This is a genomic window from Saccharopolyspora soli (genome assembly GCF_022678645.1).
In the GTDB taxonomy this organism is placed as follows: Bacteria; Actinomycetota; Actinomycetes; order Mycobacteriales; family Pseudonocardiaceae; genus Saccharopolyspora; species Saccharopolyspora soli.
Genome location: NZ_JALBWV010000073.1, coordinates 1 through 40,777, shown reverse-complemented (window position 1 = coordinate 40,777; position 40,777 = coordinate 1). Strand labels below are relative to the sequence as shown.

Below are 40,777 nucleotides of genomic sequence, written 5' to 3'. Positions count from 1 at the left end.
CGCGGGAGGAGCTGGAGGAAGCCGCGCACGCCGTCGCTGCCGAGGCGCTCGAAGAACTGGGCCCGCCCAGGTAATGTCCGGTCGCAGGTTTTCTCATCGACCTGCGTTGATGTCGTCGGTAGCTGATCGGGTCCGGGCGTCCGCTAACGCGTGCTTGATTACAGGACCGGCTGCGGACTTGGCGGGGCACAGGTGCGTTTCAGCGGGGTCGGGTTGCTCCGAAGTCGTCGATCAGGCGCATCAGGTGGGGGAGCACGTGGTCGCTGTCCAGGCCGTCGTGCTCGTATTCGTTGGTCACCCAGGTGCGCAGGTTTCCTACCGCGCCAGCGGTCTGCAGCTGCAGGCCGGAATCCACGTACATGTCGTCGAAGTACACCGCCGCCGCTACCGGTACTTCGTTGGCCGCTAGGCGTTCCAGGTCGTACAGCGGAGTCCAGGTTTCGCGTGCCGCGAGGACGTCGACCGCCGCCCGGAACGGTTTGAGCGCGCGGATCTCCTCGAACATCCACGGGTACATCATTTCGCCGGTGAACAGCAACGGCCTGGCGTCCTCCCGGAACTCGGGGTGGTTGGCCCGTTCCCGCTGCGCCGCCCAGGCAGTCGGTACGCTGTTCTCGGTGCCGTAGATGCTCTCCTGCATTACCGCGAACAGCGGATTGTCCAAATAGGACGTCCGATTCCAGATCTGGCCGAGGAACGTCGGCGACAGCCGCCGCATCTCGTCGTCGGTGAACGCTTCGTCGAACAGCCAGTGCATCCGTTCGAAGCCGGGTTTCATGCCGAAGTCCAGCCCCAGCGATTGCAGCCGCCGGACGGTGAGCACGTCGCCGTCCGGCAGCAGCACCTCGGAACCGGTCAGCAGGTCGGCGACCCGCGCCACCCGCTCGACGTCCGCCGGGTAGCGCTGGTAGTACTCGCGGTTCTTCGCCGCCGTCCGGGGATAGGTGCGCCGGTAGACCTCGGCGGCGGCCGGGTGGACGCTGGCCAGGCCGCCGGTCACGTAGCAGGCGCGGAGCGCTTCCGGGGCGCGGGACAGGTAGGTCAGGGTGAGGAAACCCCCGTAGCTCTGGCCGAGGGTGCTCCACCGGTGCCCGCCGAAGACCTCGTTCCGCAGGTGTTCGGCGTCGGCCACGATGGAATCCGCGCGGAAGCAGCTCAGGTAATCGGCCGCCGCCGATGGGTCGAGGGAACCGATCAGCTCGCCGTCCACCGGTGAACTGCGGCCGGTGCCGCGCTGGTCCAGCAGCACCACGCGGAACGTTTGCAACGCGTGGTCGATCCAACTGCGCCGCGTCACCGGCCGCGGCGACTTCCCGCCCGGCCCGCCCTGCAGGTAGAGCAGGCACGGAAGGTCCTCGTGGCGGCGCACCGGGTCGACCAGCTCTCGGGCGAACACCGTGATCGTGGCCTGGTCGCGGTCGTCGAACCAGTTCAGCGGGACGGATGTCCGGTGGTCCCGGACGTGGATTCCGGGGACGGTGTACTCGGCGACGATCATGCGATTTTCACCGCCCGACCGCGTATCCCTGGCTGCCGCGCGGATTCGCGGCTGCCTTGAGCCAGCCGTCCTCGCGGGCGACCGCGCTGACCCGGCCCAGGGCCCAGTCGCCCTCGACCCGCACCACGTGGCCGCGCTTGCGCAGCTCGTCGACGACCGCGGGGTCGAACCTGTTCTCCAGCAGGAGTTCGCCGGGGTGGGCGTCGCGCGGGTAGAACGAGCTCGGCATGTGCGTGGAGTGGAACTCCGGGGCGTCGATCGCCTCTTGCAGGTTCATCCGGCCGTGGACGACGTTGAGGAAGACGTGCAGCGACCACTGGTCCTGGAAATCCCCGCCTGGCGTGCCGAAAGCGAGCCACGGCCGCCCGTCGCGCAGCGCCAGCGACGGGGTCAGCGTGGTGCGTGGGCGGGCGCCGGGCCGCAGCGAGTTCGGCAGGCCCTCGGGCACCCAGAACATCTGGCCGCGGGTGCTCAGGCAGAAGCCGAGTCCGGGGATGGTGGGCGAAGCTTGGAACCAGCCGCCGCTGGGGGTCGCGGAGATCATCATCCCGCTGCTGTCCGCGACGTCGAGGTGGCAGGTGTCGCCTCGGGTCTCGCCGGTCGCCGCCACGGTGGGCTCCCCGGCGCCCGACGCCGCACCGGTGACCGGGATGTCGGGGTAGGGCGGCAGAACCGGAGCGCGTCCCGCCGGACTGCCGGGCCGCAGTTCCAGCGATGCGGACTCGCCGATCAGTTGGCGGCGTTCGTGGTTGTACTGCGAGCTGAGCAGTTCGGCGACCGGCACCTCGGTGAAGTTCGGATCGCCGTACCACGCCTCGCGATCCGCGAACGCGAGCTTGCCCGCCTCGATGACGGTATGCACCCAGTCCGCCGATCCTGGACCCATCTCGTCCAGGTCGTAGCCCGCGAGCAGGGCCAACTGCTGCAGGAACACCGGTCCCTGCCCCCACGGACCGGTTTTGCAAATCGTGTGGCCGTGGTAGTCGAACGTGGTCGGCTCCTCCACACCGGGTTGCCAACCGGCGAGGTCGTCGGCCGTCAGCAACCCGCCGTGGCGGCGGCCCGAGGTGTCCATCACCTCCGCCGACGCGCAGTAGGAGCCGATCGCTTCCGCCACGAAACCCCGGTACCAGGCGTTGGTCGCGGCCTCGAGCTGCGCCTCCCGTCCCGCGCCCGCGGCTTCCGCCTCTTCGACGAGCCGCCGGTAGGTGCTCGCCAGGGCGGGGTTGCGGAAACGGCTACCGGCCGTCGGGACCGCGCCGTCGGGCAGCCAGGTCTGCGCTGAAGTCGGCCACTCGGCGCTGAACATCTCCGCGACGGTGCCGATCGCCTCGGCCACCCGCCCGAGCAGCGGGTGGCCGTGCTCCGCGTAGTGGATCGCCGGTTCCAGGACGCCTCGAACCGTCCAGGTGCCCCAGCGCCGCAGGAGCAGCAGCCAGGCTCCGAACGCGCCGGGCACCACCGTTGGCAGCAGGCCCGTTCCGGGCACCAGGTCGAGGCCGAGCTCGGCCAGCCGCGCGCCGCTGGCCGCCGCCGGGGCAACGCCCTGACCGCAGACCACCCGCACCTGCTCGTCCGCCGGGGACCACAGCAGGATCGGAACCTCGCCACCTGGCCCGTTGAGGTGGGGTTCGACCACCTGCAGCACGAACCCGGCAGCGACGGCGGCGTCCGCGGCGTTGCCGCCGCGTTCCAGGACGCTCATCCCGGTCGCGGACGCGAGCCAGTGCGTGCTGGCGACCATGCCGAAGTCGCCGACGAGTTCAGGGCGCGTGGTGAACAAGACCGCTCCTTCCACCGGAAATATCCGGTCCGCCGTGGTCGGCGGTGACGAGGTGACAGGACACGAGGTGATCTTCGGCGGTGACCGCGGTGAGTGCTGGGGTCTCGGTGCGGCAGCGGTCCTCGGCCACCGGGCACCGGGGGTGGAACGAGCATCCCCGCGCCCGCGCGCTCTGGCTGGGCAGATCACCGCTGAGCACCACCCGCTGCGCGGCACGAGCGTTCGTCGGGTCGGGCACCGGTGCGGCCGACAGCAGGGCCTGCGTGTACGGGTGCTGCGGGTTGCGGAAGAGTTCCTGCCGAGATGCCGTCTCGACGATCCTGCCGAGGTACATGACCGCGATGCGGTCGCTGATGAACTCCACGACGGACAGGTCGTGCGTGATGAACAGGCAGGAGAACCCCATGTCCTGGCGCAGGTCCAGCAACAGGTTCAGGATCGACGCCTGCACCGAGACGTCCAAAGCGGACACCGGTTCATCGGCGATGACCAGCCGCGGACCGGTGACCAGCGCCCGCGCCAGGGCGACCCGCTGGCGCTGGCCGCCGGAGAGCTCGTGCGGGTACCTCGACACCAGGTGCGCGCCCAGTCCGACGCGTTCGAGCATTTCGCCCGCCCGACGGCGGCGCCCGGCGCGGTCGCCGTCGCCGTGCTGGCGCAGCGGTTCGGCCACGATGGCGCCGATGCTCAGCCGCGGGTTCAACGAGGAGTACGCGTCCTGGAAGACCACGTGCACGTCGCGGCGCAGCGGCCGGAGTTCGCGTCGACCGAGCGTGGAGATGTCCTTGCCGAGCAGCCGAACGGTACCGGCCGTCGGGTTGATCAGCCGGGCGACGCATCGGCCGACGGTCGACTTGCCGCTACCGGATTCGCCGACCAAACCCAGCACTTCACCCGCCGCGATGCGCAGGTCGACGCCGTCCACCGCGCGCACCGGCCCGTTCCTGCGCGGCAACCGCGAGTTCGCGCGGTAGTGCTTGACGAGTCCCTCGACCTCCAGGACGGCGTCGTCGCTCATGGTGTTCCTCCCGGTCCAGGGTGGTGGCAGGCGACCAAGTGGCCGCCGCGGACCTCCTCGGCGATCGGGCGGGACGCCGTGCAGACGTCGCTGGCCCGGCCGCACCGCGCGGCGAACTGGCACTCGTCCGGGTCGGAGGTGGGCGGTGGCACCAGACCTGGAATCTCGGTGAGTCGACGCCGTCCGCCGCGCAACACCGCTCGGCCCGGCAGCGCGCCGAGCAGCCCGAGGGTGTACGGGTGCTGGGGCTGGTCGAAGATCTCCCGAGTCGGCGACTGCTCCACGGGGCGTCCGGCGTACATCACCACCACCCGGTCCGCGATGTCCGCGACCACACCCAGATCGTGGGTGATCAGGATGACGGCGGTGCCCAGGGCGTCGCGCAGGTTGCGGATGACGTCGAGGATTCCCGCCTGGATCGTGACGTCCAGGGCGGTGGTCGGCTCGTCCGCGATGAGCACCTTCGGGTTGCACGCCACCGCGATGGCGATCATCACCCGCTGCCGCATGCCACCGGAGAGCTCGTGCGGATACGCCCGGACCCGCTGCGCCGCGTCCGGGATGCCGACCAGCTCCAGCAGTTCCACGACGCGTTGGCGCAGCTGCGCACCGGATATCCGCTCGTGCCGCCGGAGCACTTCGGCGATCTGGCGGCCGACCGGGTAGGCCGGGTTCAGCGAGCTCATCGGCTCCTGGAAGACGACCGAGATCTCCGCGCCGCGGATGTCCCGCATCTTCTTCTCGGGCAGGCCCGTCAGCTCGACCCCGTCCAGCACGACGGACCCGGAGAGGGTGGTGCTGTCGCGGTCCAGCAGGCGCGGGATCGACATGGCGGTCACCGACTTCCCGCAGCCGGACTCGCCGACCAGGGCGAGGATTTCGCCTTCCGCCAACGTGAACGAGACGTCCTTGGCGGCGATGACCGGGCCGTCCTCGGTGCGGAACTCGACCCGCAGGTTGGACACTTCCAGCAGGCTCATCATCAACCCCTCGGATCCAGTACGTCGCGGAGGCCGTCGCCGAGCAGGTTGAACCCGAGCGTGGTGAGGGCGATGGCGATGCCGGGGAACAGCGCGAGCAGCGGGTCCTGGGTGAGGAACTGCTGGGCGCTGGTGAGCATGACGCCCCAGGACGCGGTGGGCGGCTGCACGCCGAGGCCGAGGAAGCTCAGCGCCGCCTCGCCGATGATCCCGGCGGGGATGGCGACGGTGGCCTTCACGATCAGCGTGTTCGTCATGTTGGGCAGCACGGTCCTGGCCATGATCGCGACGTCGCCAGCGCCGTCCGCCACCGCGGCCTCGACGAATTCCTGCTCGCGCAACGCGATCGTCTCGCCGCGCACGATCCGCACCACCGACGGGACTTCCGCCACGGCCAGCGCGACGATCACGTTCGGCAGCGACGGGCCGAGGATCGCGGCCATCACCACGGCGAAGATCAGGAACGGGAACGACAGCACCACGTCGTTCACCCGCATCAGGACGGAGTCGGTCCAGCCCCGGTAGAAACCGGCGAGCAGCCCGATCGGGATGCCGACCAGCATCGCCAGCGCGGTGGAGAAGACACCTGCCAGCAGCGAGACCTGGGCGCCGTTGCAGATCCGGGCGAGGACGTCCCGGCCGAGGTCGTCGGTGCCCAGCAGGTGCGCCGCCGACGGTCCCTGCAGGATGTGGTCCAGCCCCAACCGGGCCGGATCGGCGGTGACCAGCGGACCGACCAGTGCCAGCAGCAGGAACGCCAGCACGAGCACGGCGCCCGCCACGGCCATCTTCCGACGTAGGAAACGCCGCGCGACCCGGCGCCATCGCGCCGCTCCGGCGGGGGCTGCGGGTGCGGGCGCGGCGCGCCCGATCACCTCTGGGGGCGCTGGGGTGTTCAAGTGGTTCCTCCGGACAGTCGCACACGTGGGTTGAGGTAGGCGTAGGCGATGTCGACGAGCAGGTTCACCAGCACGTAGCCGACGACGGTGACCAGCACGGCACCCTGGACCACCGGGTAGTTCCGGGACGAAACACCATCCACGATGAGCTTTCCGAAGCCCGGTATGACGAAGATCTGCTCGACGATGACCGCCCCGCTGATCAGCCCGGCGAGTTGCAGGCCGACCACCGTGGTCACCGTGGTGAGGCTGTTGCGCAGCGCGTGGCTGACTTCCCGCCACCGGGGAACCCCTTTCGAGCGCGCGGTCCGCACGTAGTCCGCGGACAGCTGGCTGAGCAGGGCGGAACGGCTCTGCCGCATGATCACCGCCGCGAAACCGGTGCCGAGCACCAGCACCGGCATCACCATCCGGCTGAGGTTCTCCAGCGGATCGTCGGCGAACCCGACGAACCCGGACGCCGGGAGCAGCCGGAGCTGGATGGAGAACACGACGATGCCCAGCAGGCCGAGCCAGAAGTGCGGCACGGACAGCCCGAACAGGCCGAACCCGTTGGCGAGGTAGTCGAACACCGAGCCGCGCCAAACCGCGGACACGACCCCGGCCAGCACGCCGATCACCAGCCCGACCAGGATCGACAGCGCGGTGAGCTCCAGCGTCACGGGCAGCCGCTCCAGCAGGACGTCGGTGACCGGCATCTTGTCCAGAGTGGACATTCCCAGGTTGCCGCGCAGCGCCTGGCCGATGTAGGAGAAGTACTGCACCGGAAGCGGCTGGTCCAAGCCGAATTGCTGCCGGATCGCCGCGAGGGCCTCCGGTGAGGGGCTTTCCCCGGCCAGCACGTCGGCCGGATCGCCGGGCAGCGCGCGGACGCCGAGGAATACCGCGATGCTGCCGAGGAAAAGCGTGATCAACGCGATTCCGATGCGGCGGAGCAGGAACCGGATCATCAGGAATCCCTACTCTCTCTGGGTTTTCCGGTCAGTGGGTGAAGTAGGCGGTCTTGAAGCGGGGAATCCCGTCCGGGTAGTACTCGATGCCCTGGACGTTCTTGTTCGCTCCGACGAACCAGCGGTTGTGGTAGAGGTAGAGCAGCGCGTGGGTGTCCGCGACCTGCCTGATGATCTGCGCGTACAGCGCACGTCGCTGGTCCGGGACGCTCGTGCTGCCCGCCTGCTGCACCAGCGAGTCGAGCTCCGGGCTGCTCAACCCGTTGAAGTTGTTCGAGCCGCCGGTGGTCACCAGGTCGTTGGTGTTGCCGTCCGGATCCACCCGCCCGGACCAGCCCTGCAGGTAGACGTCGAAGTCCCCGCTGCGGGCCAGTTTCAGCGCCGAAACCTGGTCCAGCGGCTTCACCGACACGTCGAACCCGACGTCGTTGGCCATCGCCTGGATGACCTGCGCCTCGCGCTGGGGGGCGGAACCGGTGAGCACCATGAGCTCGACCGGTATCGGGGTGGGCAGCCCGGAAGCGGCGATGATGCGACGCGCGCCCTCCGGGTCGTACGGCGTGCAGTTGACGTCGCTGTGCAGCGCGCTCTGCACGGGCAACGGCTGGCAGTCCACCACGTTCTGGTCGTTCCACACGGCCTTGTTGAGCGCATTGCGGTCGATGCTCATCTCGAACGCCCGCCGCAGATCGACGGACTTGCTCAACGGAGTACCGACCTGGGGGCGCACGTTGATGTGGATGGACTGGTAGGCCACCGTGTCGGAGCGCAGCACGCGATTCTGCGCGTCCGGTTCCGCCTGCAGCTTGAGCGCGTCGCTGGGATCCAGGTGCTCGGCCACCTGCGTGCTGCCAGCCTGCAGGTTCGCGGTGGCCACGCCGGAGTTGTTGATGAACCGGTAGACGATGCCGCGCAGCTTCACCTTGTCCGCGTCGTAGTAATAATCCGACTTGGTGAACTGGATTTCGCTGCCGGACAGTCGGCCGCTGTAGGTGAAGGGCCCGACGCAGATCGGGGCGGTGCTGAAATCGTCCCCGAGCTTTTGCAGCGCGGTCGGCGACATGATCAGGCCCGCACGGTCGGCGAGCTGTGCCACCAGCGGCGCGGACGGCCGCTTCAGTTCGATGTGGACGGTCAGCGGATCGCGGACCGAGACGTCGGCGATGGCGGAGAGTTCGTTCTTCCGGGCGGAGGTCTTCAACGTGCGGTGCCGGTCCAGGGTCTCCTTGACAGCGGCCGCGTCCAGCGGGGTGCCGTCGTTGAAGGTGACTCCGGGGCGTACCGGGATGTCCAGTGACTTCCCGTCCGCAGCGAACGTGGGCAGGGCTGCCGCCAGCTGCGGCACGATGTTCAGCCGGTCGTCGACGTCGTAGAGCTTCTCGCAGAAGCTGGTGAAGACCAGCCTCGCGGCGAAGTTGTTCGCATTCGTCGGGTCCAGGCTGTCCGGTTCGGTGGGCGTCGTGACCACGAGGATGTTCTGCGCGGGCCCGCCGACATCGCCCGCGCCCGGTGTCGCGCAGGAAGTGAGTAGCAGGACCGACGCGGCGAACGCGGCCGCCATCGGTCCTATCCGCACGGGCACCTGACCACCAGCTGGAGCTGCAATAACATGTGACATATTACAGGCACGCGGATGAAGCCGAGTCAACGGCCGCGAACCGGCGTAACCACACCGTTACCCGGAGGTCTCCCGTTCTTCAGCGGCGGCCGCGTCGATCAGACGACTGTTGTCCGCGGCGATGAGCTCGCCGGTTCGAGCCAGTTCAAGGGAGCTTCGGGTCGGCACGTTGTGGGTTGTCCGTGCTGCGTTGATGTCGAGCGGGGAACGGAAGCCTCGTTGTGGTAGACGATCCGTTCTGGTGCGTTACCGCTTATTTCGGGCTCCGGCAGGATCGCCGCCATGCGAGCCGCCGGAGGCACGGAGCTGATCCGGCGGTTCGCGAACCGCAGTCCGGCCACCAGGAGTCCGATCGCGACCAGGTCGCTGAGTGTCCACAGTGACCAAACCGCGTGGGGGTGGGAGTGCGACCAGATGAGCAACATCGACGCAACACCCCCGAGCGTCCACAGCCACGCCAACATTCGCGCACAACGGGGCACGACACCCTCCCGGAACCACGGGCTCGCCACGGCGAGCCGACTCCAACACCGAGAAACACTCTCAGTGACGAATGTGGACGCTGCGTGAGGATGGGATTAAAGACTTCTCATCAACCCGGCAATGCGGACGGCGATCTCGCCGCGACAACTCCGCGGTGGGTTGTCGTTGTTCAGGCCAGGACCAGGGAGATCAGCTCGTCGATGAACGCGCCGAACCCCCGTGCGTGGTCCTCGCTGTAGTTGCTGTGCAGGAGTGCTACCCGGCCGTGGATGCTCACGAAGACCACGCTCGCGGCCCGGTACGCGCTGTCCAGGCGGAAGCGGTAGCCCGCTTGCTCGCAGCGGGCGAAGGCCGTGGTGAGCGAATCGACCACTTCGGCTATCGGTCCGGTGTGCTCGCCTGGTTTCGACCGGTGCGGTCCTGATCCCAGCATCAACCGGTAGTGGCCCGGATTCGCTATCGCGAAATCGAAGTACGCGCGCAACTGCGCACGCACCCGGCCCACCACGTCCTGCGGATCGGTGTTTTCGTCAGCGGCCCGCATCATCTCGCGCAGCCGCCCGAACTCGTGCTCCAGCAGCCCCTGCACCAGCGCGTCCCGGTCCGCGAAGTGGCGGTAGATGCTCGGCGCGGTGATGCCGACGGCCCGCGCCACGCCCCGGATCGTCAGGGCGTCCGAGGCGCCCAGTTCGGAGAGCAGTCGACTGGCGCCTTCCAGGATTTCGCCGCGCAGCCGGTCGCCCTCGCCCCAGCGGTTGCGCACCCGCTGCGTCGTCGTGCCCCGTTCCTCCGCCATTTTCCCATTCTCACTCAGACGTTCGCGGCGACCGGTTTCGGCGCGGTGGCCGGACGTGGTCCTTCCGCATGGTGCGGTGGGCCTACCTCTGGTCTCCCCGGAAGAAGTTGGTTAACATGCGTTTGGCAACTTAATAAACATATGTTAGCTAACTTTGTGCTGCGCGAGAGAGGTGTTGCGTGATGGGCGAGACCTTGCAGGTGCCAGCGCCGTACCCGATGCGGCGGGCCGCCGGGTGTCCCTTCGATCCCCCACCCGACTTGGCCCGCATCCAGCGGGAGGCGCCGGTGACGCGGGTGCGCATCTGGGACGGCAGCACGCCGTGGCTCGTCACCCGCTACGCGGACGTGCGCGCCGTGCTGGCCGACCCGCGCGTGAGCGCGGAGAGCGACGCTCCCGGCTATCCCCCGGTGACCGTCGCCTTCCAGGAGCGCCGCAGGCGCAGCCGGAACTTCGTGGCGATGGATGATCCCGAGCACGCGGCCCAGCGCCGCTTGTTGACCGCCGATTTCATGGTCAAGAAGATGGAGTCGCTGCGCCCGCGGATCCAGCAGATCGTCGACGAACTGCTCGACGAGATGCTGGCGGGCCCGAAGCCGGTGGACCTCGTGCAGGCATTCGCCCTGCCGGTGCCGTCGCTGGTGATCTGCACGTTGCTGGGCGTGCCGTACGAGCAGCGGAACACCTTCCACCGCCTCAGCAAGGTCTTGGTCAGCCGGGACGCCACGGCGGAGGAAGGGATCGCGGCCACCGAAGAGCTCCTGGCCTTCCTGGAGAAGGTGATCGAGCAGAAGAACGCGGATCCGGGCGATGACATCCTCAGCCGCTTGGTGGTCACCCAGCTGCGCACCGGTGCCATGACGCGCCGAGAGATCGCGTCGCTGGGCCAACTGCTCCTGGTCGCCGGGCACGAGACGACGGCGAACATGATCGCGCTGGGCACCGTCGCACTGCTGCAAAACCCGGACCAGCTCGCCGAACTGCGCGACACCGAGGATCCGAAGCTCGTGGCTGGCGCCGTGGAGGAACTGCTGCGGTACCTGACGATCGTCCACTTCGGACGTCGTCGCACCGCGCTGGAGGACATCGAGATCGGTGGGCAGCTGATCCGCAAGGGTGAGGGCATCATCGCCGCCACCGACGTCGCCAACCGGGACCGGGCCGCGTTCGACGACCCGGACGCCCTGGACATCCACCGACCCGCACGCCACCACATCACCTTCGGATACGGCGTGCACCAGTGCCTCGGCCAGCCGCTGGCACGGGTCGAGCTCCAGGTCGCCTACCCGGCGCTGCTGCGCCGCATCCCCACCCTCCGGCTCGCCGCGCCTGTCGAGGAGTTGCCGTTCAAGACGGACATGCTGGTCTACGGCGTCCACGAACTGCCCGTCACCTGGTAGCCGTCGGCAATCGCAGAAGGAGGAGATGACGTGAAGGTCACGGTGGATCAGGACGCTTGCGTGGCGTCGGGTCAGTGCGTGCTGGTGGCGCCCGAAGTCTTCGACCAGCACGAGGACGACGGGATCGTCACGCTGCTGACGGAGCGTCCCGGCGCCGAAGTGCGCGACGAGGTGCGACAGGCGGTCCGGATCTGTCCGGCGCGGGCGGTAGCGGTCGACGAGAGCTGAACACCGAGCCGTGGAGATCGGTCGTTCCCGAACTTGGCGGGTCGGCGTCCTTTCGACCCGCCAAGCGTCAACGTCAGCCTGCGGAAAGGAAAATCGATCGAAGACCGGTTGTCAGGGGGCGCCCAGCACCCGGTGTCGGCTTGTCCGCTGAGCAGCGTCCAAGAGCCCATTCGGAGGCAGATCATGTCCACGTCCGCCCACGTTCCCATCGATGCGGCGTCGAGTCGAGCGATCGAGAACCTGATCGCGCGATACGCCGAACTCGTCGACGACGGAGATTTCGCCGGGGTCGGGAGCCTCCTCGCCGATGCCACCTACCGGGGCAGCGGCGCGCCGCTGGTCGGCCGCGAAGCGATCGAGAAGTGGTTCCGCGACACCTTGATCGTCTACTCCGACGGCACACCCCGGACTCAGCACGTCACCACCAACATCATCGTTGAACGAGACGAGCGGGCTCCGGATACCGCTTTCGCGCGTTCCTACGTCACCGTCCTGCAGGCGCTTCCCGGCCAGTCGCCGAAAATCATTGCCGCTGGCCGGTATCGCGACCGGTTCGAGCGCCATGACGCGGCTTGGCGCTTCGCGGAACGACGTGTGGACATCAGACTGGTCGGCGACCTGAGCGACCACCTCCGCCAGACCAGACCAGCCCCTTAGAGTGTGCGGCTCGTCTTGCGTGGCGGTGCGGGTGGCGGAACCTCAGAGGCTTTCTCGTCTCCGGGATCCCCGACATCATGCATGCCGATACACCACGTCGGGGCTGTCCTCGCGAGAAAACCTCTGAGAACCCGCGGCGGTGCCAGCTGCGAGAGTGGGAGGAAGCGGCTGACGCCGCTTGCCTGACGACCCCCTCGGCACGCCCAATCCGCGCGAGTTCTTGGTCCCAGGATCCGGGGACGAGCGTTGGTCAGCTGCGGGTGAGGTTCGCGGTGAGCAAGCGGAGCAGTTGTTTGGCTGCGGCGTGCTGTTCCGGGCTCAGGCCCATCGCCTCGCCGATGGCGATGGGGACCGCGCGGGCCTTCTCCCGAAGATCCGCACCCGCCTGGGTCAGACGGATGGCGACGGAGCGTTCGTCATCGGCGCGCCGTTCACGGTGGATCAGGCCGTTGGCTTCGAGGCGTTTGAGCAGCGGGGACAGCGTGCTGGATTCCAGTTGGAGCACCGTGCCCAGCTCTCGCACCGAGGCCGTGCCCTGCTCCCACAACACCAGCATGACCAAGTACTGCGGGTAGGTCAGGCCCAACTCGTCCAGCAGCGGTCGGTAGCGGGCCGTGACCGACCGCGAGGCGGCGTACAACGCGAAGCACAGCTGGTCCTCAAGTAGGAGCGAACCCTTTTCTGCGGTTTGGTGCGCGGCCTGGTCCATGGCTTCGGTCCTCAAGTCGGTTGGTCGGCGTAACGCCATCCTACCCGATCCAAGTGCTCGCGATCACATTGTGTCCAATTAAGTTGTGCACGACTAAGTCGCGCAGTATTGTTCTGGTCGTGCCCGACGGAATGGCCGGGCGAACCACCGAGGAGGAGTCCATGTCCGAGACCACCAGCCCGGTGCTGGAGCCAGCTGCCGCTGCCTTCGCCAAGGCCACCGCCAAGCCGCCGTACCTGTTCGACCTCGGCCCGGTGGAGGGCCGCAAGACCGTCAACGAGGTCCAGTCCGGCGAGATCAACAAGCCGGACATCGCGGAAGAACGGGTGACCGTGCAGGGTGGGCCCACCGGATCGGTGCGGGCCCGCATCGTTCGCCCCGCCGACGCCGACGGCACGTTGCCCGTGATCATCTACATCCACGGCGCTGGCTGGGTGTTCGGCAACGCCCACACCCACGACCGCCTCGTCCGCGAACTCGCCGTTGGAGCCCGCGCCGCGGTCGTGTTCCCCGAGTACGACCTCTCGCCCGAGGTCCGCTACCCGGTCGCGGTCGAGCAGAACTACGCGGTTGCCCGCTGGGTCGTCACCGACGGCGCCGCGAAGAACCTGGACGCCACCCGCATCGCGGTGGCCGGGGACTCCGTCGGCGGCAACATGACCGCCGCGTTGACCCTGATGGCCAAGGAGCGCGGTGATGTGCCCCTGGTGCAGCAAGTGCTGTTCTACCCGGTGACCGACGCCAACTTCGACACGCCCTCGTACCACCAGTTCGCCGAGGGCTACTTCCTGCGCCGCGACGCCATGCAGTGGTTCTGGGACCAGTACACCACCGACGAGAACCAGCGCGCCGAGATCACCGCATCGCCGCTGCGCGCCACCACCGAGCAGCTCACCGGCCTGCCTCCGGCGCTGGTCATCACCGGAGAGGCGGACGTGCTGCGCGACGAGGGCGAGGCGTACGCGAACAAGCTCCGCCAGGCGGGCGTCGCCGTTACGGCAGTGCGCTACCAGGGCATCATCCACGACTTCGTGATACTCAACGCCCTGCGCGAAACCCACGCCGCCGAAGCCGCCATCAGCCAAGCAATCGCCACCCTGCGCACCGCCCTTGGCACTGCCTAGAGGGAGGTTCGCTCCCGTGGGAGCGGTGCGGTCGCCGTCAGCTGATTCGGAGGCTGGCGATCAAGCCGTCGCGCAGTTGGAACGTCATCGGGCCGGTGCCGTTGTGGCCGTTGCCGGTCACCTTGAGGGTGGCGACGTAGCTGTCGGGGCTGGGGCCGGGTTCGATCGCGATGAGCTCGAAGTGCGCTTGCACGCCGATGTTGTCGGTGCGGTCCCAGTCGCGCACCGCGTCGCGGCCGCGATATTCGCGGCCCCAGTCGTTGAGGTAGGCGTCGCGGGTGAACGCGGCGGCGAAGGCGTCGGAGTCGCCCTGGTTGGTCGAGTCGATGAAGGCCCGGATGGCGGCAGGGGTGTCGATGCTGGTCATGACTACATCCTCCAGTGCTGTGGGAATTCCGGCGGGGCGGCTGTTGCTCCCCGCCCCGCCGGACGGCTACTGCTGGACCGCGAGCAGGTCGGCGAGGTCGACGCGGGTGAGGAACTGGCGGCGAATGCGGTCGGCGACCTCCGAGACCTCCTCGGAACCGTCGTTCGACGGGTCGATGTGGACGCGGTAGGGGCGTTGCCCGCGTGGCAGGGCGACGATGCGGGCGATCTCGTCGGAGACCAGTGCGGCGTCGGCGTCCTCGGGGACGAGGGCGGCGAGCTTCTCGGCGACCTGCTCCATCAATCCGGCGTACTTCGCCTCGTACTCGGCCTCCACGGCGGTGTCGGCGGGTCGGCCGGAGTGGGCGAAGTGGTTGGTGCCCGAGGTGAACGCGCCGGGGACGACGATGGAGGTCTCGACGCCCCAGCGCGCGAGCTCGCCCGCGTAGCCGACCGCGAGGGCGTCCATGCCCGCTTTCGCCGCGAAGTACGGGGCGAGGTACGGCGGCGTGCCACCCTTGACGCTGGAACTGGAGACCCAGATGACCAGGCCCTGCCCGCGGCGGCGCATGCCCGGCAGCGCGGCCCGGTTGACCCGCTGGGTGGACAGCACGTTCACGTTGTAGAGCTCGGCGAGTTGTTCGGGGCTGAATGCCTCGGCGGGACCCGTGACCATGTGACCGGCGTTGTGGATGAGGACGTCGATGCGGCCGTGCCCCGCCTCGACCTGCGCGATCGCGGCGTCCACGGACTCCTGCGAGTTCACGTCGAGCTCGACCGAGCGCAGGTCGACGTCGTGCTCCTTCGCGTAGTCGGCTGCGGCCTGCACCTGGGGTGCGTTGCGGCCAGCGGTCTCGCGCATGCCCGCGTAGACCGTGTGGCCAGCGTCGGCGAGGGCGCGAGCGGTGAGGGCGCCAAAGCCGCTGGAGGCGCCGGTGATGACGATGACGTTGCTCATTTCGATCCTTCTTCCTCGTGATGCGGACGGTGTCCCCGGCTGCGGCGAGCGCATTCAGGTCGCCGCAGCCGGTCGCGGCAATAGCGGGGGCAGCTTCCGCCGGGAGTCCGAAGTGGACTGTGACGAATCAGGCGAGGCCGCCGTTGGCGAAGAGCACCTGGCCGTTGACCCAGCGGGCGGGACCGGCGAGGAAGGCGACGGCCTCGGCGATGTCCGTGGGCTGGCCGAGGCGTTCGAGCGGGGTGACCTTGGCGAAGTTGGCGATCGTGGCGTCGTCCTTGCCCTGCAGGAACAGCGGGGTCGCGGTCGGGCCGGGAGCGACGGCGTTGACGGTGATGTCCTTGCCGCGCAGTTCGCGGGCGAGGATCAGCGTCATGCCCTCCACCGCGGCCTTGCTGGCGACGTAGGCGCCGTAGGTGGGCAGCTGCGTGCGGGTGACGGACGTCGAGAAGTTGACGATCGCACCACCTTCGCGGACTCGGCGGGCGGCCTGCTGGGAGACCACGAAGGTGCCGCGGATGTTGGTGCGGTGCATCCGGTCGAGGTCGTCCAGGCTCAGCTCGGCGATCGGCGACAGGATCATGATCCCCGCGGTGTTCACGACGACATCGATGCCGCCGAAGGCGGACTCGACGGCGTCGAACACGGTGTTCATGTCGTTCTCGTCGGCGACGTCACCGCGGACGGCGATGACCTGGCCGCCGCGTTCGGTCATGTCGGCGACGATCGCTTCGGCCTTGTCCTTGTTGCCGGAGTAGTGCACGGCCACGGCGAAGCCGTCGGCGACGAGGCGTTCGACGACGGCGTTGCCGATGCCTCCGGTGCCGCCGGTTACGAGCGCGACGCGGGCGGTGTTCTCAGTCATGGCAGTTTCCTTTCGTACGCCAGTGTTTGCGGTGGGTTGGGAAGTCGTAGAACCGGTGTCATGGGTTCGTGCTGTGCGCCAGCCGCGTGAGCCATTCGGCGAGGAGTTCTCGTTCGGCACGGCTGAACGACTCCGGACGGGCGGAACGGAGCAGGGCTCCGAGGGTGGTCGCCGCCTGCGGCACGGCCACCGGAGCGGACGGGGAGTCGGCATCGGGCTCGGGAGTCAGAATGCTGTGCAGCACAACGTCCCGAACCTGCACCGATAGCTCGGCGCTGCGGTGTGTTTCGGGCCGGGTGATCAAGGCGAGCGCGACCCCGCTGTTGGCGGCGATCACGATCTCCGCGGCACGGTCGAGCTCGATGGTTAGTCGTCCGGCCTGAGCGACCCGTTCGAGCACGGCTCGCAACAACTCGTGGGCCTCGCCGACGGCCTGCGGTGCGGAGGCCAGCCCCGGCGCGTACATGAGGCGGTACACGTGCGGGTGCTCAAGGGCGAAGCGGGTGTGCCCGTCCCAGCCGCGCCGGAGGTCCGCGACCGGGTCCGAGGTCGGCACCGCGGCGCGCTTGGCGGCCAGGTACTGCGCGAATCCGTGATTGGCGACAGCGGTGAGCAGACCGTCCTTGTCGCCGAAGATCCGGTAGATCACCGGCTGCTGCACGCCTGCCTTCTCGCTGACGCCGCGGGTGGAGATCTCGCCGTCCGGCGAGGACTCCAGCAGCTCGGTGGCCGCTTCGAGTATCCGCGATCCGTTGTTCATGTTAGCAACGATAACACACCCTGTTATCGACGCAAACACTTTCTTGTTAGCGATGGTTCTCGCTGGTCAGTGGCATCCAAATGCCACTAGCGAAGCGCGGACACCTCTTTCCGTCGCCAGTCGTCGACGCAGTGGAGCCCAACAGGGCGGGTGGTGGTTGCGAGCCACCCGCCCTGTTGGGTGGGATACGTGGTCCACGTGCGGTTGCTCGCCGGGGCTTGGCGCTGTTCCGGCGAGCAACCGGTGGCGTGGTCAAATCCAGGCGGTCGAGCCGTCCGGGCGGATGGTGGGCTTGCGCGTCCAGGTCACCCAGTCGTCCGTGGTCAGTGCCGCCTCGTCGATCTCGATTCCCCAGCCCGGTCGGTCCGGGCGCAGTTCGAGGTGCCCGTCCACGGGCAGGTACGGGTCCGGGCACCAGGACACTCGGCCAGCACGGCACGGCCTGCGGACTGCGACAAGAGGCGCAGTGGATCTGGTGCTTGTGCGCCAGTAGTTTTCGATGGTCGGCGGTTGACGCGGTCCCGTGCCCCGACCGCAGTGCCTTTGTCCCGGTTGTCTGATTCCGTGGAAAACGGCCCTGGTAACGGAAGTGTGTTGGGCCACAAGGTCGGTTTCTGAGTGGCGCGCCGGGGCCGTTCGAATGCATGCTTGCAGTCAGCAACTAGTTGTAGCGGGCAAGTAAACAACAACCAAACGACTCATTCGAGAGATCAACCAATGGCTCATCCCACCGAGGCGGAGTTGGGCAGCGCTGAAGAGCTCGGCGTGCAGCTCGTCCGCCTGATCCGGCTGATCCACCGCGCCAAGTCCCAGATGGGGAAGAAGGGGCCGGACGGGATCGAGCAGTCCGCGTACGCGATCCTGTTCCACCTCGTCCAGGACGGACCGCAGCGCACCGGTCGGCTCGCCGAATCGCTGCACTCCGAGATCTCCACGATCAGCCGCCAGAGCAACGCGCTCGTCCAGCACGGGCTGGTGGCACGCCAGGCCGACCCCGATGACGGCCGAGCGTGCCTGCTGGCGCCCACAGCCGAAGGACAGCGGATCTTCCAGGAAGCGCGCGACCAGCGCACCCGGTGGCTGGCCGAGGTGCTGGCCGACTGGTCGGAAGCCGACCGGCGAGCGCTGAACGACCTCTTCGCGCGACTCAACACCGACATCGAAACACGCACTCCGAACCTCACCGAGCTGACGTGTTCTCCGCAGGCCGAGGGGGGCCACGAATGACAAGCACGGCAACGAAGACACCCGAAGGATCGGAGGAGGTCGAAACCGGCCCGAACTTAACCCACCGCCAGATCGTCACCATCCTGATCGGTTTGATGTCGGGGATGTTCCTGGCGGCGCTGGACCAGACGATCGTCAGCACCTCGATCGTCCGCATCGCCAACGACCTCAACGGCTTCGACCTGCAGGCGTGGATCACCACCGCGTACCTGATCACCTCCACCATCGCCACCCCGATCTACGGCAAGCTCTCCGACATCTACGGCCGCAAGCCGCTCTACCTGATCGCGATCACGGTGTTCGTGATCGGCTCCCTGGCCTCGACGTTCGCCCAGTCCATGTACGAACTCGCCGCGTTCCGCGCGGTCCAGGGACTGGGTGCCGGTGGCCTGATGTCGTTGGCGATGACCATCCTCGGCGACATCGTGCCGCCGCGGCAGCGCGCGAAGTACCAGGGCTTCTTCCTGGCCGTGTTCGGTGTTTCGACGGTGCTCGGCCCGGTGCTGGGTGGCTTGTTCTCCGGGATCGACGAACTGGCGAGCCTCGACGGCTGGCGCTGGGTGTTCCTGGTGAACGTGCCGATCGGGATCGTCGCTCTGGCGGTCGTCGCCAAGGTCCTCAACGTGCCGCACGAGCGCCACAACCACCGGATCGACTGGTGGGGCGGTCTGTTCCTGGCGGTCGCGGTGGTTCCGCTGCTGCTGATCGCCGAGCAGGGCAACAAGTGGGGTTGGGCTTCCACCGACGCCATCATCTGCTACGCGATCGCGGCGGTCGGCGTGCTGCTGTTCCTGCTCATCGAGCACGTGATGAAGGACGCGGCGCTGATCCCGTTGCGGCTGTTCAAGAACTCCACGTTCACCGTGGCGATCCTCGGCGGCGTCATCGTCGGTGTCGCGATGTTCGGTGCGATCACCATGATTCCGCAGTACCTCCAGGTGGTGCAGGGCTACACGCCGACCGAGTCCGGGCTGCTGACCCTGCCGCTGATGGCGGGCATCATGTCCGCGTCGATCATGTCCGGTCAGATCACCTCGCGCACCGGTCGGTACAAGTTCTTGCCGGTGATCGGCACCTTCCTGGTGGCGGTCGGCGCGACGGTGTTCGCCCAGGTCGAGTACAACAGCCCGCTGTGGCTGCCGTTGGTCGCCGCCGGGATCATCGGGTTCGGCCTCGGCAACTGCATGCAGACGCTGATCATCGCGGTGCAGAACGCGGGGCCGCGCAAGGACATGGGCGTTTCCACCGCGGCGGCGACGTTCTTCCGCCAGATGGGCGGCACGATGGGTGTCGCGGTGTTCCTCACCGTCCTGTTCAACGTGCTGCCCGGCAACATCGAGAAGGCGTTCGGCGGCAGCCTGCCAGCGGCCGCGAGCGGGCAGTTGGGCAGTCTGCAATCCAACACGGGTGTCATCGAGCAGCTGCCTGACGCACTGCGCATTCCGGTGCTGATCGGCTTCACCGAGTCGATCACCACGGTGTTCTACGTCGCGGCCGGGGTCGCGCTGCTGGCCTGCCTCGTCCTGATGTTCATGAAGGAGATCCCGCTCGCCGGTGGTCAGGTAGCGGCCGCGTCGGCGGTGGAAGGTGGCGAGGCGCTGCTCGACGATGCCCTGGTGGACGCCCCGGCCAAGCCGGTTTGGACCGAGCCCGAGTCCACATCGGACGGTCGAGCGCTGGTCGGAGCGGGCAAGCACGCGCTGTCCAACGGGCATGGCGGGTACCAGCACGCCCCTACTGTGCCGATGTCCGTGGCAGCTCCAGTGCTGTCGATCAGCGGGCACGTCCGTCGGCACGACGGGACTTCCGTCGACGGTGCGGTCCTGACCCTGATCGACCAGGACGGGCGGCAGGTCTCCAAGGCCGTCGGCTCCCGCGACGGCAGCTACCGGATCGACGTGCCCGAAGCCGGGAGACACGTGCTGATCGTGTCCGCCACTGGTTATCAGCCCGAGGCGTCCAGCGTGGTCGTCGCGGAGAGCTCGCCGACGCTGGACATCACGCTGACCGGCTCCGGGGAGCTGACCGGCGTGGTCCGATCGTCCAGCCAAGGCACCCCGCTGGCCGGTGTCACCGTGACGCTGACCGATGAGCGCGGTGAGGTGAACGGCGCGTTCGTCACGCAGGACGACGGCGGGTACGCCTTCCGCGGAGTGGGCGCGGGCAACTACACGGTGGTGGCCAGTGGCGAGCGCTTCCGTCCGGTCGCGTTGACCCTGACCGTGCCGGACAGCGGATTGCTCCGCCACGACATCGAGTTGTCCACTGCCGTGCCGCTGAGTGGCACGGTGCGCACCGTCGATGGCCGCGTCGTGCCGGACGCTCGGATCACGGTGATCGACACCGAAGGCAAAGTGGCAGCGGTGGCCGGGACCGACACCGAAGGCCAATACCTGATCGGCGATCTGCCGGAGGGCGACTACACCGTGGTGGCGAGTGGCTACCTCCCGGTCTCCGCCCAGGTCAACCTGTTCGGTGACGGGGCGACGCACGACGTCCAGCTCAGCCACGGAACCGCCGGAGAACTGGCGGAGACGTCCTGAGTTCTCGGGCGTCCGGACAGCGGCTGTCCGGACGCCCGAGATGCGTCGACATCGCAACGATTCATCGGCAGGTAACCGGCGATCAGCGCAAGGGCGGGACCGGTCCCGGTACGGGTGGATACCTTGAGGCCGTACAGATCACCGTATGTTGCTGGAGGGTGGCGATGGATTCGGTGGCGGGCCGGGTGGTGCTTTGGGTTCTGGCGGCGCTCGCCGTTATCGGCGGCGGGATGCTCGTGGCGATGGTCGTGGTGTACTTCGGCGCCGACGAGTACGTGCCGGAGCTGAACGAGTTCGGTGGTTGGGGGATACTCGCCGGGATGTGCGGTCTCGGGGTCTACGTGGCAGGTGCGTTTCGCGGGCCGCTGCTCATGCGAATCGGTGCAGGGCTTGGACTTGCGGGAGTCGGGTACGCGGTCAGCATGATCGTCGCGTTCCTCGTCTCGTTGACCGCGGATCGAGGAGGCCCCCGAGGCAACCTTGAGGACGGCACGGCCGGATTCATCTGGCTGCTCGCTGGCGCCTATTTCGCCTGGCAACTGGCCAGCCGTCGATGGCCGGTGGCTCAACAGGAGCCAACCACGGCAGACCGCTGACGGCCCGACTGCCGGTTGGGCGGTAGGTGAGGGGCACCCGTGACCCAGTTACTTGGTCACGGGTGCCCCTCACCTCACCCATCTAGTAGTGCAACAAAGTGCTACGGGCTCCAACCCGGCCGAGCACTCACGACCCCGTCCGCAACGTCGCGGCTCCACCGTCGGAACCCGTTGTCCGGCGGGCATGCCCCAGAACCACCTACCGGCCTGACGCTGGCGGGACAGCGGAGGAGCGGCGGGCGATCGCCGAGCTGCGGTGGTGGCCGCTAGAACGTGCTCAGTCCGAGGGCGGCGCGGAAATTGTTCTTGTTGGCGACGCTATCGCGGGGCGGGAGCGCACGCGGCGGCTCGTCGCTGTTGATGAGGACTTGGGCGTAGGTGGTGGCCGAGCGCGCGCGGATGCGTGCCGCGAGGTCTTCGGTCTGCGCGACGTCGGTTATCCGCACCGCGTCGCTGATGCCGAAACCCTTTGCCACGGCAACCAGATCGGTGCCCAGGCTGGTGTGGCTGGCCTGCATCCCGGTCTCGCCGTAGTGGCCGTTGTCGAGCACCGCGATGGTGAGGTTGGGCGGTTGCACGGCGCCGATGCTGCTCAGCGCGCCGATTCCCATCAGATGTTCGCCGTCGCCGGTGATCGCGACCACGGACCGCCCTGGTTGGGCGAGCGCGAGCCCGAGGGACATCGGGGCGGCGGCGCCCATGGCACCCCACAGGTAGAAGTTGCCGGGGCGGTCTCCGGCCGCGAACACGTCGAAGCTCGGCGAGCCGAGCCCGGTGATCACGAGCGCGTCGGGGATGCGGCCGATCAGCTCGGCGACGAAACGGCGCCGGTCGAGACGGGTATCGGTGGTGGTCATCGGTCGTTCTCCCACTTCTTGCGGCCGATCAGCTTCTGCCCGAGGAGGACCGCGACGCGCTCGCCCGCCTCGAAGGCTGAATCCAGCGCGGCTTGGACGACGTCCTCGGCATCCTCGGGCCGGTCGGCGCGCAGGACGGTGATGCCCATGAGCTCCAGCGCCCGCTGGGTGGCGCGTCCCATCGGGCCCTGCCACGGGTTGAATTCGGCGTACTCGCCGCGCATCGTGACCAGCGCGAGGAAGGGGAACTGGCACATTTGCAGCAGGGAGAACATGTTGACGCAGTTGCCGACGCCGCTGCTCTGCATCAGCAGTACGGCGCGCTGCCCGCCGAGCCAGGCGCCGCTGACCAAGGCGACGCCCTCCTCCTCGGTGCTCAGCACGACGTCCCGGATGGCCGGATCCTGCTGTGCGCGTTGGATGACGTGGGAATGTCCGGCGTCGGGGACGTAGGCGATCTGTGCCACTCCGCTTTTCTTCAATGCGGTGAAAATGGCGTCCTGCCAGGCAGGCGCCGCATGCTGCTGGCTCATAGTCTTCTGGCTCCACTGTTCGGCCGGGTAGGGATTCGCGATTACTCGCGAAATTGCGAACTCCGCAACGTGGAACGAGTGCAGTTGGGATCGTATGTGGTCAGACGATTGGGAGAAAGGCGGTTGGTGGTACGGTGGCTGGCAATCGCGACGAGGAGAGGCGCATGACGACCAGGACGACCTCCCGCTAGGGTTCCGATTTCCTCGAACTCAACGTCGTGTCGTTGATGTCCGCTGAGCGCGATCAGCTCGCCGCGCTGCTCGACACCGAATGAGCTGGCGTTCAAACCTGATCCGCAGCGCACCCAGCAAGCCCGAGAGCCACAACGAGGTCTCCGATGACAGAACGCGGCACCGCGGTACTGCGCATACGACGTGCTACCAGCGGCGACACCGACGCAGTGCTGGGATTGTTCGACGAGGCGATCACGTGGTTCACGGCCATCGGGAACACCGCGCAGTGGGGCACTCAACCGTGGTCGACGCAGCCGAAGCGGCGAACAGAAGTGGAAGAGCTCTGCAACGAGCAGGGCGCGTGGATCGCCGAGACCGACGCCGTGCTCGGCGCCCTCGTCGTCGGTGCGGCTCGGGACCACATCCCGCCAGGTGAGGACGAGCGCGAGTTGTACATCCGACTCCTGATCGGCTCGCGCCAGCCCCGCGCACGCGGCGTCGGACGCCGCTTGCTCGCTTTTGCTGACGAGCAGGCAAGACTCGAAGGGCGCACGACGCTTCGCGTCGACTGCTACGCGGGCGGCTCGGGAAAGTTGGTGGAGTTCTACGAGTCGTGCGGCTACCAGCGGACTGAGACGTTCGAGGTCCGCGGCTGGCCAGGGCAGATTCTCGCGCGGCGACTCGATTAGGAGTGGCTTGATCGACCCGGAACCGCGAAAAAGCATCGTCCACAGTGGAAGTCGCGAGGCGGTGGGCGCCACGGATGACGGCGCTGTGCCCTCGGCGGATTTGCGTGTTCCCGGTCGCTTCCTGGTTACTGGTCGGCTTGAGGTGTAAGTCCACGGAAGATGATGTCCAAGGTGCGTTCCCGCAGACCGCAGTCCCAGCCACCACGAAGCGCTCCTTGACAGGCACAGTCCAGCAGTGCCATGACCTCGTCGAGTCGGACGTCGGTACGGATCGCGCCTGCCTGTTGGCCGCCGACCAAGAGGTGCTGGACGACGTCGGTGAGCGAGCCAAGCGAGTCGGTGGTTGAGACCTCCAGTCCTTCCTCGGCCAGCAGGCTCACGGCTGTGCGGTTCGCAGTGGTGCGTTCCACGAGTTGAGTGAAGAACTGGAACAACGCGGTCGTTGGATCGCCCCGCGTGACGAGATCCGCCGCGTCGTTGGTGATCTGCCGCAACAGTTGCTTCATCAGGGCTTTGAGCAGGTCGGCCTTGGTTGGAAAGTGCCGGAACACGGTGCCGATCGCCACGCCTGCCCGGCGCGCCACCTCTTCGGTCGACGCGCGCGGACCTCCCTCGGTGAACACCTCGCGTGCTGCCTGGAGGATTCGTTCCCGGTTGCGTTGCGCGTCGGACCGCATCGTGCGCCCCGACTGGTCGGTTCCACTAGACAATATGAGCCCCACTCACTATCTTCTGATCCTGAGTCCCACTCATCTTAGCGGAGTTCAGGCCATGACCACCACGCCTCGTGAGTCCTTTGACCAGATGCGGCAACACTGGTTAGGGCACCCCGCCGCTCTCACCGGCGACGACCTCGCCGACGACGTGACCATCGAGACTCCGTTCGCACCACCCGGCAGACCCACCCGAATCGACGGCAAACAGCAGTTCCTCGACTTCGCCAACGCCGAACGAGCCGCCATTCCCGTCAGGTTCGACGAGTGCCGCACCATCGCCATTCACGAGACCACGGACCCCGAAACAATCATCGTCGAGTACGAGCTGACGGGAACGTCGACGAAGACCAACGAACAACACACCGCCACCTTCATCGGTGTCCTGACTGTCCACGATGGAAAGATCACGCTGTGGCGCGAGTACCAGAACACCCTGGCCATCATGCGCGCTCTCGGCTGACGATTCTTGCCGGGCGAGAGAATGATCAGGCGGCGCCAGGAGATGATGGCACAGGCCGACGACGTGACCGAACGCGCTCGGCGCCGCGCCTGCTGCCGATTTCTCGCGAAATCGGCGCCCGCTCCTCACGAGACGTGGCGATTTCTCGTGAAATCGCCGTTGGTCAGGCCAAGTAGCCGCCGTCGATATTGAGGATCGCGCCGGTGATGAAGGACGCCGCTGGCCCGGCGAGGAACACTATTCCCGCCGCTATTTCCTCCGGACTGCCGAAGCGGCCCAATGCGTTCGCCGTGCGTTGGACGTCCGCGAACGGTGCGTCCGCGGGGTTCATGTCGGTGGCCACCGAGCCGGGCTGGATGACGTTGACCGTGATGCCGCGCGGACCCAGATCTCGGGCCGCTCCTCTGCTGTAGCCAGTGATCGCGGCTTTGGTCGCCACGTAGTCGGCGACACCTGGGAATCCGGTTCGGGTGGCCTGCATCGAACCGAGGGTGATGATCCGCCCGCCCTCGCCGAGGATCTGGGCAGCGGCTCGGATGGCGGCGGTGACACCACCGACGTTGACAGCGAGCTGCCGTTCGAAAGCCGCGAGATCACCGTTGGCGTCGTCGACCCTGCCGCCGACGTAGCTCGCGGCGTTGTTGACCAGGATGTCGAGCCGTCCGAAGTCAGTCGCCACGGCGGCGACAAGATCTCTGACCTGCTGCGGGTCGGCCTGGTCCGCTCGGTACGCAGCCGCTCGCGCCCCGGCGCGTTCGAGGTCGTCCACCACGACCCCGGCCTTGCCAGCGGATGTTGCGTAGCTGATCGCCACCGCAGCTCCCTCGGCCGCCAGCGCGCGGGCGGCAGCCGCCCCGATGCCCCGCGATCCGCCGGTCACCAGGGCGACTTTGCCCGCCAGCGACCCGCATGTTGTGCCACTCATGGAAACTCCCCGCTTGGATGTCGACGGCTTCAGGCGCGGGCTGGCTGCCTGTCGCGTCGCACGATGTAGGCCGCGACGGCCAGGCCGAGCAGGGTCAGCAGTGCCGCGACGGGATAGATCGAGCGCAGCCCCAGCCCCGTGTTGATGACCTGTCCGCCCAGCCAGGCAGCGAACGCGGCGGCGAGTTGGAAGCCCGACGCGTTGACCGCCACGGCCAGCGTCGGGGCGGAACTGGCCGCGGTCGTGACGCGGGTCTGCATGCCGGGGATGATCGCGAATGCCAGTACTCCGATGCCGAAAGTCAGCATCACCGCAACCACCGAGATTTCGCTGACCAGCCAGAACAGTGCCAGCGTGGCGCCCAGTGCGCTGAGCAGACCGAGCAGCGACGGCATCAGGGCCTTGTCGGACAGCCACCCGCCGAAGAAGTTCCCGACGACCGCGCCAGCGCCGTAGACCAGCAGCAGCACCGGAATCGCGGCGGCGGTGAATCCGCTGACGTCGGTGAGCAGCGGGGTGATGAACGTGAAGACCGCCACGACCCCCACGTTGCCCAGCGCGGTGAGGGCGATGGCCAGTTGCACGTCACGGTTGGCCAACACGCGAAGTTCACCCAGGATCGAACTCGTCGCGATGGCAGGTTGGACTGGGACGAACCGCAGCACCAGCAGCAAGGCGGCGATGCTGATCGCGGCGACCGTCGCGAAGGTCGTCCGCCAGCCGAAGTTGTGCCCGATGAACGTGCCGATCGGCGTGCCGAGGATGATGCCCAGGTTCATGCCCAGGGCTACTTTCGCCACCGAGGAAGCCTGCTTGTCGGGCGAGGCCATCGAGACGGCGGTGGCGATCGCAACGGCGAAGAACGTGGCCACGACCAGACCGGCGACGAACCGCGACACCAGGAGAACGGGGTAGTTCGGCGCCGCGGCCGAACCCACGTTCCCGATCACCGACACGACGACGAGGCCGACGATCAACAGCTTGCGGGCCACCCGCGCCGTCAGGACGGTGACCACCGGACCGCCGACGATCATGCCCAGCGCGTAGGCGGTCACCAGCAGTCCGGCGGCCGGAACCGACACCGCCAGGTCGGTGGCCACGTCCGGCAGGATCCCGGCGATCACGAACTCCCCGGTGGTGAAGCTGAAAACCACCAGCATCAGGGCGAATACGGGAATTGGCATGGCGAACTCTTTCCTTCGAGCACTGCGGAAAGGGGGCGCGCTCCCCGTGGTCCGACGGCGCTGGGTCGACCGGCCAGCGGAATCCGTCCGGGCCGATCATCGTTGTACGGTTACCGAGGTACAAGTACCTACTTGAAAGTGCAGTACTTACCTGGAGGTGCGTCCCGATGTCAGCGCGCAAGTGCCGGACCGAGTTCGTGTCCGGGTTGGACGCCGCCATCGACGTGGTCGGCGGCAAGTGGAAGGTGCTCATCCTCTGGGCGCTGAGCAGCGGCGCGAAGCGATTCAGCGAACTCAAGCGTTCCCTGGACGGCGTCAGCGAGAAGATGCTGATCCAGCACCTGCGCGAGCTGGAACGCGACGAGGTGGTGCACCGCGAGGTCCACCACGCGGTGCCGCCGAAGGTGGAGTACTCGCTCACCGAGTTCGGCTTCTCGCTCATCGAAGCGCTCCGCCCGCTCGGCGCCTGGGGCTGCGAGCACAAAACACGCCTGGAAGCCATCAGAAACGCGCCACCTACCGAATGCGCGGACGATTCCCAGGCCATCGACCGTCGCAGCGAGTTGGTCTGATCCTTCCGCCCCAGGCGGGCAGGACTCGGGCACCGAAATCATCGTGGGCGGCTGGCGGCGTGAGGCGCGCTCGGTCGGAGTTCGATGGCAGGGGCGGCGCTGGGCGACCGGGCTGGTGTCGTGGCCGATTCGAGACTGCCGCGCCAGGCTCCGTCGCTCGTTCGGATCCTGTTCCACCTGTTGCAGGAGTACGCTCGGCACGTCGGGCAGCTGGATGTCGCTCGACAGCTCATCGACGGGACCGTCGGCGAGTGAACATCTTCTGCGATCAGGTTCGTTGACAACGGCGTTCAGCATTGGGTCCGCTGTGCTGGCCACTTGCCGTGGGGCACCGTCGAATCCTGGTGCGGCGCACCAGAACGGGAGTTGAACCTCTTGATCGGCAAACAGGAAGCAGGCGAGATCGTCGCGGCCGAACGGGCTCGGCTCGGAATCTCGTGGCGGGAAATCTCCGAAGCGATCGACAAGCCGCTGTTGTGGACCATCTCCGCGCTGCTCGGCCAGCACCCGGTCAGCCGGGAGGATGCCGAGAAGGTCGCGGAGCTGCTCAGCCTCGACAAGGAGACAGTCGAGGCGTTGCAGCGGCAGCCGTATCGCGGCACCGCCGAGGTCGTGCCGACGGATCCGACCATCTACCGGTTCTACGAGGTCCTGCAGGTCTACGGCGGGGCGATCAAGGAAGCGATACACGAGGAATTCGGCGACGGCATCATGAGCGCGATCAACTTCAAGGTGGACATCCAGCGCCGCGAGGACCCCGACGGCGACCGAGTGGTGGTCACCCTGGACGGGAAGTTCCTCGAATACAAGTGGTGACCACGCGGCACGCGAGCACCGCGACGCAGTGAGGCGTCGGCCGGAGCCGGTTGGCATGCATGCTTGCATGCAGGAGTTAGGGTGTGGTCGCGAAGCGCCGGTAGATCATCGCTGGAGGACCCCGTGGGGATGGGCTGGGTCAAGAAGGGTTCGGCAGATCGCGTCCAGCCGGAGGTCGATCTGCACACGGACGTGCCGCATTCGGCGCGGATCTACGACTACCTGCTGGGCGGTCGGGACAACTTCGCCGTGGACCGCGAAGCCGCTGGCGAGATCACCCAGGACTGGCAGAACCTGCCGAAGTCCATGCGGGCCAACCGCAGCTTCATGGCACGGGTGACGCGTCGTCTGGTGAGGCAGGGGTACCGGCAGTTCCTGGACATCGGTACTGGCCTGCCGACTTCGCCGAACCTGCACGAGGCGGCGCAGGAGGTCGCGCCGGAATCGCGGGTGCTCTACGTCGACAACGACCCCATCGTGCTGGTGCACGCGCGTGCCCTGCTCACCAGCCACCCCGCTGGCCGGACCGCTTACGTGGACGCCGATCTGCGCGACCCCGAGGCGATCCTGCGGGCCGAGGAGTTCGTCGCCACCGTCGATCTGGACCAACCGGTGGTGTTGAGCCTGCTCGCGATCCTGCAGTTCATCCCCGACGAGCAGGAGGCGCTCGGCGTCGTCCAGCGGCTGGTCGATCCGCTGCCGAAGGGCAGTGCGCTGGCGCTTTCCACGGTGACGGGCGAGAGCGCACCCGAAGAAGTCGCCAAGGGCGTGGCGGCGTACAACGCGAAGGGAATCCCCACGAAAGCCCGCTCCAAGCCCGAGGTGGAGCGCTTCTTCACCGGACTCGAACTCGTGGAGCCGGGCGTCACCCTGATCAACCACTGGCACCCGGACGAGGCAGCAGCCGCGGTCTCGGACGCCCACGTCCACATGTACGGCGGCGTTGCTATCAAGCGGTAGTAATGCTCGGCAACAGCACTCGCGGCAGGTGGACGGGAGCGGCAGTGGGCGTGATCAGCGAACATGCGACCAGCGAACTGGACGCCGACGGCGTCGCCACGGTCACGATCAAGAACGCGAAGGCGTTGAACATCGTCAACACCGCTGTCATCAAAGCGGTGACAGCAGCGGTCGCCGAGCTCGCCGACCGCCCGGAGGTCCGGGTGCTGGTGTTGCGCGGCACCGGTGAGCGCGCCTTCATCGGCGGCGCCGACATCAACGAGATGGCCGCGCTGGACCGCCGCAGTGCCGAGGTGTTCATCAACGGGCTGCGGGGGATGTGCGAGGTGGTGCGCAGCTTCCCGGCTCCGGTGGTCGCCCGCATTCCCGGTTGGTGCCTGGGCGGTGGGCTCGAAGTGGCGGTCGCCTGCGACCTGCGGATCTGCGGCAGCGACGCGCGTTTCGGGATGCCCGAGGTCGCGGTCGGCATCCCGTCGGTGATCCACGCGGCCCTGCTGCCAAGGCTGATCGGCACCGGCCGGGCCAGCTGGCTGATGCTCACCGGCGAGCACATCGATGCGGCCACCGCGCTGTCCTGGGGACTGGTGCACGAGGTCTGCGAGCCCGCTGACCTCGACGACGCGGTTACCCGCGCCGCGCGGCGGTTCGTCGAGTACGGCCCGGCTGTCGTGCGCCAGCAGAAGAAACTCCTGCGTTCCTGGGAAGATCTGCCGATCGATCAGGCGATCGCGGACAGCGTCGCGGAATTCGGCGCGGCGTTCGACACCGGTGAGCCGCAGCGGTTCATGGCGGATTTCCTGAACCGGAAGCGTTGACGTCACCTTCGGCGAGCGCCCAGGCGCGGGCTCGGGCGCGCTGACCGGCCGAAACCAGGTGCTGCCAGGCATCCCGGTCGATGCCTCGGATCTCGCCGAGCAGCCGCAGCGCCTCGGGCACCCGGTCATCGGGCTGGTGCGGATGGACCGCGATGGCGGCGAGGTCTCCGCGCGCGGTGAACAGGGTCTCCGGGTCGAGCTGATCGATCGTCAGGGGTGCGGGTTCCGATTCGACCGCGCCACCGGAGCGCGCGGCGCGCAACTCGGCCAGCAGCGGATCGCGTTCGCGGCCGCGCAACCTGGTGAGCAGGAACGGATCGGTGTCCAGCAGGGGAGCCAGCACGTAGTGCACTGCTGTGGCGTGCGCGCAGGGTTCGATCTTGCTGGTGCAGGTGCACGTCGAACCGAGTTCGCCGCTTCGCGGGAACAACGACAGGTCAACGCCGCGCAGCGTGTCGTCGACGTCCTCCGGGAGTTCACCTCGCAACAGCGCTGCGGCGTGCCTGAGCTGTCCGGCGAGGGCTGCCACGGCGGTTTTCCAATCAGCGTCGGTGAACACCGGCAGCGCCAGAACGACGTCGTGGACCTGGTTGCGGGCCTGCACCTGCGCGCGGACCTTTCCCGGTTCGACGACGAGGTCCTGCACCGCGCCCTTGCGGGCCAGCGAACGTCCGTGTGGCAGGCGGGGATTGGGGTAGGTGGCGCCGAGCGATTCCAGCGCGCGGCGCCAGCGCCGACCCCACCACGTCGCGCCGAAGCCGCCGGTGCCTTGCCGATCACTCATGCCAGTTCCGCCTCCAGTCCCGCCTCTCCGCGATTCACAGTTGTGGTGCGTCCAGCACGAATCTCGCGTTGTGTGGTTTCTTGTGGCTGGCTTGCGTCACGTTCCCCTGGGGTGCGGTTGAGGAGGACTGGGGTTGACACAGGGCTACCCATACTGGTCCGCCTCTCCGCGATTTGCAGTGGTGGTTGCGTCCGGCTCGATCTCGCGTTGTGCGGTTTCTTGTGGCTGGTTTGCGTCGCGGTCCCCTGGGGTGCGGTTGAGGAGGACTGGGGTTGACACAGGGCTACCCATGCGTCCTCCTCGGTGTTTTGCGGGACACCCGCACCCGGTCGGGCGCATGATCGGGAAATGATCGTTGGTCATGCGCCCTCCTCCGTGGACAGTTCGACGAGTTCGCGGAGTGCGGCGTCGGTCAGTTCCGCCAACCAGGTTTCGCCGCTGCCGATCACCGAATCGGCGAGGGCGCGTTTGCGCTCCAGCAGATCCGCGATCCGTTCTTCGAGCGTGCCGTGCGTGACCAGCTTGTGGACGTGCACGCGGCGGGACTGGCCGATCCGGTGCGCCCGGTCGGTCGCCTGGTCCTCCACCGCCGGATTCCACCAGCGGTCGTAGTGCACGACGTGCGTGGCACGGGTCAGGTTCAGGCCCGTGCCACCAGCTTTGAGGCTGATGATCAGCAGTGGCGGTGCCGCGTCGTCGTGCTGGAAGGCATCCACCATCGCCTGCCGACGCGGCGAACTGACCCCGCCGTGCAGGAACGGCACCGCGGGCAGGTCCAACTCGGCGGCGAGGTGCGCGGCGAGCAGTTCGCCCATCACCCGGTATTGGGTGAACACCAGCGCCCGGTCGTCGGCCGCCGCCACCTCGGAGAGCATCTCGGTGGCGCGGGTGAGCTTCCCGGAACGGCCGGTAAGCGGCCCGGATTCGCCCAGGAAGTGCGAAGGGTGGTTGCAGATCTGCTTGAGCGCGGTCAGCAGCTTGAGGATGCGTCCCCGGCGGCCGATGCCGGTGCCCAGACCGTCCTCGAAGGTGTCGCGCACCGTTTTCCGGTACAGCTGCGCCTGTTCGTCGGTCAGCGCGCAGGCCACCACGGACTCGATCTTCGCGGGCAGGTCGGTGGCGACCTGGGCTTTGAGGCGGCGCAACAGGAACGGCGCGACGACCGAACGCAACCGCCGGGTTGCATCGGTGTCGTGCCACCGTTCGATCGGAACCGCGAACCGCTCCTTGAACCGGGGGAACCGGCCCAGCAGACCGGGATTCGCGAAGTGCATGATCGACCAGAGCTCGGCGAGCCGGTTCTCCACCGGGGTGCCGGTCAACGCCACCCGCGCCTGGGCGCGCAACCGACCGGCCGCCTGGGCGGTCTGCCCGGCTTGGTTCTTGATCTGCTGCGCCTCGTCCAGCACCACGACGTCCCAGTCCACTTCGGACAGCAAGGCGACATCGGCGCGCAGCAGCGGATAGGTGGTGATCACCACCGAGCCCGGCGCGAACGCGTCCGGGCCGGTGGGCCGCCGGGGGCCGTGGTGCCGGACGACCGGGAGCTTCGGCGCGAACCGGTTGAGTTCGCGCTCCCAGTTGTCCACCACCGAGGTCGGGCACACCACCAACTGCGGGCGGTCTCCGCCGCGCGCCGCCAGCAGCGTGATGGTCTGCAAAGTCTTGCCGAGCCCCATGTCGTCGGCGAGCACGGCACCGAATCCCAGGTCGGCCATGCTCTGCAACCACGCGGCGCCGCGCTGCTGGTAGCCGCGCAGGGTTGCGTCGATGCCGACCAGTTGAGGTTCCCGCGCTGGCTCGCCGAGCCGCTCCAGCAGCGCCCGCAGTCGTCCACCGGCGGACACGTCAACCTCGCCGAGCTCGGTCGCCCGCCGCCCTTCCAGCACCGCCGCCAGCGCCTCGGACTGCGACAAAGTCTGCGTTTTCCCAAGCACGGCACGGACATCTCGCGCCTCGCGCGCATCGACGCGCACCCATTGGCCGTGCCAGCGCACCAGCGGACGTCCCGAGGCGATCAGCTCGTCCAGTTCTTCCGCGCTCAACGCGTGGTCGCCGATCGCGGCCTCCCAGCAGAACCGCGACGCATCCAGCGACCGCAGCCGTGCCCGCAGGCGACGCACTCCGGTGAGGTCGGTCGGCACGTCGACGGTGATGCCCGCAGCGGTCAGCTCCGGTTCCCCGGTGGACAGGAACTCCGCCGCCTGCGCGGCATCCAGCCGCACCCCGGTCGGGCGTTGCTCGGACAGCGCGGCGTCCAGCGGCGGGAAGATCCGCGCGGCTTCGGCGAGGCCGCGCACCAGCGAATCCTGTGGCGCGCCAATGGAACAGCCCGGCAGTTGCAGGGTCGCGGTACCCGCGGACCAGGCGCGTTCAGCGGGCACCGACACCGTCGGATCGCCTGCGGCCTGGAGGTGGAAGCTGATCTCCCACGGGGTGTCGTCCTCGGCGGGGACCTCCAGGCGCAGCCGAAGTTGGCCGCCGAGCGGCCTGACCGGACCTGCGGGCAGCGGCGCGGCCCAGACCTGGAGTTCGGCCTTGACCTGGTCGTCCAGCCGCACGGACGGTTCCGGGCCGGTCAGCGCCGCGACCCACTTCCCGCCCCAGGAATCGCCTCCGACGATGGCGGTGCCTCGCGCGCACACGTCCGCGACGGCGTCGCCGAACGCGGCCAGCAGCTCGGCTGCGGTCCAGAGCCCGGCGTCCCGGCGCAGCGCATGGGCGGCCGGAGGCATGGCTTCGGCGAGCGCGCCGAGCCGCCCGTCGTGCAGGTTCACCAGCCGCCAGCACGCGACGTCGGTGCGCATCTCGGGGACCAGGTGCCCGGCCGAGACGTGCTCCAAGGCCAGCTTGGCGGCGACGCTCCAGGCGATCAGCGAGTCGCCGGGGCGGCGGTAGTTCGGCCAGCGGTCCGGTGTTGGCAGCGCCGCCAGCGGCGCCAGCGCGTGACCGATCGGGATCAGCACGGCAGGTACGTCGGTCGCACCGACCCTGTTGCCGGTTGCGAGCACGGTCGGCAGCTGGCCCGGCTGTCCGAGTGGGAACCCCAGGTCGTTCGCCGCCGTGGCCGGATCGTCGGTGCCCCAAAGTGCGAGATGGCCGGCGGACGGCAGCGGATCGCCCGGTTGGAAGGTCGCCTGCAACCGAGCAGGGCTGCCAGATCGTCGAATGCGTGCCGGAGCGGTGATGGGTGTCCTCCGTTCAGGCCGGTCGGCGGGCGCAGTTGTCCCCCGACTGCGATGCCACGATTTCCCGCTGCCGACGAACGGTACACAAAACCGGATGGATTTCCCAGAAATCCAGTTCAGCGCGCTATTTGACAAATGCGGGTGCATTCTGTCCACGCCGACGACTTGACAAATCCGGTTCGGGTGCTACCAGTGGCCGCTGACCTCGTGTTTCACTGAACCGACGCGACTGGAATTCCATGTTTTCCGACGACTTCGCCGGTCGGTCAGGCAGGTGCATTGCGTCGCGCTTCGACCGCCGAAATGCTCGGAGCAGGCGACTGGCCAAAACTAATTCGCGTGATCGACTAACCGAAGAACTTGAGGAGTTCGGCAGCGGTGTCCCGCGGATTGTCCTCGGCGACGAAGTGCCCGGCTCCGATCACCGTCGCCCGGCGGGCTCGGGGGATCGAAGCGGCAAGGCGGTCGCCGGTGGACGGGTGCAACCATGCGTCGTGCTCGCCCCACAGCACCAAGGTCGGCGCGGTGATCTGGCCCAGTCGAGCGACGACTTCGCCGGTGTCCTCGAAGGTCACGGCGGCCACTTGATCGACCCAGCGTTGCTGTCCGGCGGCTCCGGCCCACGGCGCGAGGTAGGCCGCCGCGGCAACATCGGACATCCGGTGCGCGGCAGTGCGCAAGCGCGCGGCGATGAGGTCGCCGAAGACGTCCGGGGGCATCGTTCGGTATGCGTCCGCGTGGCGTTGCATGTGCTCGGTGAACGGCGTGTTCCACGGCCCGAGGACGGCGGCGTCGAGTAGCGCGAGGCGCGAGACCGGCACTTGCTCGATCAGGTGGGCGCGCAACACGATCCCGCCGCCGATGTCATGGCCGACCAGGTTGGGCGCAGCCAAGTCCCAGTGCTCGACGAGTTCGGCCAGCGTCCGGGCTTGCCGGGCGATCGACGGCGCATTGCCCGGATCGAGGCGGGAATCGCCGAAACCCAGCAGATCCCACACGTGCACCGCGTACTGCCCGGCCAGCGCGGGAACGACCTCGCGCCACAGGTAGGACCAGGCGGGGGTGCCGTGGACCAGGACCACCGGCGGCCCGTCGCCGAACACGCCGGTGGCGACCTCGCCGCCGGATACCCGGACCCGGTGGGGGAGCTGCCACGTCTCGGACTTCGCGAGCATCGTTCCTCCTGCGCTAAGAGGTATAGTTCGATTTCTCCGGTTACCATAGCAGGGAGTAATGCTTGAAAATACCTTTTATCGATTACTCGATAGGAACGGGCGTAGCGACCGACCTGGTGAACACCGCCCCCGAGGTGCGAAGCGCGGGTGAGGTGCTCGTCGCTCCTGCCGCCCTGGCGCGGTTCCTCGTCGAGCACGACATCCATCCCGATGCCCTGGCCAACGGCCGCCAGCCGACCGACGACGATCTCGACCAGGTGCTCGCCCTCCGTGGGGAAATTCGCGACATCATCGAGACGACCAGCGAAGACAGCGTCGCGGAGGGTGCGGCGCGGCTCGTTGCACGGGCGGGCATCGGCCCGGTCCTCCAGCGTGACGCCGAAGATCGGTGGCAGTGGTACGTCGCGACCACATCGGACGTGTCGCTCGCCGAAGAGTTGGCCGTCCTGGTAGGCACCGGGTTGCTCGGTGCCCTGCGAACTCTCGGGCACGACCGGTTCCGGGCGTGCGCTTCTCCGGTGTGCAACGGGGTTTTCGTCGACACCAGCCGAGCTGGACGTCGCCGCTACTGCATGCCCGATCTGTGCGGCAACCGCGTCAACGTCGCCAACCACCGGGCCCGCCATCGAGCGAGCGGGACCGAGAGGTCAATGTCGTGACGATTTCGCGCGAAATCGTCGCCCTCTCCCCACGGGGAGTGGCGATTTCGCGCGAAATCGCCACTCGCATCCGCCTGGGACCGGCCGCACGAGGTCGAGGCCGGGGCGTGAAATCGGGCTGCGCACCAAGGGCCGGTCGGAGGTGGGGGCTGGGCGGCGGGTCAGTTCTTCGAGATCAGCGAGCGGAGGAAGAACGCCAGGTTGGCCGGGCGCTCCGCGAGGCGGCGCATGAAATAGCCGTACCACTCGTCGCCGTAGGCGACGTACACCCGCAGCCTGTTGCCCGCTGCGGCGATCCGCTTCTGCTCCTCGGCTCGGATGCCGTAGAGCATCTGGAATTCGAAGTTGTCCGCGTCCCGCCCGGCCCGCGCGGCCAGTTCCTGGGCGATCGCCACCAGTCGGGGGTCGTGGCTGGCGACCATCGGATAACCCGAGCCGTTCATCAGGATCTTCAGGCAGCGGACGTAGCTGCGGTCCACCTCGGCCTTGTCCTGGTAGGCCACCGAGGCGGGCTCGGAGTACGCGCCCTTGCACAGCCGCACCCGCGAACCCGCGGTCGCCAGATCGCGGCAGTCCTGCTCGGTGCGGTGCAGGTAGGCCTGCAGCACCGCGCCGACCCACGGGAAGTCCACCCGCAGATCGCGGAGGATGCCCAGCGTCGAGTCGGTGGTGGTGTGGTCCTCCATGTCGAGGGTCACCGTGGTTCCGGCGGCGGCCGCGGCTTCGCAGATCAGCCGCGCGTTGTCCAGGGCGATCTTCACGCCGTCGGTCGGCAGGAACTGCCCGACCGCCGAGAGCTTCACCGACACCTCCGCCCGGTCGGCGAGCCCTTCATCGGACAACACCCGCAGCATCTGCTGGTAGGCGCGAACTGTATCGGCGGCCTGCTGCGCGTCGAGGGTGTCCTCACCGAGGTGGTCGAGCGTCACGTACATGTTCTGGTCGCGCAGCGCACGGGTGGCGCGAACCGCATCCTCGGGCGTGGTACCGGCGACGAACCGCTCGACGACCGGCTTGGTCAGCGGGTTGGCCTCCACGAGTCGGCGCACGCCCTGGGAGCGGGCGGCGGCCAGCAGGGTGCTGCGCAGCATCGTGGCTCTCCTTCTGGAACTGTGCCAAGGATTTGTGGTGATCTCCTGCCTTCCGCGCTACCTGCGGTCGAAGATGCGTCCCGCGATCCGCCACCGGCGAAGAGAATTTCGGGGTGAGGGGCACCCGTGACCAAGTAACTGGGTCACGGGTGCCCCTCACTCCTAGCCCATGTGGGGGTAGCCGTAGCCGGTTGGGGCGTTCCAGGTTTCCTTGATCGCCCGCGGGCTGGTCCAGCGCTGGATGTTCAGCAGTGAACCGGCTTTGTCGTTGGTGCCCGAGGCGCGGCTGCCGCCGAACGGTTGGCGGGACACGATCGAACCGGTCGGCTTGTCGTTGACGTAGAAGTTGCCCGCCGCGCCGCGCAGCTTGCGGTGCGCTTCCTCGACGGCACTCCGGTCGGTGGCGAACACCGCGCCGGTCAGCGCGTACGGGCTGGACGAGTCGACCACGTCCAGGATCTCGGAGTACTTCGCGTCGTCGTAGACGTGCACCGCGATGATCGGCCCGAAGTACTCGGTGGTGAACGCCTCGTCCGCCGGGTCGCTGCCGACCAGCACGGTGGGCTCGACGAAGTACCCGACCGAGTCGTCGTAACCGCCCCCCGCGAGCACCTCGATCGACGAGGTCGCGGCGGCCCGGTCCAGCGCCCGCTGGTGCTTGGCGAACGCGCGGGAGTCGATGACCGCGCCACCGAAGTAGGAGAAGTCGGTGACGTCGCCGAAGCGGATAGTACGGGCCAGGTCAGCCAGTTCGTCGCGCAGCCCGGCGTCCCAGATCGACCGGGGCACGTAGGCGCGGGATGCCGCCGAGCACTTCTGTCCCTGGTACTCGAAGGCGCCGCGGGCGATGGCGGTGGCCAGCGGGGCCCGGTAGGCCGACGGGTGCACGACGATGAAGTCCTTGCCGCCGGTCTCCCCGACGATGCGCGGATAGCTGCGGTAGCTGTCCAGGTTGTCGCTGATGGTCCGCCACAGCTTCTTGAACGTGGCGGTGGACCCGGTGAAGTGCAGCCCGGCGAAACCGGGGTCGGTCAGCGCGACCTCGCTGACGGCCTGGCCGTCGCCGGTGACCAGGTTGATCACGCCCGGCGGCAGCCCGGCGGCCTCGAACAGCCGCATCGTGAAGTGCGCGGCGAACTGCTGCGACGGGGTCGGCTTCCACACCACGGTGTTGCCCATCAGCGCCGGGGCGGTGGGCAGGTTGCCAGCGATGGCGGTGAAGTTGAACGGCGTGATCGCGGTGACGAAGCCGTCCAGCGGGCGGTAGTCCATCCGGTTCCACTCACCGGGCACCGAACGCGGCTGCTGGGCCATGACCTGCCGCGCGTAGTGCACGTTGAACCGCAGGAAGTCGATGAACTCGCACGCCGCGTCGATCTCGGCCTGCTGCACCGACTTGGACTGGCCCAGGATGGTGGCGGCGTTGATGGTGTCCCGCCACGGTCCGGCCAGCAGGTCGGCGGCGCGCAGCAGGACCGCGGCGCGCTCGTCGAAGGGCGTCGCGGCCCAGACGGGGGCGGCGTCCTTGGCGGCCCGCACGGCGTCGGCGACGTCCTGGTGGGTGGCCTGCGCGGCGGTGCCCAGCACGTGCTGGCGGTCGTGCGGCTGGACGACGTCGAAACGGTCCCCACCGGCCATCCGCTGCTCGCCGCCGATGGTCTGGGTGAGCTCGATGCGCTCGGACTCCAACTCCGCGACGCGCTTCTGCAGCGACTCCCGTTCCGGCGATCCGGGCGCGTAGCCCTTGACCGGTTCGTTGTAGGGCACCGGTACCGAAGTGATGGCGTCCATGGCCAGTTTCGCCTCCTCGCGAGAAGTCGCGGTGGTGCGGACAAAGGTGCTGTTACCTGGGAGATTAGGAGCTCGCCAGCGCATCGGGCTTGTCCGATCGGCTATCGTTGGCGGTATCGGGTTGTTCGGTTGAACAAGAACGTTTGAGCGGAGTTTTCGGGTGGGCGAGGTCGACGCGGTCGGCGTCGCCGTGGTGGGGGTGCCGTTGCGCCAACTCCTCATCGCGGTGGGCGAACCCCTGGTCGAAGTCCTCGCCGCGCCCCGCGGCTTCGACGTCGAGGTGCGCGACGTCGTCATTGTCGACCCGGAGGAGGAGTCCGGCAGCGGGCGGAACGGCGATTTCGTGCTGGTCATCGGCGCGCGGGGCCGGGCCGCGATGCGCCTGGTGCGGGCGGCGGCGCGGGACGGCGCGGCGGCCGTGGCGGTCAAGGTCGGCTCCGAGACCGATGCGCGGGCCCTGCGCGACACCGCGATCGACGGCCGGATCGCGCTGCTCGGGGTGCGGCCCGAGGCCCGCTGGGAACGGCTGGAGTCGTTCGCCCGCTCGGCCGTCGACAACGCCCGGCTGACCACCGACGCCGACCTGGGCGAGGCGCTGGGCGACCTGTTCTCGCTGGCCCAAACCGTCGCGGCGATGACCGACGGCATCGTCAGCATCGAGGACACCGCGAACCGGGTGTTGGCCTACTCGCGCTCCGACGACGAGGTCGACGAGTTGCGCCGCCTGTCGATCCTGGGACGGCAGGGCCCGGAGCCCTACTTGGCGATGCTCCGGGAATGGGGCGTCTACCAGCGGCTGCGGGCCGGTGAGGAGGTCGTGCGCATCGACGAGCGGCCCGACCTGGGCATCCGCCGCCGGATGGCGGTCGGCATCCACGCGGGCGCCCAGCCGCTCGGCACGATCTGGGTGCAGGAGGGCAACCGGCCGCTGTCGGAGCGTTCCGAGCGGGCGTTGCTGGGTGCGGCGCGGGTCGCGGCGTTGCAGCTGATTCGCCAGCGCACCGAGGCCACGGCCGGGCCGAGGTTCCGGGAGGACCTGCTGACCGGCCTGCTCGACGGGCGCATCGATGCCCAGTCGGTGGCCGACAACATCGGGGCGGATGTGGCGAAACCGGCGGTGGTCGCGGTGTTCACGCTGCGCCCGTCGGACGCCGCCGCGGACCGTTCGGAGTTGGCGTTGCAGCGGTCCGAGATGACGAGCTTGATCTCGGTGCACGCCTCGGCCTACCGGCGCAGCGCGCTGGTCACCACGATCGGTTCGCGGGTGTACGTGCTGCTGCCGGACCTGCCGGAGCGCTCAGCGGTGGCGTCGGCGCTGAGCCTGACCCGGGAAATCGTGGCGGCGGCCAAGCAGCACCTGCGGGCTCGGGTGCAGGTGGGGGTGGGTTCGGCGGTCCGGACGCTGGACGAGGTGGCCGAGTCGCGCACCGAGGCGGACCGGATCCTCGACGCCATGACGCACGACCTGCACGCGGAGGTCGCCACCATCTCGGACGTCCGGGCGCAGGTGGTGATCAGCGAGATCCTGACGGTGCTGCAAGGCGACGAGCGCTTCCGCGACACCCGCCTGGCAGTGCTGCACGAGCACGACGCGGAGCACGGCACGGACCTGGCCCGCTCGCTGCTGGCGTACCTGGAGTCCTTCGGCGATGTCCGGGCGGCCAGCGACGGCCTGCACGTCCACCCCAACACCCTGCGCTACCGGGTTCGCCGGGCCGGGGAGATCACCGGCATCGACTTCACCAACGCCGCGGAACGGCTCAGCGCGCACCTCCAACTCCTGTTGTCCCGCCGCGAAACCCGCCGCTGAGGGCACTGGTCGTGGGGGGGGGAAACCGGGGGGGGGCGGGGGGGGGGGGGCCCCAACCCGGACGCCCGGGGGGGGCCCCCGGGGGGGCCCCCGGGGGGGGTTTTTAAAAAGGGCGGGGTG

Annotated in this window: 40 protein-coding genes; 16 read left to right on the top strand and 24 right to left on the bottom strand. The window is 68.3% G+C overall.

What is annotated here, in order from left to right; all coding sequences use genetic code 11:
* Window positions 1–199: 199 nt before the first annotated feature.
* The 8 genes from MOQ72_RS36965 to MOQ72_RS36930 form a co-directional block, all read right to left on the bottom strand.
* Window positions 200–1,498 carry an alpha/beta fold hydrolase gene (locus tag MOQ72_RS36965; protein ID WP_242190557.1) on the bottom strand — a complete coding sequence of 433 codons (1,299 nt, stop codon included), beginning with the start codon at window positions 1,496–1,498 and terminating at the stop codon, window positions 200–202.
* A gap of 7 nt (window positions 1,499–1,505) precedes the next feature.
* Entirely contained in the window at window positions 1,506–3,281 is a 1,776-nt protein-coding gene (locus tag MOQ72_RS36960) for a gamma-glutamyltransferase family protein (protein ID WP_242190555.1), read from the bottom strand.
* Window positions 3,262–4,299, bottom strand: a complete 1,038-nt coding sequence (locus tag MOQ72_RS36955; RefSeq protein WP_242190553.1) for an ABC transporter ATP-binding protein — start codon at window positions 4,297–4,299, stop codon at window positions 3,262–3,264. Before MOQ72_RS36955 ends, MOQ72_RS36960 begins: the two co-directional genes overlap by 20 nt.
* The gene (locus MOQ72_RS36950) at window positions 4,296–5,279 is read right to left on the bottom strand and encodes an ABC transporter ATP-binding protein (RefSeq protein WP_242190552.1); all 984 of its coding nucleotides are present in this window, start codon (window positions 5,277–5,279) and stop codon (window positions 4,296–4,298) included. Before MOQ72_RS36950 ends, MOQ72_RS36955 begins: the two co-directional genes overlap by 4 nt.
* A 2-nt stretch (window positions 5,280–5,281) precedes the next feature.
* The gene (locus MOQ72_RS36945) at window positions 5,282–6,178 is read right to left on the bottom strand and encodes an ABC transporter permease (RefSeq protein WP_242190550.1); all 897 of its coding nucleotides are present in this window, start codon (window positions 6,176–6,178) and stop codon (window positions 5,282–5,284) included.
* Window positions 6,175–7,128: an ABC transporter permease gene (locus tag MOQ72_RS36940; protein WP_242190549.1), complete on the bottom strand. Its 954-nt coding sequence runs from the start codon at window positions 7,126–7,128 to the stop codon at window positions 6,175–6,177. Before MOQ72_RS36940 ends, MOQ72_RS36945 begins: the two co-directional genes overlap by 4 nt.
* A 31-nt stretch (window positions 7,129–7,159) precedes the next feature.
* Window positions 7,160–8,689, bottom strand: coding sequence for an ABC transporter substrate-binding protein (locus tag MOQ72_RS36935; RefSeq protein ID WP_242190547.1), 1,530 nt, complete (start codon window positions 8,687–8,689; stop codon window positions 7,160–7,162).
* A gap of 709 nt (window positions 8,690–9,398) precedes the next feature.
* Window positions 9,399–10,025 (bottom strand): TetR/AcrR family transcriptional regulator, encoded by a 627-nt coding sequence (locus MOQ72_RS36930; RefSeq protein ID WP_242190545.1) that lies wholly within the window; start codon window positions 10,023–10,025, stop codon window positions 9,399–9,401.
* 182 nt (window positions 10,026–10,207) lie between these two features.
* Between MOQ72_RS36930 and MOQ72_RS36925 the strand changes: the two genes are divergently transcribed.
* From MOQ72_RS36925 to MOQ72_RS36915, 3 genes are all read left to right on the top strand, one after another.
* Window positions 10,208–11,425, top strand: coding sequence for a cytochrome P450 (locus tag MOQ72_RS36925; RefSeq protein ID WP_242190544.1), 1,218 nt, complete (start codon window positions 10,208–10,210; stop codon window positions 11,423–11,425).
* 30 nt (window positions 11,426–11,455) lie between these two features.
* Window positions 11,456–11,653: a ferredoxin gene (locus tag MOQ72_RS36920; RefSeq protein ID WP_242190542.1), complete on the top strand. Its 198-nt coding sequence runs from the start codon at window positions 11,456–11,458 to the stop codon at window positions 11,651–11,653.
* A gap of 183 nt (window positions 11,654–11,836) precedes the next feature.
* Window positions 11,837–12,310: a nuclear transport factor 2 family protein gene (locus tag MOQ72_RS36915; RefSeq protein ID WP_242190541.1), complete on the top strand. Its 474-nt coding sequence runs from the start codon at window positions 11,837–11,839 to the stop codon at window positions 12,308–12,310.
* A 250-nt stretch (window positions 12,311–12,560) separates the two neighbouring features.
* Here the strand turns inward: MOQ72_RS36915 and MOQ72_RS36910 are convergent, their stop codons facing one another.
* A complete protein-coding gene (locus MOQ72_RS36910) occupies window positions 12,561–13,019 on the bottom strand; it encodes a MarR family winged helix-turn-helix transcriptional regulator (RefSeq protein WP_242190540.1) in 459 nt (152 codons plus the stop codon).
* Between the two features lie 161 nt (window positions 13,020–13,180).
* On the opposite strand from MOQ72_RS36910, the gene MOQ72_RS36905 reads away from it, so the two are divergent.
* Complete coding sequence (locus MOQ72_RS36905; RefSeq protein WP_242190539.1) at window positions 13,181–14,143, top strand: alpha/beta hydrolase; 963 nt, start codon at window positions 13,181–13,183, stop codon at window positions 14,141–14,143.
* A gap of 37 nt (window positions 14,144–14,180) precedes the next feature.
* On the opposite strand, the gene MOQ72_RS36900 is transcribed toward MOQ72_RS36905, so the two are convergent.
* From MOQ72_RS36900 to MOQ72_RS36880, 5 genes are all read right to left on the bottom strand, one after another.
* A complete protein-coding gene (locus MOQ72_RS36900) occupies window positions 14,181–14,510 on the bottom strand; it encodes a YybH family protein (RefSeq protein ID WP_242190537.1) in 330 nt (109 codons plus the stop codon).
* Window positions 14,511–14,576: 66 nt separating this feature from the next.
* Entirely contained in the window at window positions 14,577–15,467 is an 891-nt protein-coding gene (locus tag MOQ72_RS36895) for an SDR family oxidoreductase (protein ID WP_242190536.1), read from the bottom strand.
* Window positions 15,468–15,594: 127 nt separating this feature from the next.
* Window positions 15,595–16,332, bottom strand: coding sequence for an SDR family oxidoreductase (locus MOQ72_RS36890; RefSeq protein WP_242190534.1), 738 nt, complete (start codon window positions 16,330–16,332; stop codon window positions 15,595–15,597).
* A 58-nt stretch (window positions 16,333–16,390) separates the two neighbouring features.
* Window positions 16,391–17,092 (bottom strand): TetR/AcrR family transcriptional regulator, encoded by a 702-nt coding sequence (locus MOQ72_RS36885; protein ID WP_242190532.1) that lies wholly within the window; start codon window positions 17,090–17,092, stop codon window positions 16,391–16,393.
* 252 nt (window positions 17,093–17,344) lie between these two features.
* The gene (locus MOQ72_RS36880; RefSeq protein WP_242190558.1) at window positions 17,345–17,515 is read right to left on the bottom strand and encodes a hypothetical protein; all 171 of its coding nucleotides are present in this window, start codon (window positions 17,513–17,515) and stop codon (window positions 17,345–17,347) included.
* A 294-nt stretch (window positions 17,516–17,809) separates the two neighbouring features.
* Between MOQ72_RS36880 and MOQ72_RS36875 the strand changes: the two genes are divergently transcribed.
* From MOQ72_RS36875 to MOQ72_RS36865, 3 genes are all read left to right on the top strand, one after another.
* A complete protein-coding gene (locus tag MOQ72_RS36875; protein ID WP_242190530.1) occupies window positions 17,810–18,319 on the top strand; it encodes a MarR family winged helix-turn-helix transcriptional regulator in 510 nt (169 codons plus the stop codon).
* A complete protein-coding gene (locus MOQ72_RS36870; protein WP_242190528.1) occupies window positions 18,316–20,862 on the top strand; it encodes an MFS transporter in 2,547 nt (848 codons plus the stop codon). The genes MOQ72_RS36875 and MOQ72_RS36870 overlap by 4 nt, the downstream gene beginning before the upstream one ends.
* A 164-nt stretch (window positions 20,863–21,026) precedes the next feature.
* Window positions 21,027–21,458 carry a hypothetical protein gene (locus MOQ72_RS36865; RefSeq protein WP_242190527.1) on the top strand — a complete coding sequence of 144 codons (432 nt, stop codon included), beginning with the start codon at window positions 21,027–21,029 and terminating at the stop codon, window positions 21,456–21,458.
* Window positions 21,459–21,724: 266 nt separating this feature from the next.
* On the opposite strand, the gene MOQ72_RS36860 is transcribed toward MOQ72_RS36865, so the two are convergent.
* A complete protein-coding gene (locus MOQ72_RS36860) occupies window positions 21,725–22,315 on the bottom strand; it encodes a thiamine pyrophosphate-dependent enzyme (RefSeq protein WP_242190525.1) in 591 nt (196 codons plus the stop codon).
* Window positions 22,312–22,848, bottom strand: coding sequence for a thiamine pyrophosphate-binding protein (locus MOQ72_RS36855; RefSeq protein WP_242190523.1), 537 nt, complete (start codon window positions 22,846–22,848; stop codon window positions 22,312–22,314). Before MOQ72_RS36855 ends, MOQ72_RS36860 begins: the two co-directional genes overlap by 4 nt.
* 338 nt (window positions 22,849–23,186) lie before the next feature.
* Here MOQ72_RS36855 and MOQ72_RS36850 point away from each other — a divergent pair, with 338 nt between their 5' ends.
* Window positions 23,187–23,711 (top strand): GNAT family N-acetyltransferase, encoded by a 525-nt coding sequence (locus MOQ72_RS36850; RefSeq protein ID WP_242190521.1) that lies wholly within the window; start codon window positions 23,187–23,189, stop codon window positions 23,709–23,711.
* A gap of 125 nt (window positions 23,712–23,836) precedes the next feature.
* Here MOQ72_RS36850 and MOQ72_RS36845 read toward each other — a convergent pair whose 3' ends face one another.
* Window positions 23,837–24,388: a TetR/AcrR family transcriptional regulator gene (locus MOQ72_RS36845; protein ID WP_242190519.1), complete on the bottom strand. Its 552-nt coding sequence runs from the start codon at window positions 24,386–24,388 to the stop codon at window positions 23,837–23,839.
* A gap of 34 nt (window positions 24,389–24,422) precedes the next feature.
* Between MOQ72_RS36845 and MOQ72_RS36840 the strand changes: the two genes are divergently transcribed.
* On the top strand, window positions 24,423–24,887 hold the full coding sequence (locus MOQ72_RS36840) for a nuclear transport factor 2 family protein (protein ID WP_242190517.1): 465 nt from the start codon (window positions 24,423–24,425) through the stop codon (window positions 24,885–24,887).
* A gap of 163 nt (window positions 24,888–25,050) precedes the next feature.
* Here MOQ72_RS36840 and MOQ72_RS36835 read toward each other — a convergent pair whose 3' ends face one another.
* Together MOQ72_RS36835 and MOQ72_RS36830 are read right to left on the bottom strand one after the other, a co-directional pair.
* Window positions 25,051–25,812, bottom strand: coding sequence for an SDR family NAD(P)-dependent oxidoreductase (locus MOQ72_RS36835; RefSeq protein ID WP_242190515.1), 762 nt, complete (start codon window positions 25,810–25,812; stop codon window positions 25,051–25,053).
* 29 nt (window positions 25,813–25,841) lie between these two features.
* A complete protein-coding gene (locus MOQ72_RS36830; protein WP_242190513.1) occupies window positions 25,842–26,996 on the bottom strand; it encodes an MFS transporter in 1,155 nt (384 codons plus the stop codon).
* 167 nt (window positions 26,997–27,163) lie between these two features.
* On the opposite strand from MOQ72_RS36830, the gene MOQ72_RS36825 reads away from it, so the two are divergent.
* From MOQ72_RS36825 to MOQ72_RS36805, 5 genes are all read left to right on the top strand, one after another.
* Window positions 27,164–27,568 carry a winged helix-turn-helix transcriptional regulator gene (locus tag MOQ72_RS36825; protein WP_242190511.1) on the top strand — a complete coding sequence of 135 codons (405 nt, stop codon included), beginning with the start codon at window positions 27,164–27,166 and terminating at the stop codon, window positions 27,566–27,568.
* Window positions 27,569–27,652: 84 nt separating this feature from the next.
* Entirely contained in the window at window positions 27,653–27,823 is a 171-nt protein-coding gene (locus tag MOQ72_RS36820; RefSeq protein WP_242190510.1) for a mycothiol transferase, read from the top strand.
* 120 nt (window positions 27,824–27,943) lie between these two features.
* Window positions 27,944–28,384, top strand: coding sequence for a cyanase (gene cynS / locus MOQ72_RS36815; RefSeq protein ID WP_308198046.1), 441 nt, complete (start codon window positions 27,944–27,946; stop codon window positions 28,382–28,384).
* A gap of 81 nt (window positions 28,385–28,465) precedes the next feature.
* On the top strand, window positions 28,466–29,344 hold the full coding sequence (locus MOQ72_RS36810; RefSeq protein ID WP_242190506.1) for an SAM-dependent methyltransferase: 879 nt from the start codon (window positions 28,466–28,468) through the stop codon (window positions 29,342–29,344).
* A 50-nt stretch (window positions 29,345–29,394) separates the two neighbouring features.
* Window positions 29,395–30,159, top strand: coding sequence for an enoyl-CoA hydratase (locus MOQ72_RS36805; RefSeq protein WP_242190504.1), 765 nt, complete (start codon window positions 29,395–29,397; stop codon window positions 30,157–30,159).
* Here MOQ72_RS36805 and MOQ72_RS36800 read toward each other — a convergent pair.
* The 3 genes from MOQ72_RS36800 to MOQ72_RS36790 all read right to left on the bottom strand — a co-directional run bounded on the left by MOQ72_RS36800 (window position 30,128) and on the right by MOQ72_RS36790 (window position 35,306).
* Window positions 30,128–30,943 (bottom strand): SWIM zinc finger family protein, encoded by an 816-nt coding sequence (locus MOQ72_RS36800; protein WP_242190486.1) that lies wholly within the window; start codon window positions 30,941–30,943, stop codon window positions 30,128–30,130. The two genes, MOQ72_RS36805 and MOQ72_RS36800, sit on opposite strands and share 32 nt — an antisense overlap.
* Before the next feature lie 359 nt (window positions 30,944–31,302).
* Window positions 31,303–34,086, bottom strand: a complete 2,784-nt coding sequence (locus tag MOQ72_RS36795; RefSeq protein WP_242190484.1) for a DEAD/DEAH box helicase — start codon at window positions 34,084–34,086, stop codon at window positions 31,303–31,305.
* 392 nt (window positions 34,087–34,478) lie between these two features.
* Entirely contained in the window at window positions 34,479–35,306 is an 828-nt protein-coding gene (locus tag MOQ72_RS36790) for an alpha/beta fold hydrolase (protein ID WP_242190483.1), read from the bottom strand.
* Between the two features lie 62 nt (window positions 35,307–35,368).
* Here MOQ72_RS36790 and MOQ72_RS36785 point away from each other — a divergent pair, with 62 nt between their 5' ends.
* A complete protein-coding gene (locus MOQ72_RS36785; RefSeq protein WP_277955247.1) occupies window positions 35,369–35,965 on the top strand; it encodes a CGNR zinc finger domain-containing protein in 597 nt (198 codons plus the stop codon).
* A 161-nt stretch (window positions 35,966–36,126) separates the two neighbouring features.
* Here MOQ72_RS36785 and MOQ72_RS36780 read toward each other — a convergent pair whose 3' ends face one another.
* Window positions 36,127–37,056, bottom strand: coding sequence for a proline dehydrogenase family protein (locus tag MOQ72_RS36780; RefSeq protein ID WP_242190481.1), 930 nt, complete (start codon window positions 37,054–37,056; stop codon window positions 36,127–36,129).
* A gap of 162 nt (window positions 37,057–37,218) precedes the next feature.
* Window positions 37,219–38,847, bottom strand: coding sequence for an L-glutamate gamma-semialdehyde dehydrogenase (gene pruA / locus MOQ72_RS36775; protein WP_242190480.1), 1,629 nt, complete (start codon window positions 38,845–38,847; stop codon window positions 37,219–37,221).
* 160 nt (window positions 38,848–39,007) lie between these two features.
* On the opposite strand from pruA, the gene MOQ72_RS36770 reads away from it, so the two are divergent.
* A complete protein-coding gene (locus tag MOQ72_RS36770) occupies window positions 39,008–40,657 on the top strand; it encodes a PucR family transcriptional regulator (RefSeq protein WP_242190479.1) in 1,650 nt (549 codons plus the stop codon).
* Window positions 40,658–40,777: the final 120 nt, after the last annotated feature.

Excerpts from the sequence above, each read along its gene's own strand:
- MOQ72_RS36965 (WP_242190557.1), bottom strand. The coding sequence starts at position 1,498 with ATGATCGTCGCCGAGTACACCGTCCCCGGAATCCACGTCCGGGACCAC.
- MOQ72_RS36955 (WP_242190553.1), bottom strand. The coding sequence starts at position 4,299 with ATGAGCGACGACGCCGTCCTGGAGGTCGAGGGACTCGTCAAGCACTAC.
- MOQ72_RS36950 (WP_242190552.1), bottom strand. The coding sequence starts at position 5,279 with ATGAGCCTGCTGGAAGTGTCCAACCTGCGGGTCGAGTTCCGCACCGAG.
- MOQ72_RS36940 (WP_242190549.1), bottom strand. The coding sequence starts at position 7,128 with ATGATCCGGTTCCTGCTCCGCCGCATCGGAATCGCGTTGATCACGCTT.
- MOQ72_RS36935 (WP_242190547.1), bottom strand. The coding sequence starts at position 8,689 with ATGGCGGCCGCGTTCGCCGCGTCGGTCCTGCTACTCACTTCCTGCGCG.
- MOQ72_RS36930 (WP_242190545.1), bottom strand. The coding sequence starts at position 10,025 with ATGGCGGAGGAACGGGGCACGACGACGCAGCGGGTGCGCAACCGCTGG.
- MOQ72_RS36925 (WP_242190544.1), top strand. The coding sequence starts at position 10,208 with ATGGGCGAGACCTTGCAGGTGCCAGCGCCGTACCCGATGCGGCGGGCC.
- MOQ72_RS36915 (WP_242190541.1), top strand. The coding sequence starts at position 11,837 with ATGTCCACGTCCGCCCACGTTCCCATCGATGCGGCGTCGAGTCGAGCG.
- MOQ72_RS36910 (WP_242190540.1), bottom strand. The coding sequence starts at position 13,019 with ATGGACCAGGCCGCGCACCAAACCGCAGAAAAGGGTTCGCTCCTACTT.
- MOQ72_RS36905 (WP_242190539.1), top strand. The coding sequence starts at position 13,181 with ATGTCCGAGACCACCAGCCCGGTGCTGGAGCCAGCTGCCGCTGCCTTC.
- MOQ72_RS36900 (WP_242190537.1), bottom strand. The coding sequence starts at position 14,510 with ATGACCAGCATCGACACCCCTGCCGCCATCCGGGCCTTCATCGACTCG.
- MOQ72_RS36895 (WP_242190536.1), bottom strand. The coding sequence starts at position 15,467 with ATGAGCAACGTCATCGTCATCACCGGCGCCTCCAGCGGCTTTGGCGCC.
- MOQ72_RS36890 (WP_242190534.1), bottom strand. The coding sequence starts at position 16,332 with ATGACTGAGAACACCGCCCGCGTCGCGCTCGTAACCGGCGGCACCGGA.
- MOQ72_RS36885 (WP_242190532.1), bottom strand. The coding sequence starts at position 17,092 with ATGAACAACGGATCGCGGATACTCGAAGCGGCCACCGAGCTGCTGGAG.
- MOQ72_RS36875 (WP_242190530.1), top strand. The coding sequence starts at position 17,810 with ATGGCTCATCCCACCGAGGCGGAGTTGGGCAGCGCTGAAGAGCTCGGC.
- MOQ72_RS36870 (WP_242190528.1), top strand. The coding sequence starts at position 18,316 with ATGACAAGCACGGCAACGAAGACACCCGAAGGATCGGAGGAGGTCGAA.
- MOQ72_RS36865 (WP_242190527.1), top strand. The coding sequence starts at position 21,027 with ATGGATTCGGTGGCGGGCCGGGTGGTGCTTTGGGTTCTGGCGGCGCTC.
- MOQ72_RS36860 (WP_242190525.1), bottom strand. The coding sequence starts at position 22,315 with ATGACCACCACCGATACCCGTCTCGACCGGCGCCGTTTCGTCGCCGAG.
- MOQ72_RS36855 (WP_242190523.1), bottom strand. The coding sequence starts at position 22,848 with ATGAGCCAGCAGCATGCGGCGCCTGCCTGGCAGGACGCCATTTTCACC.
- MOQ72_RS36850 (WP_242190521.1), top strand. The coding sequence starts at position 23,187 with ATGACAGAACGCGGCACCGCGGTACTGCGCATACGACGTGCTACCAGC.
- MOQ72_RS36845 (WP_242190519.1), bottom strand. The coding sequence starts at position 24,388 with ATGCGGTCCGACGCGCAACGCAACCGGGAACGAATCCTCCAGGCAGCA.
- MOQ72_RS36840 (WP_242190517.1), top strand. The coding sequence starts at position 24,423 with ATGAGCCCCACTCACTATCTTCTGATCCTGAGTCCCACTCATCTTAGC.
- MOQ72_RS36835 (WP_242190515.1), bottom strand. The coding sequence starts at position 25,812 with ATGAGTGGCACAACATGCGGGTCGCTGGCGGGCAAAGTCGCCCTGGTG.
- MOQ72_RS36830 (WP_242190513.1), bottom strand. The coding sequence starts at position 26,996 with ATGCCAATTCCCGTATTCGCCCTGATGCTGGTGGTTTTCAGCTTCACC.
- MOQ72_RS36825 (WP_242190511.1), top strand. The coding sequence starts at position 27,164 with ATGTCAGCGCGCAAGTGCCGGACCGAGTTCGTGTCCGGGTTGGACGCC.
- MOQ72_RS36820 (WP_242190510.1), top strand. The coding sequence starts at position 27,653 with ATGGCAGGGGCGGCGCTGGGCGACCGGGCTGGTGTCGTGGCCGATTCG.
- MOQ72_RS36800 (WP_242190486.1), bottom strand. The coding sequence starts at position 30,943 with ATGAGTGATCGGCAAGGCACCGGCGGCTTCGGCGCGACGTGGTGGGGT.
- MOQ72_RS36790 (WP_242190483.1), bottom strand. The coding sequence starts at position 35,306 with ATGCTCGCGAAGTCCGAGACGTGGCAGCTCCCCCACCGGGTCCGGGTA.
- MOQ72_RS36780 (WP_242190481.1), bottom strand. The coding sequence starts at position 37,056 with ATGCTGCGCAGCACCCTGCTGGCCGCCGCCCGCTCCCAGGGCGTGCGC.
- pruA (WP_242190480.1), bottom strand. The coding sequence starts at position 38,847 with ATGGACGCCATCACTTCGGTACCGGTGCCCTACAACGAACCGGTCAAG.